The organism is Micromonospora violae (genome assembly GCF_004217135.1).
Lineage (GTDB): Bacteria > Actinomycetota > Actinomycetes > Mycobacteriales > Micromonosporaceae > Micromonospora > Micromonospora violae.
The window spans coordinates 1436487-1491882 of sequence record NZ_SHKK01000001.1 but is presented as its reverse complement, the minus strand read 5'-3'; the positions used below and the strand labels follow the sequence as shown (position 1 = coordinate 1491882).

Annotated in this window: 58 protein-coding genes and 1 pseudogene (2 of these 59 only partly in view); 23 read left to right on the top strand and 36 right to left on the bottom strand. The window is 72.1% G+C overall.

The window, feature by feature from the left end:
* Positions 1 to 1887: the 5' portion of a molecular chaperone HtpG gene (gene htpG / locus EV382_RS06560; RefSeq protein WP_130400699.1), read on the bottom strand. 42 nt of this gene lie to the left of the window's left edge; only the first 1887 of its 1929 coding nucleotides appear in the window; its start codon is at positions 1885 to 1887; its stop codon lies beyond the left edge, outside the window.
* 149 nt (positions 1888 to 2036) lie between these two features.
* On the opposite strand from htpG, the gene EV382_RS06555 reads away from it, so the two are divergent.
* Complete coding sequence (locus EV382_RS06555; protein WP_130400698.1) at positions 2037 to 2735, top strand: SDR family oxidoreductase; 699 nt, start codon at positions 2037 to 2039, stop codon at positions 2733 to 2735.
* A 63-nt stretch (positions 2736 to 2798) separates the two neighbouring features.
* On the opposite strand, the gene EV382_RS06550 is transcribed toward EV382_RS06555, so the two are convergent.
* Positions 2799 to 4250 (bottom strand): M28 family metallopeptidase, encoded by a 1452-nt coding sequence (locus EV382_RS06550; RefSeq protein ID WP_130400697.1) that lies wholly within the window; start codon positions 4248 to 4250, stop codon positions 2799 to 2801.
* A gap of 202 nt (positions 4251 to 4452) precedes the next feature.
* Here EV382_RS06550 and EV382_RS06545 point away from each other — a divergent pair, with 202 nt between their 5' ends.
* Complete coding sequence (locus tag EV382_RS06545; protein ID WP_130400696.1) at positions 4453 to 7227, top strand: ATP-binding protein; 2775 nt, start codon at positions 4453 to 4455, stop codon at positions 7225 to 7227.
* A gap of 14 nt (positions 7228 to 7241) precedes the next feature.
* Here the strand turns inward: EV382_RS06545 and EV382_RS06540 are convergent, their stop codons facing one another.
* Together EV382_RS06540 and EV382_RS06535 are read right to left on the bottom strand one after the other, a co-directional pair.
* Positions 7242 to 8003 (bottom strand): hypothetical protein, encoded by a 762-nt coding sequence (locus EV382_RS06540; RefSeq protein WP_130400695.1) that lies wholly within the window; start codon positions 8001 to 8003, stop codon positions 7242 to 7244.
* A complete protein-coding gene (locus tag EV382_RS06535; protein WP_130400694.1) occupies positions 8000 to 8500 on the bottom strand; it encodes a SigE family RNA polymerase sigma factor in 501 nt (166 codons plus the stop codon). The genes EV382_RS06540 and EV382_RS06535 overlap by 4 nt, the downstream gene beginning before the upstream one ends.
* Before the next feature lie 138 nt (positions 8501 to 8638).
* Between EV382_RS06535 and EV382_RS06530 the strand changes: the two genes are divergently transcribed.
* Complete coding sequence (locus EV382_RS06530) at positions 8639 to 9469, top strand: DUF3152 domain-containing protein (protein WP_244236573.1); 831 nt, start codon at positions 8639 to 8641, stop codon at positions 9467 to 9469.
* A gap of 18 nt (positions 9470 to 9487) precedes the next feature.
* Here the strand turns inward: EV382_RS06530 and EV382_RS06525 are convergent, their stop codons facing one another.
* The 3 genes and pseudogenes from EV382_RS06525 to EV382_RS33940 form a co-directional block, all read right to left on the bottom strand.
* On the bottom strand, positions 9488 to 10198 hold the full coding sequence (locus tag EV382_RS06525) for a hypothetical protein (RefSeq protein ID WP_130400693.1): 711 nt from the start codon (positions 10196 to 10198) through the stop codon (positions 9488 to 9490).
* 124 nt (positions 10199 to 10322) lie between these two features.
* On the bottom strand, positions 10323 to 11027 hold the full coding sequence (locus tag EV382_RS33945) for a S1 family peptidase (RefSeq protein WP_425271974.1): 705 nt from the start codon (positions 11025 to 11027) through the stop codon (positions 10323 to 10325).
* Positions 11028 to 11030: 3 nt separating this feature from the next.
* Positions 11031 to 11468, bottom strand: a pseudogene (locus EV382_RS33940) (snapalysin family zinc-dependent metalloprotease); the annotation flags it as partial.
* Between the two features lie 277 nt (positions 11469 to 11745).
* On the opposite strand from EV382_RS33940, the gene EV382_RS06515 reads away from it, so the two are divergent.
* Positions 11746 to 12309 (top strand): AMIN-like domain-containing (lipo)protein, encoded by a 564-nt coding sequence (locus EV382_RS06515; protein ID WP_130400691.1) that lies wholly within the window; start codon positions 11746 to 11748, stop codon positions 12307 to 12309.
* A gap of 130 nt (positions 12310 to 12439) precedes the next feature.
* Here the strand turns inward: EV382_RS06515 and EV382_RS06510 are convergent, their stop codons facing one another.
* The 3 genes from EV382_RS06510 to EV382_RS06500 all read right to left on the bottom strand — a co-directional run bounded on the left by EV382_RS06510 (position 12440) and on the right by EV382_RS06500 (position 13895).
* Complete coding sequence (locus EV382_RS06510) at positions 12440 to 12814, bottom strand: hypothetical protein (RefSeq protein ID WP_130400690.1); 375 nt, start codon at positions 12812 to 12814, stop codon at positions 12440 to 12442.
* Between the two features lie 155 nt (positions 12815 to 12969).
* Entirely contained in the window at positions 12970 to 13317 is a 348-nt protein-coding gene (locus tag EV382_RS06505; RefSeq protein ID WP_130400689.1) for a hypothetical protein, read from the bottom strand.
* 263 nt (positions 13318 to 13580) lie between these two features.
* Positions 13581 to 13895 (bottom strand): L-rhamnose mutarotase, encoded by a 315-nt coding sequence (locus tag EV382_RS06500; protein WP_244236572.1) that lies wholly within the window; start codon positions 13893 to 13895, stop codon positions 13581 to 13583.
* Between the two features lie 166 nt (positions 13896 to 14061).
* Between EV382_RS06500 and EV382_RS06495 the strand changes: the two genes are divergently transcribed.
* From EV382_RS06495 to EV382_RS06470, 6 genes are all read left to right on the top strand, one after another.
* On the top strand, positions 14062 to 14742 hold the full coding sequence (locus EV382_RS06495; RefSeq protein WP_130400687.1) for a response regulator transcription factor: 681 nt from the start codon (positions 14062 to 14064) through the stop codon (positions 14740 to 14742).
* A 12-nt stretch (positions 14743 to 14754) separates the two neighbouring features.
* A complete protein-coding gene (locus EV382_RS06490) occupies positions 14755 to 16206 on the top strand; it encodes a sensor histidine kinase (protein WP_130400686.1) in 1452 nt (483 codons plus the stop codon).
* Positions 16203 to 17102, top strand: a complete 900-nt coding sequence (locus EV382_RS06485; protein ID WP_244236571.1) for a Gmad2 immunoglobulin-like domain-containing protein — start codon at positions 16203 to 16205, stop codon at positions 17100 to 17102. The genes EV382_RS06490 and EV382_RS06485 overlap by 4 nt, the downstream gene beginning before the upstream one ends.
* Positions 17103 to 17243: 141 nt before the next feature.
* Positions 17244 to 17873, top strand: coding sequence for a TetR/AcrR family transcriptional regulator (locus EV382_RS06480; RefSeq protein ID WP_165435734.1), 630 nt, complete (start codon positions 17244 to 17246; stop codon positions 17871 to 17873).
* A gap of 34 nt (positions 17874 to 17907) precedes the next feature.
* Positions 17908 to 19401, top strand: coding sequence for a DHA2 family efflux MFS transporter permease subunit (locus EV382_RS06475; RefSeq protein ID WP_130400684.1), 1494 nt, complete (start codon positions 17908 to 17910; stop codon positions 19399 to 19401).
* A 108-nt stretch (positions 19402 to 19509) separates the two neighbouring features.
* Positions 19510 to 20301 (top strand): maleylpyruvate isomerase family mycothiol-dependent enzyme, encoded by a 792-nt coding sequence (locus tag EV382_RS06470; protein ID WP_130400683.1) that lies wholly within the window; start codon positions 19510 to 19512, stop codon positions 20299 to 20301.
* 41 nt (positions 20302 to 20342) lie between these two features.
* On the opposite strand, the gene EV382_RS06465 is transcribed toward EV382_RS06470, so the two are convergent.
* From EV382_RS06465 to EV382_RS06450, 4 genes are all read right to left on the bottom strand, one after another.
* Positions 20343 to 21542 carry an RtcB family protein gene (locus EV382_RS06465; RefSeq protein ID WP_130400682.1) on the bottom strand — a complete coding sequence of 400 codons (1200 nt, stop codon included), beginning with the start codon at positions 21540 to 21542 and terminating at the stop codon, positions 20343 to 20345.
* Between the two features lie 419 nt (positions 21543 to 21961).
* On the bottom strand, positions 21962 to 23272 hold the full coding sequence (locus EV382_RS06460) for an RICIN domain-containing protein (RefSeq protein ID WP_244236570.1): 1311 nt from the start codon (positions 23270 to 23272) through the stop codon (positions 21962 to 21964).
* Positions 23273 to 23383: 111 nt separating this feature from the next.
* Positions 23384 to 23890 (bottom strand): DinB family protein, encoded by a 507-nt coding sequence (locus tag EV382_RS06455; protein WP_130400681.1) that lies wholly within the window; start codon positions 23888 to 23890, stop codon positions 23384 to 23386.
* Positions 23891 to 23934: 44 nt separating this feature from the next.
* The gene (locus EV382_RS06450; RefSeq protein ID WP_244236569.1) at positions 23935 to 24777 is read right to left on the bottom strand and encodes a M15 family metallopeptidase; all 843 of its coding nucleotides are present in this window, start codon (positions 24775 to 24777) and stop codon (positions 23935 to 23937) included.
* Positions 24778 to 25096: 319 nt separating this feature from the next.
* Between EV382_RS06450 and EV382_RS06445 the strand changes: the two genes are divergently transcribed.
* Positions 25097 to 26134, top strand: coding sequence for a LacI family DNA-binding transcriptional regulator (locus EV382_RS06445; RefSeq protein ID WP_130400680.1), 1038 nt, complete (start codon positions 25097 to 25099; stop codon positions 26132 to 26134).
* Between the two features lie 123 nt (positions 26135 to 26257).
* Here the strand turns inward: EV382_RS06445 and EV382_RS06440 are convergent, their stop codons facing one another.
* The 5 genes from EV382_RS06440 to EV382_RS06420 all read right to left on the bottom strand — a co-directional run bounded on the left by EV382_RS06440 (position 26258) and on the right by EV382_RS06420 (position 31430).
* Complete coding sequence (locus EV382_RS06440) at positions 26258 to 27106, bottom strand: peptidylprolyl isomerase (protein ID WP_244236568.1); 849 nt, start codon at positions 27104 to 27106, stop codon at positions 26258 to 26260.
* A gap of 70 nt (positions 27107 to 27176) precedes the next feature.
* Positions 27177 to 28382, bottom strand: coding sequence for a D-alanyl-D-alanine carboxypeptidase family protein (locus EV382_RS06435; protein WP_130400679.1), 1206 nt, complete (start codon positions 28380 to 28382; stop codon positions 27177 to 27179).
* 100 nt (positions 28383 to 28482) lie between these two features.
* Positions 28483 to 28902: a protein-tyrosine phosphatase family protein gene (locus EV382_RS06430; protein WP_130400678.1), complete on the bottom strand. Its 420-nt coding sequence runs from the start codon at positions 28900 to 28902 to the stop codon at positions 28483 to 28485.
* Between the two features lie 330 nt (positions 28903 to 29232).
* Positions 29233 to 29796, bottom strand: coding sequence for a hypothetical protein (locus EV382_RS06425; RefSeq protein WP_130400677.1), 564 nt, complete (start codon positions 29794 to 29796; stop codon positions 29233 to 29235).
* Between the two features lie 851 nt (positions 29797 to 30647).
* Positions 30648 to 31430 (bottom strand): DedA family protein, encoded by a 783-nt coding sequence (locus tag EV382_RS06420; protein ID WP_130400676.1) that lies wholly within the window; start codon positions 31428 to 31430, stop codon positions 30648 to 30650.
* Positions 31431 to 31512: 82 nt separating this feature from the next.
* On the opposite strand from EV382_RS06420, the gene EV382_RS06415 reads away from it, so the two are divergent.
* Entirely contained in the window at positions 31513 to 32211 is a 699-nt protein-coding gene (locus EV382_RS06415; RefSeq protein ID WP_244236909.1) for a carbon-nitrogen hydrolase family protein, read from the top strand.
* An 84-nt stretch (positions 32212 to 32295) separates the two neighbouring features.
* Positions 32296 to 32796 (top strand): DinB family protein, encoded by a 501-nt coding sequence (locus tag EV382_RS06410; RefSeq protein ID WP_130400674.1) that lies wholly within the window; start codon positions 32296 to 32298, stop codon positions 32794 to 32796.
* Between the two features lie 41 nt (positions 32797 to 32837).
* On the opposite strand, the gene EV382_RS06405 is transcribed toward EV382_RS06410, so the two are convergent.
* The 6 genes from EV382_RS06405 to EV382_RS06380 form a co-directional block, all read right to left on the bottom strand.
* A complete protein-coding gene (locus EV382_RS06405) occupies positions 32838 to 33479 on the bottom strand; it encodes a histidine phosphatase family protein (protein ID WP_130400673.1) in 642 nt (213 codons plus the stop codon).
* A gap of 33 nt (positions 33480 to 33512) precedes the next feature.
* The gene (locus EV382_RS06400) at positions 33513 to 34952 is read right to left on the bottom strand and encodes a serine/threonine-protein kinase (protein ID WP_244236567.1); all 1440 of its coding nucleotides are present in this window, start codon (positions 34950 to 34952) and stop codon (positions 33513 to 33515) included.
* A 109-nt stretch (positions 34953 to 35061) separates the two neighbouring features.
* Complete coding sequence (locus EV382_RS06395; RefSeq protein WP_244236566.1) at positions 35062 to 35265, bottom strand: hypothetical protein; 204 nt, start codon at positions 35263 to 35265, stop codon at positions 35062 to 35064.
* 2 nt (positions 35266 to 35267) lie between these two features.
* Positions 35268 to 36311 (bottom strand): LacI family DNA-binding transcriptional regulator, encoded by a 1044-nt coding sequence (locus tag EV382_RS06390; protein ID WP_244236565.1) that lies wholly within the window; start codon positions 36309 to 36311, stop codon positions 35268 to 35270.
* A gap of 124 nt (positions 36312 to 36435) precedes the next feature.
* The gene (locus tag EV382_RS06385; protein WP_425271973.1) at positions 36436 to 37317 is read right to left on the bottom strand and encodes a helix-turn-helix domain-containing protein; all 882 of its coding nucleotides are present in this window, start codon (positions 37315 to 37317) and stop codon (positions 36436 to 36438) included.
* 148 nt (positions 37318 to 37465) lie between these two features.
* Complete coding sequence (locus EV382_RS06380; protein WP_074309213.1) at positions 37466 to 37705, bottom strand: DUF397 domain-containing protein; 240 nt, start codon at positions 37703 to 37705, stop codon at positions 37466 to 37468.
* A gap of 264 nt (positions 37706 to 37969) precedes the next feature.
* Between EV382_RS06380 and EV382_RS06375 the strand changes: the two genes are divergently transcribed.
* Positions 37970 to 38620: a GGDEF domain-containing protein gene (locus EV382_RS06375; RefSeq protein ID WP_130400668.1), complete on the top strand. Its 651-nt coding sequence runs from the start codon at positions 37970 to 37972 to the stop codon at positions 38618 to 38620.
* A 118-nt stretch (positions 38621 to 38738) separates the two neighbouring features.
* Here EV382_RS06375 and EV382_RS06370 read toward each other — a convergent pair whose 3' ends face one another.
* The gene (locus EV382_RS06370) at positions 38739 to 38933 is read right to left on the bottom strand and encodes a DUF397 domain-containing protein (protein ID WP_130400667.1); all 195 of its coding nucleotides are present in this window, start codon (positions 38931 to 38933) and stop codon (positions 38739 to 38741) included.
* On the bottom strand, positions 38924 to 39667 hold the full coding sequence (locus tag EV382_RS06365) for a DUF5753 domain-containing protein (RefSeq protein ID WP_130408520.1): 744 nt from the start codon (positions 39665 to 39667) through the stop codon (positions 38924 to 38926). The genes EV382_RS06370 and EV382_RS06365 overlap by 10 nt, the downstream gene beginning before the upstream one ends.
* Positions 39668 to 40270: 603 nt before the next feature.
* Between EV382_RS06365 and EV382_RS06360 the strand changes: the two genes are divergently transcribed.
* Positions 40271 to 40915, top strand: a complete 645-nt coding sequence (locus EV382_RS06360; protein ID WP_130400666.1) for a flavodoxin family protein — start codon at positions 40271 to 40273, stop codon at positions 40913 to 40915.
* A gap of 51 nt (positions 40916 to 40966) precedes the next feature.
* Here EV382_RS06360 and EV382_RS06355 read toward each other — a convergent pair whose 3' ends face one another.
* A complete protein-coding gene (locus tag EV382_RS06355) occupies positions 40967 to 41458 on the bottom strand; it encodes a type II toxin-antitoxin system PemK/MazF family toxin (RefSeq protein ID WP_124778425.1) in 492 nt (163 codons plus the stop codon).
* 100 nt (positions 41459 to 41558) lie between these two features.
* On the opposite strand from EV382_RS06355, the gene EV382_RS06350 reads away from it, so the two are divergent.
* The gene (locus tag EV382_RS06350; RefSeq protein ID WP_130400665.1) at positions 41559 to 42800 is read left to right on the top strand and encodes a hypothetical protein; all 1242 of its coding nucleotides are present in this window, start codon (positions 41559 to 41561) and stop codon (positions 42798 to 42800) included.
* Between the two features lie 58 nt (positions 42801 to 42858).
* Here the strand turns inward: EV382_RS06350 and EV382_RS06345 are convergent, their stop codons facing one another.
* The 6 genes from EV382_RS06345 to EV382_RS06315 form a co-directional block, all read right to left on the bottom strand.
* Positions 42859 to 43527, bottom strand: a complete 669-nt coding sequence (locus tag EV382_RS06345; protein ID WP_130400664.1) for a hypothetical protein — start codon at positions 43525 to 43527, stop codon at positions 42859 to 42861.
* A 213-nt stretch (positions 43528 to 43740) separates the two neighbouring features.
* Positions 43741 to 44268 (bottom strand): DUF2267 domain-containing protein, encoded by a 528-nt coding sequence (locus tag EV382_RS06340; RefSeq protein WP_208758325.1) that lies wholly within the window; start codon positions 44266 to 44268, stop codon positions 43741 to 43743.
* A gap of 10 nt (positions 44269 to 44278) precedes the next feature.
* Positions 44279 to 44692 carry an NUDIX hydrolase gene (locus EV382_RS06330; RefSeq protein ID WP_130400663.1) on the bottom strand — a complete coding sequence of 138 codons (414 nt, stop codon included), beginning with the start codon at positions 44690 to 44692 and terminating at the stop codon, positions 44279 to 44281.
* Between the two features lie 49 nt (positions 44693 to 44741).
* A complete protein-coding gene (locus tag EV382_RS06325; protein ID WP_425271972.1) occupies positions 44742 to 46094 on the bottom strand; it encodes an MGH1-like glycoside hydrolase domain-containing protein in 1353 nt (450 codons plus the stop codon).
* 50 nt (positions 46095 to 46144) lie between these two features.
* On the bottom strand, positions 46145 to 46966 hold the full coding sequence (locus EV382_RS06320; protein WP_130400662.1) for a sugar phosphate isomerase/epimerase family protein: 822 nt from the start codon (positions 46964 to 46966) through the stop codon (positions 46145 to 46147).
* The gene (locus tag EV382_RS06315) at positions 46966 to 48003 is read right to left on the bottom strand and encodes a zinc-dependent alcohol dehydrogenase (RefSeq protein WP_130400661.1); all 1038 of its coding nucleotides are present in this window, start codon (positions 48001 to 48003) and stop codon (positions 46966 to 46968) included. The genes EV382_RS06320 and EV382_RS06315 overlap by 1 nt, the downstream gene beginning before the upstream one ends.
* 115 nt (positions 48004 to 48118) lie before the next feature.
* On the opposite strand from EV382_RS06315, the gene EV382_RS06310 reads away from it, so the two are divergent.
* The 5 genes from EV382_RS06310 to EV382_RS06290 all read left to right on the top strand — a co-directional run bounded on the left by EV382_RS06310 (position 48119) and on the right by EV382_RS06290 (position 52719).
* Positions 48119 to 49513 carry an ABC transporter substrate-binding protein gene (locus EV382_RS06310; RefSeq protein WP_130400660.1) on the top strand — a complete coding sequence of 465 codons (1395 nt, stop codon included), beginning with the start codon at positions 48119 to 48121 and terminating at the stop codon, positions 49511 to 49513.
* Positions 49510 to 50466, top strand: a complete 957-nt coding sequence (locus tag EV382_RS06305) for a carbohydrate ABC transporter permease (protein WP_130400659.1) — start codon at positions 49510 to 49512, stop codon at positions 50464 to 50466. The genes EV382_RS06310 and EV382_RS06305 overlap by 4 nt, the downstream gene beginning before the upstream one ends.
* On the top strand, positions 50466 to 51332 hold the full coding sequence (locus EV382_RS06300; protein WP_130400658.1) for a carbohydrate ABC transporter permease: 867 nt from the start codon (positions 50466 to 50468) through the stop codon (positions 51330 to 51332). Before EV382_RS06305 ends, EV382_RS06300 begins: the two co-directional genes overlap by 1 nt.
* Positions 51333 to 51442: 110 nt before the next feature.
* The gene (locus EV382_RS06295; protein ID WP_130400657.1) at positions 51443 to 52057 is read left to right on the top strand and encodes a methyltransferase domain-containing protein; all 615 of its coding nucleotides are present in this window, start codon (positions 51443 to 51445) and stop codon (positions 52055 to 52057) included.
* Positions 52058 to 52113: 56 nt separating this feature from the next.
* Positions 52114 to 52719, top strand: a complete 606-nt coding sequence (locus EV382_RS06290; protein WP_130400656.1) for a class I SAM-dependent methyltransferase — start codon at positions 52114 to 52116, stop codon at positions 52717 to 52719.
* A gap of 15 nt (positions 52720 to 52734) precedes the next feature.
* Here the strand turns inward: EV382_RS06290 and eccB are convergent, their stop codons facing one another.
* Complete coding sequence (gene eccB, locus EV382_RS06285; RefSeq protein ID WP_130400655.1) at positions 52735 to 54120, bottom strand: type VII secretion protein EccB; 1386 nt, start codon at positions 54118 to 54120, stop codon at positions 52735 to 52737.
* A 129-nt stretch (positions 54121 to 54249) separates the two neighbouring features.
* On the opposite strand from eccB, the gene EV382_RS06280 reads away from it, so the two are divergent.
* Together EV382_RS06280 and EV382_RS32630 are read left to right on the top strand one after the other, a co-directional pair.
* Positions 54250 to 54969, top strand: a complete 720-nt coding sequence (locus tag EV382_RS06280) for a polyamine aminopropyltransferase (RefSeq protein ID WP_130400654.1) — start codon at positions 54250 to 54252, stop codon at positions 54967 to 54969.
* Between the two features lie 182 nt (positions 54970 to 55151).
* A complete protein-coding gene (locus EV382_RS32630) occupies positions 55152 to 55328 on the top strand; it encodes a hypothetical protein (protein WP_165435733.1) in 177 nt (58 codons plus the stop codon).
* Between the two features lie 4 nt (positions 55329 to 55332).
* Here EV382_RS32630 and EV382_RS06275 read toward each other — a convergent pair whose 3' ends face one another.
* On the bottom strand, positions 55333 to 55396 hold the 3' portion of the coding sequence (locus tag EV382_RS06275) for an acyl-CoA dehydrogenase (protein WP_130400653.1). It continues 1739 nt past the right edge of the window; the window shows 64 of its 1803 coding nt (coding positions 1740-1803); its start codon lies beyond the right edge, outside the window; it ends in the stop codon at positions 55333 to 55335.

The window sequence follows — 55396 nt, the reverse complement described above, 5'->3', positions numbered from 1 at the left end:
GCGGGCCGGGTCGGTCAGCTCACCGCCCTCGGCGAGCACCGCCAAGCCGTAGAGCAGCTCGGCGGTCTCGGTCAGGGCGGCGGGGTCGCTGCCCTGCTCGTGGGCCTTGCGCAGCCCGGACACCAGCGGGTGACCTGGGTTGATCTCCAGGATCCGCTTGGTCGGGGGGAGTTCGTGCCCCATCGCGCGGTACATCTTCTCCAGGGTCGGGGTGAGGTCGTGGGCGTCGCCGACGACGCAGGCCGGTGAGGTGGTCAGCCGCGACGACAGGCGGACCTCCCGGACACTGTCGGTGAGGGTGGTGCCCAGCCATTCGAGCAGCGCCGCGAACTCCTGTCGCTGCTGCTCGCGCTCGGCCTCGGCCTGCTTCTTCTCCTCGTCGGTGTCCAGGTCGATCTCACCCTTGGCGATCGAGCGCAGCGGCCGACCGTCGTAGCTGCCGACCCGCTCGACCCACACCTCGTCGACCTGGTCGGTGAGGAGCAGCACCTCGTGCCCCTTGGCCCGGAAGGCCTCCAGGTGCGGAGAATTCTCGATGGCGGCCCGGGACTCGCCGGTGGCGTACCAGATGTCGCTCTGGCCGTCCTTCATCCGCGACACGTAGCCGGCCAGGTCGGTGGGCTCGGCCGGGTCGTTGGTGGAGGCCACCGACAGGAGGTCCAGCAGGGTGTCCCGGTTGTCGGTGTCGTCGATCAGCCCTTCCTTGACCACCGCGCCGAACTCGGTCCAGAAGGTGCGGTAGCGCTCGGCGTGGTTGGCCTTGAGGTCCTTGACAGTGGCGAGGATCTTCTTGACCAGGCGGCGGCGGACGATCTGGATCTGCCGGTCCTGCTGGAGGATCTCCCGGGAGATGTTCAGCGACAGGTCGTGCGCGTCGACCACGCCCTTGACGAAGCGCAGGTAGGTCGGGACCAGCGCCTCGCAGTCGTCCATGATGAAGACGCGCTTGACGTAGAGCTGGACGCCACGGCGGCCCTGCGGGGAGAACAGGTCCAGTGGGGCGTGGCTGGGCAGGAACAGCAGCGCCTCGTACTCGAAGGTGCCCTCGCCCTTCATGTGCACGACCTCGAGTGGGTCGGCCCAGTCGTGGCTGACGTGCTTGTAGAACTCGTTGTACTCGGCGGCGTCGACCTCGTCGCGGGGTCGCGCCCAGAGCGCCTTCATCGAGTTGAGGGTCTGCACCTCGTGGGTGGCGGCCTCGCCGTCGGCGCCGGGGCGCTCGACGCTCATCCGGATCGGCCAGGCGATGAAGTCGGAGTAGCGCTTGACGATCTCGCGGACGGTCCACTCGGCGGTGTAGTCGTGCAGGTTGTCCTCGGTGTCGGCCGGCTTGAGGTGCAGCGTCACCGTGGTGCCCTGCGGCGCCTCGTCGACCGCCTCGATCGAGTACGTGCCCTCGCCGGTGGACTCCCAGCGGGTGCCGCCGGTCTCGCCGGCCTTGCGGGTCAGCAGGGTGACCCGGTCGGCGACCATGAACGCGGCGTAGAAGCCGACACCGAACTGGCCGATGAGGTCCTGCGAGGCGTGGGCGTCGGCGGATTCGCGCAGTTGGCGGAGGAGTTCGGCGGTGCCCGACTTGGCGATGGTGCCGATCAGCTGGACGACCTCGTCGCGGGTCATCCCGATGCCGTTGTCCCGGACGGTGAGGGTGCGGGCGTCGCGGTCGATCTCCAGGGCGACGTGCAGGTCGTCGGTGTCGGCGACGAGGTCCTTGTCGACGAGGGTGGCCAGCCGGAGCTTGTCCAGTGCGTCGGACGCGTTCGAGATGAGTTCCCGCAGGAAGACGTCCTTGTTCGAGTAGATCGAATGGACCACCAACTGGAGGAGCTGACGCGCCTCGGCCTGGAACTCCAACGTTTCGGCCTGGTTGCTCACACCGTCTCCCATCTCAACTCGTACGGAGGTTCGCGGAAAGGATACGAGTCGTCACCGGTCCGGTTGTGGCCGAGTCCGGGTCGTATTCCCGATCCGGTCTCCCATCCTGGTGAGATAGCTGACTTTGCTTTACAGAAGCCAGCTCGGATACCGTGACCGCCATGAAGATCTCCGGAAGCACCGCCCTCGTCACCGGCGCCAACCGTGGCTTCGGCCGCCACCTGGCCGCCGAACTCCTCGCCCGAGGTGCCACCGTCTACGCCGGCGCCCGCAACCCCGACAGCGTCGACCTGCCCGGCGTGACGCCGGTACGCCTGGACATCACCGACCCCGCCTCGGTCGCCGCCGCCGCGAAGCTGGCCGGCGACGTGAACCTGCTGATCAACAACGCCGGCATCGACACCCGCACCGACCTTCTCGACGGCGACCTGGAACTCGTCCGACGCGAGCTGGAGACCCACTACATCGGCACGCTGTCGATGGCCCGGGCGTTCGCGCCGATCATCGCCGGCAACGGCGGCGGGACGATGCTCAACGTGCTCTCCGTGCTGTCCTGGGTGAACTTCCCGAAGCACGCCGCCTACGGGGCCGCGAAGTCGGCCGAGTGGGCGATGACCAACGCGCTGCGCCTCCAGCTCGCCGAGCGGGGCGTCCGGGTCGCCGCCCTGCACGTCGGTTACATGGACACCGACATGGCGGCCACGGTCACCGACCCGAAGTCCGACCCGGCGGCGATCGCCACGATCACGGTCGACGGTGTCGAGGCCGACGCGTACGAGATCGTCGCCGACGACATCAGTCGGCGGGTGCAGGCCGGGCTGTCCGGCGGTGTCGCCGCGCTCTACCCACAGCTTCCCTGACCACGACGCCACGAACCGCCGCCAGGCAACCCCGGCGGCGGCTCGCCGCCTGTCGGTACGCGGTCAGCTCGCCTGCAACGTCACGTCGTCGATCACGAAGCTGGTCTGCAACGACGAGTCCTCGGTGCCGGTGAACCGCAGCGTCACCGTCTGCCCGGCGAACCCGGCCACGTTGAAGCTGCGCTGCACGTAGCCCGACGCGGCGTTCAGATTCGAGTACGTCGCCAGCGTGGTCGAACCCAGCTGCACGGTGAGCCGGTCGTACACCCGGGAGCTGGTGGTCTCGGCGGTGTCGATGTGCAGCCAGAACGACAGCGTGTAGGTGGTGCAGCCGGCCGGCAGGGTCACCGACTGGTACAGGTTCTCGGTGCGGGTGCTGCCGTACCCGTTGAGCCACGCCTTGTACGACCCGGTCCGGGCCGGCTGCCCACTGGCGTTGGTGATCACGCCGGAGGACGCCGTCCACGGGGTGCTGCCGCTCTCGAAGCCACCGTTGCCGACCACCTGACCGCCGACGCAGGTCGGACCCCCGCCGCTCACGGCGAGCTGCCACAGCGCGTACGCGACGCCGTCGGCCGCCCGGTTCAGCACGGTGGCGCTGACGTTGGCGGTGGTGTCGCAGGACCGGTGGTAACACGGGTCGTACGCCGAGTTGGCGGTGCCGCCCCACTTGGCCGCCTGGGAGCTGGTCTTGCGGGCGCTGGCACCGGCGGCGTAGCCCGAGGTGGGGATGCCCGCCTGCTGGAAGTAGTAGTCGTCGGAGCGGCCCTGGCCCTCGACGTTCTCCTCCGGTTGCAGGCCCAACGAGTCCCAGTACGCCTTCAGCGGCGCGGCCGTGCTGGAGGTGACCCGGTTGATGAAGTAGCCGCCGTTGACCGAGCCGACCATGTCGAAGTTGTAGTAACCCTTGATGTAGCCGCGCTGGGTGGCGTTGAGCGAGTTGACGTAGAACCGGGAGCCGTTGAGCCCCTGCTCCTCGTCGGTCCACCAGGCGAACCGCACCCGCTTGGTCATGGTCGGGTTCTGCGCGGCCAGGACCAGCGCGTTCTCCAGCAGGGTCGACGATCCGGTGGCGTTGTCGTTGATGCCCGGTCCGGCCGAGACGCCGTCCAGGTGCGCGCCGAACATGACCACCTGGTCGGCCGGGCCGCCGGGCCACTCGGCGATGAGGTTGTTCGAGGGGTACGTGCAGCTGGAGCAGTACTGCTCGCTGACGGTGTAGCCGGCCGCCTGGAGCCTGCTCTTGACGTAGCTGAGTGAGGCGGTGAAGCCGGCCGAGCCGGCCCGTCGGTGGCCACCGTTGCTGGTGGCGATGGCGTTGAACTGGGTCAGGTGCGCCTGGACGTTGGTGACGGAGATGTCCGGTGCGGCCAACGCGGCGGCGGCCGCGGCGATCGACCGGGTTACCGTCGTCGCGGTCGGAGGTGACGCGACCGCCGGCTGGGCGGCCAACGTCACCGTCATCCCGGCGAACACGGCGAGCGCGGCTCCCGCGCTCAGCGTTCTGCCTCTCATGGGGGCTCCTCGGGGTTGGAGAGATACCCGAGACAATTACAGATATCTATTTCTTGAGCATCGGTCGTTCGTCCTGAACGGCCGCCGGTTCGACGGTGGGTACCGGCGTCGGCACAGGTAAGTAGAGGTGCCAGGATGGGTAGGTAACGCGGCAGGGGTCATCAGGCCCGGAACGGGGGCTGGCGATGGGGTCGGATCGAGCGTGACACGACCCAGCACCGACCTGTTCCTCGACGGCGGCGACGCCGGGCGGTTGATGGCCGAGCTCAACTGGGCCGACAGCCCGCTCGGCCCGGTCAGCGAATGGCCGGAGAGCCTGCGCGCCGCCGTCCGGTTGGTGCTCTCCTCCCGGTACCCCATGCTGCTGCTCTGGGGCGCGAACTACTCCCAGCTCTACAACGACGCGTACTCCGCCCTGATCGGCGACAAGCACCCCGCCGCGCTCGGCGGCGACGTGCGGGTGACCCTGGCCGAGGGCTGGGACGTGCTCGCCCCGCTGGTCGAGAAGGCCATGGCGACCGGGGTGGCCAGCTGGGTCCCCGCGCTGCAACTGCTGCTGGAGCGGGCCGGCTACCGCGAGGAGGCGTACTTCAGCGTCTCGCACGCCCCGGCCCGCGACGACGACGGCCGCACCGTCGGCGTGCTCACCGTGTGCAGCGAGGTCACCCAGCAGGTGGTCGGCGAACGCCGGCTCCGCCTCCTGCGCGACCTGTCCGTGCTCGGCGACGGACGCACCGTCGACGTGGACGCCACCGGCGCTCGACTGATCGACGTGATCGACGGCCATCCGCTGGACGTGCCGTTCGCCGCCGTCTACCTGCGCGACGGCACGACGCTGCGACGGGTCGCCTGCACCGGCGGCGACCAGGGGCACGCCGACGCCCTGCCGGACACCGTCGAGCTGACCGACCCGGGCCCGGCCGCGTCCGCCTGGGGGCTGGCGGCGGCCGCCGAGGGCCGGGCGACCCAGGTGAGCGACGTCGCCGACCGGCTGCCGCTTCCCGCCGGCCCGTGGAACGAGCCGGTCCGCACCGCGCTGGCGCTGCCGCTGCCCTCCGGCGACGAGACCCAACCACTCGGCGTCCTGCTCGTCGGGGTCAGCCCCAGCCGAGGGCTCGACGAGGCGTACCGCAGCTTCCACCAGCTCCTCGCCCAGCAGATCTCCGTGGCGCTGCGCAACGCCCAGGAGTACGAGGAGGAGCGGCGTCGGGTCGAGGCGATGGCGGAACTCGACCGGGTCAAGACCGACTTCTTCGCCAACGTCAGCCACGAGTTCCGTACCCCGCTGACCCTCATCCTCGGCCCGCTGACCGACGCCCTCACCGACGCCACCGCCCCGCTCGCGGCGGTGCAGCGGGAGCGGGTGGAGACCAGCTGGCGTAACGCCACCCGACTACTCACGCTGGTCAACAGCCTGCTCACCTTCTCCAGCCTGGAGGCCGGCCGCGCGCGCAGCGACGCCCGGGTGGTCGACCTGGCCGCGCTGACCGCCGAGCTCGCCGGGGTGTTCCGGGCCGCCGTCGAGCGGGCCGGACTGACGCTTGAAGTGAGCTGCCCACCGCTGCCCCGGCCGGTTGCGGTCGACCCGGTCAACTGGGAACGCATCGTCACGAACCTGCTCTCCAACGCCCTGAAGTACACGTTCATCGGCCGCATCCGGGTCACCCTCGACGCCGACGACGAAGAGGTACGCCTCACCGTCGCGGACACCGGCATCGGCATCGCGGAACGGGACCTGCCGAAACTCTTCGAACGCTTCCACCGGGTGCGGGGCGCCCGCTCGCGCAGTCACGAGGGCACGGGCATCGGCCTGGCCCTGGTGCACGAGCTGGCGCGGCTGGAGGGCGGCGACGTTCACGCAACCAGCCAGGTGGGCGTCGGCAGCAGGTTCACCGTGACGCTGCCCTGGTCGGCCGCGCGCCGCGCGGCGGCCACCGGACCGGCGGTGGACGGGCGGGGCGACGCGGCCCGCGCCGCCGTCGAGGAGGCGTTGGGCTGGCTCACCGAACCAGGCGAGGCACTGACCGAGCCCGACCCCGCGTTCGGGCCGGCCACGGACGAGCTGGCCGGGGCACGGATCCTGCTCGCCGACGACAACGCCGACATGCGGGCGTACCTCACCCGGCTGCTCGCCGGGCAGGGCTGGCGGGTGCGGGCCGTCACCGACGGGCGGCAGGCCCTCGACGAGATACACCGCGACCTGCCGGACCTGGTCCTGACCGACGTGATGATGCCGGTGCTGGACGGCTTCGAGCTGGTACGCCGGCTCCGCGCGGACCCGGCCACCAGGGCGCTGCCGGTGCTGGTGCTCTCCGCCCGCGCCGGCGGGGAGGCCAGCGTGGAGGGCCTGAGCCTGGGCGCCGACGACTACCTGGTGAAGCCGTTCGCCGCGACCGAACTGATCGCCCGGATCCGGGCCAGCATCCGTCGCGCCCGCGAGCGCACCCCTGCGGTGGCGGACGGCGGCGACCCGGCGACGGTCGCCGCTGCGGGGCCGTCGGCGCCACCCACCCCGCTCGGCCCCGTCGGGTCGGCCCCGGCGGTCGAACCCGTGCGCGACACGACAGTGGTCGCGGCGCCGGCCGACCCCGACGGGCTGGGCGACCTCCTGGATGTCGGGTGGACGTACCCGTCCGCACCCACCTCGGCCTCCGCGATGCGCCGCGACGTCCGGGGCGCACTGGGCGAGCTGAACGTCGATCCGGACGTGCTGGAAGACCTTCTGCTCGCCGCCTCCGAGGCCGTGAACAACGCCGTCGAACACGCGCAACGGCCCAGCCGTCCGGAGGTCCGGGTGCGCGTCCAGGTGGGTGGCGACCTGATCCGGATCTCGGTACGGGACTTCGGCACCTGGCGCGACCGCCGGCCGGCGATGGACCGGGGACGCGGCGCGCTGCTGATGAACGCCTACGGCGACGTGCGGCTGGTCTCCACCGCCGAGGGGACGACGGTGACCATCGAGCGCCGGCTGGGCTGAGCGCCGGCGGCGCGTCAGAGTCGGCGGCCGCTGCCGTCGTGGGCGACGATGCCGTCCAACGGCCGCCCCGGGGTGAGCTGCGCCGGGTCGAACCAGAAGATCACCACGTGCTTGTCGAGGTTCCATGGCGCCAGCCGGGCGTTGACCTGCCGGCCGTCGACGGTGCCGACGATCCGCTGGGCCGGGCCGACGAAGTAGCCGAAGGTGGGCACCGGCGTGCCGCCCGAGCGCTCGTCGTAGCCGATCTGGTGGAACCCGGCACGGCGGTCGCTGCCGTCGACGTCGTTGACCAGGATGTCCGTGGTCAACGAGCCGTCCGGAGCTTGGCGACCGGCGGCCAGACCAATGGTCACCTTGGGTTCGCCGGGCACCGACACCGGGACGAGGTAGTAGACCCGCCGCTCCGCCCCGTGCCGCACCCCGCTGTCCACGATCCGGCCCAGCGGCTTCGGCGGCGGCTCGTCGCTGGCCCTCGTCGGCGCTGCCGTGGGGCCCCGCGACCTCTCCCCCGTCGGCGACACGCCGGCCGACGGCGCGGCGACGGCGCCCGGTGATGGGCGCTCGGTCGGCGTCGAACCGCCCGGCCCGGACGCGCCGACCACCACCACGACGACCACGGAGGCCAGGCCGGTGGCGAGGGTCGCCGCCGCGCCGCCGGCGACGCGCCGGCGGGTCCGCAACCGACGTCCCTCGCGCAGCACGGTGGCCAGGTCGAGGACGACGTCGGGACGCTCGGTCGCCCGCATGGCCTGGCGGAGCCGTTCCAACTCGCTCATCGGCGCGCCTCCTCATCGGCCGGGCGCGGCGCGGCGCGGCGCAACTTCTCCAGAGCCCGCGAGCTGGTGCTCTTGACCGTGCCGACGGATACCGAGAGTTCCCTGGCCACCTGCGCCTCCGGCAGGTCGAAGTAGTAGCGCAGGACGACGATGGCGCGCTCCCGAGGGCTGAGCGCACCGAGGATGGTGATCAACCAGCGCCGGGTGGCCACGTCGTCAGCCATGTCGCCACGCCGCTGCTCCGGCACCTCGTCGGTCGGGTACTCCCGCATCGGCCGTCGCCACCCGTCGACCAGATGGTTGACCAGCGTGCGGCGGGCGTACCCGTAGGCGTCGTCGTCGTGGATCCGCGACCACGACGCGTAGGTGCGGACCAGGGCGGTCTGCGCGGCGTCCTCAGCCTGGTGGTGGTCGCCGGTCATCAGGAACGCGGCGTGCACCAGTCGCGCGGACGCCGCCCGCGCGAACTCGACGAAATCCGCGTCCCCCCGCGCCACCGCGAACCCTCCCCGTGCCACAGAGCTAGAGACGGGCGAGGCCGGGAAAAGGTTGAGCCCTGGGTCACATCAACTTTTCGCCACGATCACCCGTCTTCTCCTCCGCGCCGCCGCCAAGCGACGCCCGAGGGGAGAGACATGCCGCTGAAGGTTACCCACCGCTGGGGTCCGGCCTCGATGGCGTCGCTGCTGGTGGTGGCGTTGCTCACCGGGTGCGGCCTGCCGGCCGCCGAACCGGTCGCCGCCGCACCGGTCGCCGCCGCGCCGCCGCCCAGCGGACCGGCGTCACCCACCAGCCGGCCGACCGACGCCGCCGAGGTCCTTCCCACCTCCGCGCCCGTCACCCCGGTCAGCTACCCCGCCACCGGCGGTAACCGCTGGTCGCTGGCGCCGGGCGAGTCAACGCCCGCACGCGCGACGAGCGGTCGGTTGTTGCGCTACCGGGTCGCCGTGGAGCGCGACATTCGGGGCTTGCCGGCGGCTGACATCGCCACGGCGATCACCACGACCCTGAACGACCCACGCGGGTGGACGGCGGGCGGGGCGTGGCGACTGCGTCGGGTCGGTGCCGGCGAACGGACCGACTTCACCATCTACCTGGCGACTCCCGGCACCCGCGACACCCTCTGCCAGGACGTACCGGACGCCTACACCTCCTGCCGCAACGGTGCCCGCGTGGTGCTCAACGTGGCGCGCTGGGTCAAGGGGGTGCCGGGTTACGGCGCGAGCCTGGAGACCTACCGGGAGTACATGGTCAACCACGAGGTGGGGCACAAGCTCGGGTACGGCCACGAGCGGTGCCCCGGGCGGGGCCGGCCGGCGCCGGTGATGCAGCAGCAGACGCTGGGCCTGCACGGCTGCACCGCGAACGCCTGGCCGTACCCGTTGGGCAAGACCCGCTACAGCGGGCCCGTCGGGGCGTACGACGACGAGATCCCCCGGCGTGAGGGCGCCCACCCGGCGCGCTGAGACCGACGGCGGGGCGATTCAGGTACGCCGGCGGCGCTCCTGTTCGAGTCGCTCGTCCAGCCGGCCCATCTCGTAGATGACGTTGAGGCTGGTCGGCAACTGGCTGACGTTGTCCGGCACCGGGCCGAGGTCCGGGTCCGGCGCCGGCGCCGGCGCGGAGTCCAGCACCGGACCGGGGCGCGGCGCGGAATCCGGCCCGGGACCGGGGCGCGGTGCGAGTGCGGCGGCGGGGGCCCGGCGGCGCAGGAGCAGCACTGCCAGCAACGCGAGAAGCCCCACGACCAACAGGTACGACGCGGGTGGCCAGGCGCCGCCGGTGGGGTTGGCGAGCGCCGGCAGGACGCTCGGCTCGGGGGTCTCGCCGTCGCGCCGAGGCACGGCGGCCTCACGGGCGCCGGCGTCCTCGCCGGTGGTGCGGCGAACGGGGTCGGCGGGTGCCGGGACAGCACCGGCCGAGCCGGCGGGCACCGGGATCGCGATGGACGTCACCGGGCTGGGCTGGTCGGCTGCCGGCGGCTGACTCGAGGTGGGCACGCCGGTCGGGGCGACGCTCGGCGTCGTCGGCGTGGCGTTCGGCGTCGGATCGGCACTGGGCGCGTCGCCACCGAGCAGGTCGTCGACGATCTGGCCGACGCCACCGATGATGTCGCCGAGCAGGTTGGGGGTGGTCGACGGGGATGGCGCCGGCGCGAGGGCGAGGGTCAACGCGAGGACGACGACGGTAGGCATGAAGTTACCTCCGGTATGCCGATATGCCACGCACCGTATCGCATCGTGGGATCGCGTGGTGACACCGGCACACCGGGGCGGGAGCGCGTCCGTCGCGCGCCCTCGCCCACGGTGCTCCAGCTGGTCAGACGGGCAAACCACCGACCTGAGTGGAGATCCACGATCGGATCGACGGCAGGTCGACGTAGATGGACGGGCCGGTGGCGCAGGTGGAGTTGTTGTTGCCGGCCCGACTCGTCGCGCCGATCAGGTTCCACACTCCGTTGACCCGGCGCACCTGCGGCCCGCCCGAGTCGCCGTAGCAGGCACCGGAGTTGCCGTTGGTGTTGTTGGTGCAGATCTCGTACGGGCCGTTGATGCCGGAGCAGCGGCTGTCGGCCACGATGGACGTGTCCAGTTCGTTGGCCACGGTCGGCGCCGACCCACAGCCCCGGGGGGCGCAGGTCTGGCCCCAGCCGATGATCCGGGTGGCGGTGCCGACCGCGCCGGAGGTGCTCGGGATCGGAGCCGGCGCGTACGTGACCGAGCTGGCCAGTTGCAGCAGCTTGACGTCGACGCTCGGGTGGTTGACCGCACGGGTCACCCGCACCACGCTGCCGCCGCTGGAGCGGTTGATGCTGCCCACCCGCACCGAGGACGGCGTCGAACAGTGCTTGGCGGTGACCGCCCAGTTGCCCTTGATCAGCGTGCCGGTGCAGCCGGACACGTACACCATGAAGGGGTAGTTTTCCGTGGCCGGCCGGCCGCCGACCACCGTCGGGCCGATGTCCGAGGTGCCGCTCCAGGTGTACGTCGTGCTGACCGGCGCCGCGAGGGTGCCGGCGAACAGCGAGTTCACCCGGTTCGCCTCGGTCGCGCTGGGGTTCGCGTTGCGGCACGAGACGGGGGCGCTGCTGCCGGACATGAGGTCGGAGCAGAGCCCGGTGCGCCGGTCCGGCAGACCGAGGATATGCCCGAGTTCGTGGGCGGCGATGCGGTTGCGGTCGTAGCCCTGGTTGACGGCCTGGCGGCCCATCCAGATCCGGCCCGAGCCGAGTCCGGTCGGCTGCGCGCGGGGCCAGCCGTCGTCGACGTAGATGGTGATGCTCGCCGGGGTGCCGGGCTGGAGTCGGACGGTGCTGACCCGGCTGTTCCAGATCTGCGCCGCCTGGTCGACATTGGTGCGGAACTCGCCGGTCCGGCTCGCGTCGTAGTAGACGGTCCGTACGGCGGCGGCCGGCGCGCCGGTGGCGAGTTGCGTTCCGGCCGCCGCCAGGATCGCCGCCAGCATGGCCAGCGCCGCCCGTCTCAGTTGTCGTCGAAGCATCACGCACTCCCCTGCGGTCGTCCGGCGACCATCGGCCACCGGTCATCGAAGTACGTGAATGCTAAAGCGACGACTGTCGATGTCCGGCATAGCGGAAGAGTCATACCGCCAGGTCAACGGCTGTTACCCAGCGGTTACGCCGCAGCGAAGCGCCTGTGCCGGGGCAGGACGACGGTGATGGCGGAGGGTCACCGGCAGCGCCGCCGTGACACCCACCCCGACACCGAACGGAGAAACCACAATGAGGATCAGGAGCGCACTGACCGCGTTGGCGGTCGTCCTCGCCGGGCTGGTCGCCAGCGCCGGCAGCAGCACCGCGGCGGGCGGCACGAGCGCGGCGGCGTACTGCGGGATCACCTGGGGCAGCACCGAGAAGTCGGCCGGCGCGTTGAGCGACGCCCCACTGGTCGACGTCCGCACCGGCCGGCACGACTGCTACGACCGGGTGGTGTTCGAGTTCGCCGGCCCGGTCGACGGCTACGCGATCGGCTACGGCGAGACGTGGACCGAGGGCGAGGGGCTGGCGCTGTCGCCGTACACCGCCGGGGGCGCGCTGCTGCGGGTCTCGCTGCGGGCCCCGGCGTACGACGACGAGCACCTGGGCACCGTGCCCTACGCGGTCGGCGAGCACGTGACCAACCTGCTGCGCTACCCGACGCTGCGCGACGTCGTCTTCGGCGGCAGCTTCGAGGGTTACAGCACCTTCGCCGTCGGCGTACGGGCGCGGTTGCCGTTCCGCGTGCTCGTGCTCGCCGGCCCCGGCACCCACAGCCGGGTGGTGCTCGACGTCGCCCACCAGTGGTGATCGGAGCCGCGGATCAGCTTGGCCATCCGCCGGGTGAGGCGGGTGGCCGAGCGAGGTGCGGCCGACGGCACGCTGGCTCCGAGGGCTACCGCACCCGTCGCTGTCGGCGCCCGAACCCGGATCAGGACGGTTAGAAGAACATCACCCAGACGAGGGGAATGGCAGCCACCGGCACCACACACAGGGCACCGATGCGCGCCCAGGGCGGCAGGCTGCCTCGCAGGGCCAGGACAATGGCCGCCGCGCCGTAGGCGACCGCCAGCAACGCGGCCGGGAGCAACTGCAGCGGATTGGGCCCGCATTCCGACGGGTCATCCACGAATGGCGGTCGGCAAGGCTCGGACGGAACCAGCGCCAAGAGAATTGCCAGGCCCGACAGGCACATGATCGGCAGTAGCGGAACCGCCAACAGCCCGAGCGTGACGGCCACCCCGACGGTGGTGCGGCGCTGCGGTGTCGTCGCGCGCGCACGCCTGTCGTCGCCCCCGCTTCCCCGGTCGGCCACTGTCGCCCCCCGCGATGCCGTGGTGATCCGATTGCCCCACCGGAGCACCAGCATCCAAACCCGACACTCGCATCGTAGTGACCGTCAGCCACACCGGAAGGTGAGCGCCGACAGCAGGGGTCGTCACATAACGGATGGTGCGGGCGGACGACCCGTCAACCGGCTCGGTAGCTGAGGTAGCGACCCTCGGGCCAGCTGTGGAAGTTGTTGAGCTCGGATCCCGGACCACTGCAGTCGGGGGTCCGGTAGCCGGGGACGTTGCGGAAGCCACCGCTCCAGGGGAGCACCCAGGTCGCCCCGGTCGGGATCGGACGGCAGACGCCGTCGGGCGTGGCCTGCCTGCCGACCACTTCTGTGGGGTAGCTGGAGTAGAAGACCAGGCCCTGGTCGGGGCTCTGGACCGGCTCGCCAGCGGCTGCGGCCGACGGCGGCAGCGTCACGGTCAACGTGGTGATCAGTGCGGCGGCGAGACCTGCGGCGGTCCGATGAACAGCTCTGCGCATTGCTTGTCCTCCCAGGACGACATCAATCGAACACGATCGATGCTCAACCAGAAAGATTTTGCTGTCAAGTAAAAGAAATCCCCCAACAGCTGCCATCCACACCAAGCCTGGACCCCTCCGCGCCTGGTCGATCATGGAGTTGTGGTGGGGAACAAAGTGGCCGCAGACCACCCAGATCAGGCACCACAACTCCATGATCGACCGCGCAGGGCCGCGACCGCGCAGGGGGCCGCGACCGCGCAGGGCCGCGACGGCGCTGGGCGTTAGGCCTCGTCGGTCAGGTGCCAGACCTCCTTCATCGGGGCCCACCAGTCTCCCGAGCCGGGCTCGGCGATCGACTCCTGACACGGGTCGGTCAGCTTCCACCACTCCTGCGTCTGCGGGTCCGCGGCGATCAGCCGCAGATCGGCCTCGTAGTCCTCGCCGACGTACTCGTAGTAACCGAAGAGCAGATCGTCGTGCAGAAAGATCGTGTAGTTACGGAAGTTCGCCTCGCGCAGCGTCTTCTCGACGCTCGGCCAGACGGCGGCGTGTAGGCGCAGATAGGTTTCCCGCTGCTCGGGGCGGAGTCGGATCACGCAGCCATGACGTTGCACGTCGTGCCCTTTCGTGTGAGCTGGTTCAGGGGTGCCGAAGGCACCTGACCGTAGCGGGTGGACAGTGCCGGCAGGGGGGCCAGCCGGCCGCCGATGTCGACCGTTTCGCCGGGCCTACGCACGGTGGCGGCGGGTCTACCCTCGGGTGATGGAGGGCCGCGTGTTGGTGGTCGAGGACGACTTCTCGATCCGGGAGGTCACCGCCCTCGGCCTGCGCCGCGCCGGCTTCCGGGTGCACACCGCCGTCGACGGGCGGCAGGCCCTCGCCGCGTTCCGCGCGCACCCGGTCGACCTCATCGTGCTCGACATCATGCTGCCGGTCCTGGACGGTCTGGAGGTCTGCCGGGAGATCCGGCGCAGCAGTCAGGTGCCGATCCTGATGCTGACCGCGCGTACCGACACGATCGACGTGGTGGTCGGGCTGGAATGCGGCGCGGACGACTACCTGCGCAAGCCCTTCGACCTGCCCGAGCTGGTGGCCCGGGTCCGCTCGGTGTTACGCCGGGTGAGCGTGCCGCCCCCGTCCACCGTCATCGAGGTCGGCCCCCTGGAGATCGACCCGGGCGGCTTCGTGGTCCGCCGCCACGGCCGGGAGGTGACGCTGACCGCCACCGAGTTCCGCCTGCTGCTGGAGCTGGCCCGCCGACCCGGGCAGGTCTTCACCCGGGATCTGCTGCTGGACCTGGTGTGGAACCACGACTTCCTCGGCGACTCCCGACTGGTCGACGTGGCGGTGCAGCGGCTCCGCGCCAAGATCGAGGACGACCCGACGCAGCCGCGGCTGATCCGGACCGTACGCGGTGCCGGCTACAAGTTGTCGACGGGCTGAACGGGGGCGGCGATGGCCGGACGCACGGTGTTCCCGGGCCGTCTGCGACGCCGCCTGACGATCGCGTTCGTCCTGGTCGCGGGGGTCTCGGCCGGGCTGCTCGCCGGCGGGACCGGGCTGCTGCTGCGGCAGTCCTGGCTGGACGCGTCGCTGCAGGAGGCCGCCGCCGACGCCCGCTACCAACTCGTGCTCGCTGGGCAGTTCCTGCCGCTGACCGAGCAACGCAGCACCGACCTGCTCACCAGCTTCGAGGCCAGCGGCCGGCACGTGGTGCTCGTCGACGGCCCGGCCCGCGCCTCGCACCCCGCGTACGCCCCGGTGCTGGGCGGCCCGTTACGGGCCGCCGTCGCGGACGGGCGGCTCGGCTACCAGCGCTCCGCGCCGGCGGAGCGTCCCCGGCTGCTGGTCATCGGCGGGCGCATTCCGGGCTCGACCGCCGAGCTGTACGTCCTCACCGTGGAGGACGACGTGGCCACCGACCTGGGTCAGCTGCGCACCGCGCTGGTGGCCGGCTGGGTGCTCGTGGTGGCGCTGGCCGCCGCGGTGGGTCACGCGTTGGCCCGCCGCACCTTGGAGCCGGTGGGCCGGGCCAGCCGGGCCGCCCGGGCGCTCACCGAGGGCCTGCTCGCCACCCGCCTGCCGGTACGCGGGCGCGACGAGTTCAGCGTCTGGGCGTCGACGTTCAACGAGATGGCCGAGGCACTGGAGTCGAAGATCGTGGCGCTGTCGGCCGCGCAGGCCCGCGAGCGGCGGTTCACCGCCGATGTCGCGCACGAGCTGCGTACCCCGGTGACCGCGTTGGTGGCCGCGGCGTCGCTGCTGGGCGAGCACCTCGACCAGTTGCCCGACGACGCCCGCCCGGCCGCTCGACTGCTGGTCGGCGACGTGGTCCGGCTGCGCCGACTGGTCGAGGACCTGATGGAGATCTCCCGGCTGGACGCCGGGCGGGAGCACCTGACCGTCGGGCCTGTCGACGCGGTGGCCCTCCTGACCGGCATCGTCGCGGCGCGCGGCTGGTCGCCGAGGGTGCGGGTCACCGGTGACCCGGTCGCGTTGCGCACCGACCCGCGTCGGCTGGAGCGCGTGCTGGCCAACCTGGTCGCCAACGCGGTCGAGCACGGCGGTGGAGAGATCACGGCCAGCGTGGCGGACGCGGGCTGCATGGTCGTCTTCGAGGTCACCGACGAGGGGCCCGGCATCCCGGCCGAGCACCTGCCCCGGGTGTTCGACCGATTCCACCAGGTCGACCCGTCCCGCTCCGCGCCGGGCAGCGGGCTCGGGCTGGCCATCGCGCGGGAGCACGCCGACCTGCTCGGCGGCACGCTGGGGGTGCGCAGCGAACCGGGCGAGGGCACCCGGTTCCGCCTGGAGCTGCCCACCGACGGTCCGCACCGGAACGTGCCGCACCCGGACGACCCCGCCGAACCGGGTCCGGTTGGGCGTACCGCCGGCGGTGTGGGATGAGCCGCCACGGCACGGTGCGGCTGGGCGTACCGGCGCTCGTCGTGGCGCTCCTGGTCGGCGGCTGCGGCACTCCCCGCTCCGGTGACCTCGGCCCGGCGCCCAGCGCGCCACCGACGAGCACCCCGCCCGCCGACCGCCCGGAACCGACCCCGACCCCGGTCGCGGAGCCGACGCCGCCACCCACCACGCGGGCGCCGGGTCCGTCGGCGGCGGCGTCCACCGGCGCGCGCCGGCCGGACCTGGTGACCATCGAGCTGTGGTACGTCCGCGCCGGGCGGCTCGTGCCGACCCGGCGTACCCGGCCGGCCACGGTCGCGACGTCCCGGCTGGCGCTCACCGAGCTGGCCGCCGGGCCGAGCCCGGCGGAGGCTGCCACCGGGATGACCACAGTGCTTCCGGCCGGCGTCGAGGTGACCCGCATCGCCGACGGCGTGGCGACGCTGCGGGTGCCGTCCGCCGGCGACCCGGTGACGCGGCGACTGCGCGAGGCGCAGGTGGTGTGGACGCTCACCCAGTTCCCCACCGTGCGCCAGGTCCGCCTCGACGGGGCGGCGTCGGTCGACCGGGCGGACTACACGGACCTGCTGCCGCCCATCGTGGTCACCGGGCCGGTCATCGGCGAACGAGTGGCCGCCCCGCTCGTCGTCACCGGCACCGCCGACGTGTTCGAGGCCACGGTGAGCGTCCGCGTGCTGGACTCCGCCGGCCGGGAGGTGGCCACCGGGTTCGGCACCGCCAGTTGCGGCAGCGGCTGCCGAGGCGGCTACCGGGTGCAGGTCGGCTGGCGCACGACCCGGGAACAGAAGGGCACGATCGAGGTGTACGAGGTGTCCGCGCGCGACGGCTCGCGGATCAACACGACGGCCGTACCGGTGATCCTCACCGCCGGCGACTGACCCACCCGTTCACCCGCCGGGCACCCGCTCGAAACGCAATCGTTTCGCATGCTCCGTGCGACGCAACTCACGAAACCCTGCACGTTCGGGTATCCGCGAACTAGGGTCGGTACGACATCGTTTCGCGGGGGGTCGTCGGGGATGCTGGGTGGTCAGCAGGTGGGTGCGGGTGCCGGGGTGCCGGCCGCCCGGGCGCCGCGCTGCACCGACAGCGACCTGTTCACCGTCGTGATCGACACCCTGCGCGAGGTCGGCTTCGACCGGATGACCATCGACGCCGTCGCCGCCCGCGCCCACGTCAGCAAGGCCACCATCTACCGGCGCTGGGACGGCAAGGCCGAGCTGGTCGTCGCCGCCCTGCGCGACCGGCAGGTGGGTGTGCACAACCCGCCCGACACCGGCTCCCTCCGCGGGGACCTGATCGAGTTGCTGCGGGCCACGGCCGCGATCTGCACCGCCGACTGCGACCTGATGCAGGCGTTGACCTTCGCCATGCGGACCAACCCCGAACTGGAACGCCTTGTGCGCCACCAGGTGCTGCCAGCCGGGCGGGTGGCCAGCACCGCCATCCTGGTCCGGGCCGCCGCCCGCGGGGAGATCCCGCCGGAAGCCGGCGAGCGGGAGCTGTTCCACGATCTCGCGCCCGCGCTCACCATGTCCCGTCTCGTCGCGCACGGCCTACCCGCCGATGACGCGTTCCTCACCCAGGTCGTCGACCAGGTGCTGATCCCGGTACTCCGCTATCAGCACGACCGTCCGTTCCCGGCCTGATTTCACCGACATTCGCAACACGGAAGGCTTCACCATGCCCGGAACCACCTCGACCGCGCCCGGCGCGCCCCACGCCGGGGCGTCGACAGGCGCCCCGCACCCGCGGCGCTGGATCGCGCTGGCGGTCATCGCGGTCTCACAGCTGATGGTCGTCCTGGACGCCACCATCGTGAACATCGCACTGCCGCAGGCCCAGGCCGACCTGGGGATCACCGACGCGAACCGGCAGTGGGTGATCACCGCCTACACGCTGGCCTTCGGCGGCCTGCTGCTGCTCGGCGGTCGCATCGCCGACTACTGGGGGCGCAAGCGCACCTTCCTGGTCGGCATGACCGGTTTCGCGCTCGCCTCCGCGCTGGGTGGTCTGGCCACCACCGGTGGGATGCTCTTCGCCGCCCGCGCGTTGCAGGGCGCCTTCGGCGCGCTGCTCGCCCCGGCCGCGCTGGCGCTGCTCACCGTTCTCTTCACCGAGGCCACCGAGCGGGCCAAGGCCTTCGCGGTGTACGGCGCGATCGCCGGTGGCGGGTCGGCCGTCGGCCTGCTGCTCGGCGGGGTGCTCACCGAGTACGCCGACTGGCGCTGGTGCCTGCTGGTCAACATCCCGGTCGCCGCCATCGCCATCGCCTTCGCGCTGCCGCTGGTGCCGGAGAGCCGGGCGCACGGCAACACCCGCTACGACGTACCGGGCGCGATCGTGGTCACCGCCGGCCTGGTCTCCCTGGTCTACGGCTTCACCAAGGCCGCCGAGGACGGCTGGGACGCCACCGCGACGCTCGGTTTCATCGCCGCGGGCGTGGTGCTGCTCGCCGCCTTCGTGGTGATCGAACTGCGCTCCAGCCACCCGCTGCTGCCGCTGCGCATCCTCCTGGACCGCAACCGGGGCGGGGCGTTCCTCACCTCGACGCTGATCGGCGCCGGCCTGTTCGGGGCGTTCCTCTTCCTGACCTTCTACTTCCAGGTGGTGCTGGAGTACAAGCCCCTGGAAGCGGGTCTCGCGTCCCTGCCGGTCACCGCCGGTGTGCTGATCGCCGCCGGTGGCGCCAGCCAGCTGATGCCCCGGTTGGGTGCCAAGCCGCTGATGGTCGCCGGCGCGGCGCTCGCCGCGGTGGGCATGCTGGTGCTGACCCAGATCGACGTGGACACCCCGTTCCTCACCCACCTGCTGCCCGCGCAGGTCATTCTCGGCCTGGGGCTGGGCTTCACCTTCGTTCCGCTGTCCAGCCTCGCCCTGGTGGGGGTGCCGGAGCACGACGCCGGCGCGGCCAGCGCGACGCTCAACGCCACCCAGCAGATCGGTGGCTCGCTCGGCACCGCCCTGCTGAACACCTTCTACACCAGCGCGGTCGCCGCCTATCTGGTCGGCCGGGCACCGAACCCGGTCAACCAGGTGGAGGCCCTGGTGCACGGGTACCGGGTGGCCTTCGGCTGGGGCGCGGCGTTGATCGTGCTCGCCGGACTGGCCACCCTGGTCCTGGTGAAGGTCCGCAAGGAGGACATCCCGACCGGCACCACCGTGCACATGGGCTGAGCTGACCGACGTGGCCGCCGGCCGGAGCGCCCCGACCTGGGGTGGACCGGCCGGCGGCCAGGTCCGGTAACGTCCCGACCATCGTCGAAATCCCGTTTGAGGAGATCCATGTCGACCCCTGCTGACCAGCTCATCACCGCTCTGCGCGCGGGCCACGAGGAGCTCGCCGCGCTCGTCCGGGACCTCAAGGAGGACGACCTGCTGCGCCCGTCGGGGGCCAGCGAGTGGCAGGTGTCCCAGGTGCTGAGTCACCTGGGCAGCGGCGCCGAGATCAACCTGGCGACGCTGGACGCCGCCCGCACCGGCGCGCCCGGCCCGGACGGTGACTTCAACCGTGGCGTCTGGGCACGCTGGGACGCGATGTCCCCGGCTGAGCACGCCGCCGGCTTCCTCGACACCAACGAACGGCTGGTCGAGGCGTACGAGGCACTGGACGCCGAGACGCGGTCCTCGATGCGGGTCGACCTCGGTTTCCTGCCGGAGCCGGTCGACGTGGCCACCGCGGCCCGCTTCCGGCTCAGCGAGTTCGCCCTGCACCAGTGGGACACCGAGGTGGCGTTCAACCCCTTCGCGGCGGTGACGCCGGGAGCGGTGCCGCTGCTGCTCGACCAGGTCAGCGGCATGCTGGCCTGGACCAGCCGACCGCAGGAGCTGACCGGGCCCGAGGTCACCGTGCTGGTCCGGTTGCACGCACCCGAGCGGACGTTCGGGCTGCGGTTGGGCGAGAAGGTCGACGTCGTCGACGCGCCGGAGCGCCCCGACGGGGAGCTGGTGGCCCCGGCCGAGGCGTGGCTGCGGCTGGCCACCGGACGGCTGGGAACCCAGTACACCCCCGCCGGGGTGCAGGCGACCGGCGCGGTGACCCTCGACGACCTGCGCAGGGTCTTCGTCGGCTTCTGAGCCGCTGCCGCGCGGGCCGGTGAACCCGACCCGCGCGGCGCTCAGCCCTTCACGCAGACCACCTGCTTGAGGTGCGCGACCACCTCGACCAGGTCCTCCTGCTGGGCCATCACCTCGGTGATGTCCTTGTACGCGCCGGGGATCTCGTCGACCACCCCGGCGTCCTTGCGGCACTCCACCCCGGCGGTCTGCGCGGCCAGGTCCTCGGTGCTGAACGTCCGCTTGGCCTGCGCCCGGGACATCCGACGGCCCGCCCCGTGCGACGCCGAGCAGTACGCGTCCGGGTTTCCCCGCCCCCGCACGATGTACGACCCGGTGCCCATCGACCCGGGGATGATGCCCAGGTCACCCCGGCCGGCCCGGATCGCGCCCTTGCGGGTCACCAGCACGTCCACCCCGTCGTAGCTCTCCTCGGAAACGTAGTTGTGGTGGCAGCTGATCGGCTCGTCGTAGCCGACCTGCGGGAAGTGCTCGCGCACCACGCCGCAGAGCAGGGCCAGCATGACCGCCCGGTTGCGCCGCGCGTACTCCTGCGCCCAGAACAGGTCCCGCCGGTACGCGTCCATCTCCGGCGTCCCGGCGAGGAACACGGCCAGGTCCCGGTCCGGAAGGTCGGCGTTGTGCGGCAGCCCTCGGGCCACCCCGATGTGCCGCTCGGCCAGTTCCTTGCCGATGTTGCGGGAGCCGGAGTGCAGCATCAGCCAGACCCGCCCCTCGTCGGCGCCGCCCTGCTCCAGGCACACCTCGATGAAGTGGTTGCCGCCGCCGAGGGTGCCGATCTGCCGCTGCGCCCGCGTCTCCAGCTGCGCCACCCGCCGGTCCAGGCCGGCGAACCGACGCCAGAAGTCGTCCCAGCCGGCCTGCTCCAGGCCCCGGATCCGCCGCGTGTCGACCGAGTCCGTGCGCTGGGCGAAGCCGACCGGGATGGTGGCCTCGATCGCGGAGCGCAGCCCGGCCAGGTCGTCCGGCAGGTCGGCGGCGGTCAGCGAGGTGCGCACCGCCGACATCCCGCAGCCGATGTCGACGCCGACCGCGGCCGGTGAGACGGCCTGCCGCATCGCGATCACCGACCCGACCGTGGCGCCCTTGCCGAAGTGCACGTCGGGCATGACGGCGACACCCTGCACCCAGGGCAGCGCGCCGATGTTGCGCAGCTGCTTGGCCGCCTGCGGCTCGATGGCGTACGGGTCGGTCCAGACCCGGACCGGCGCCCGGGTGCCGGCGAGCGGGGTGAATCCCATCGTGAACTCCTTCTGTCGTGCGGGGGGGTGACCGATAATGATCAAGCGCCGGCCGATGGCACGGCGGTACGGGAAACGAGAAGGCCGCCCGATCCCGGTGGGGATGGGCGGCCGGCGGACGCGCTGCGCGTCGGCGTCAGTCGCGCCACCCCGGCCCGGTGCCCCGCAAGGGTTTGTCGGCAGTGGTCGTGGATGCGGTGAGCAGATAACCGCCGGCAGGAAGCAGACACCGGGCGGCACCGTTGCGGACACGTTGTGGCACGGCGTACTCCCCTCGGGCTCGCTCTCGACCTTGCGCTGATGACAGTAGGAGCGCGGCGGCGCGTCCGCAATGGATATCGCCGCCGCCCGCGTCTCCGGCTCCGGCACCGTCCTCAAGGGGTGGCGGTGACGGAGCCGAAGAACCGACGACCGCCGGGTTACGACACGGACACCAGCCGGAAGGACTGCGCGGCGGTGCCGTTGCAGGTGTACTGGATGAGCTGGACGCTGTCCGCGGTGGACGCTCCCGGCACGTCGAGGCACTTACCACTGTTGCGGTTGACCAGGCGGTAGTAGCCACCACCCTCGGACTCGGCCCGCCACTGCTGGTTGTTGCCGCCGCTGTAGGACCAGAGCTGGATGCGCGCCGAATCGGCGGTCGACCGGTCGGTCACGTCGAGCACCTGGGCGCTGTTGTTGCGGTTGTTGACCCGCAGGTACCCGCCGCTGGTGGGCACGAACTGGTACTGCTGCGCGGCGCTGCTGTTGCACGCGTACTGCTGGATGACGGTGCCGTTCGCGCTCGCCGCGGCCCGCGCGTCGACGCACTTGCCGCTGCCCCGGTTGACCACGGTGTGCCAGGCGGTCGGCGAGATCGTGCCGTCGGACGGCGGGGGCGTGGTCGGGGGGACGGTGCCGACTCCGGCGAGCCAGTGCAGCCCGTCGATCAGCAGCTTGTTCTGCTGCGCGCTGTCGAAGGTCGACGACAGCCCGGTGTTGGTGCTGTAGTTCATCGCGTTGTGGCCGAAGTTGGCGTAGAGCATCTTGTACTGCCGGTTGCTCCAGACCAGCGGGTAGTACCCGCCGTACCAGGACTGGTTGGGGTCCGTGCCGACCGGGAAGCTGGACGGGTCGACCGAGGCGAGGATGTCGATGTTGGGGTTCTGCCGCAGGTCGTTGCTCCAGGAGTACCACTCGCTGATCGACGATTGGAAGGTCGCCGGGAGGTTGCGGGTGGCGGCGTGGGTGCGGTTGTCGGCGCGCATCGTGACCCGGGTGGGTCCCCAGGTGTTCGTCTGGAACGAGCCGGTGCCGAGGAAGGTGTTGTAGTACCAGCTCCAGCTCGACGGGTTGTCGGTCCACGCGCTGACGTGGAAGCCCAGCCACGCCCCGCCGTTCTGCATGTACTGCTGGAACGCGGCCCGCTGCCCGCTGGGCGGCGCGTCGTCCAGGAACATGACGACCTTGTACTGGGCCAGGTTGGCGGTGTTCAGCAGGCCCCAGTTGTTGGTGGCCTCCCAGGAGAAGCCGTACTGGGCGGCGGCCTGCGGGAACCAGGCTCGGGCGTCCTTGACGAAGTCGATGTGCGCGGCGTCCCAGGTGCCGTTGTAGAAGGCCAGGACCTTGAACGTCGGCGCGGCCTGGGCGCTGCGCGAGGCGGTGACCGCGACACCGGCGGTCGCCGCGACGATCAGGGCGACGAACAACGACAGGATTCTTCGGGTACGGGAGGAGAGTTCTGCGATCACCTGATCGTCCCTTCGCTGGGGACGCGCATCGCCGCGTCGACGTCTATCTGTTCACATTGTTAACAGATAGACGAAAGATTATTCCTCTCACCTGACCGCGTCAATCGCCGATCAGACGCCGACGGTGCCGTCGACGCCCTCCCGAAGGAGGTCAGCGTGGCCGTTGTGCCGCGCGTACTCGTGGATCAGGTGCAGCATCACCAAGCGCAGCGACACGGTCTCGTCCCAGCGGGCGTTGTAGCCGGTCACGTCCAGCGACGGTGCCGCGCGCTCGATCCGGCGGGCGTGCGCGACCTCACGCTCCCAGGCGGCGAACGCCTCGGCCCGGGTGGCCGAGCTGGCGTCGTACGCCTGCTGGTAGTCGCCGGTCTCCGACCACACCAACCCCACGTCCTCGCCGTCGATGACCCGGCGGAACCAGGCGCGTTCCACCTCCGCCATGTGCCGCACCAGGCCGAGCAGGGAGAGCGTGGAGGGCGGCATGGACTGCCGGCGCAGCTCCTCGTCGGAGAGACCCTCGCACTTGAGGGCCAGCGTGGCGCGGTGGAAGTCGAGGAACGCGCGCAGCGTCTCCCGCTCGTCGCCGGTAACCGGGGGGCCGATCCGTTCGGTGGTCATTGACAAGATCATGCCGGACGGCGGCTGCGGGGTCGGGCCGCGGGTCAGCCGACCGAGGAGCGGGCGACCGGGGCGGCGAAGAACGTGTCCGGGTACGGCTCGTCGCGCAGGCTGTAGTGCCACCACTCGCGGTCGTAGTTGACGAACCCGGCGTCGGTCATCAGCCGCTGCAACAGCCGACGGTTGTCCCGCGCCGTTCCGGTGATGCGGGGGTCGGCCGTGTGCGCCCGCGGGTCGAAACAGTCGAAGCCCGTACCCATGTCGATGCTGTTGTCGGCGAAGCGCTGCGCGCGCGGCGCGGTGCAGGCGACCAGCGGCTGCCCGACCCGGTACGGCGGTTGGCTGGCGGCGGGCTCGTCAACCAGGGTCAGGTCCAGGGTGCTGCCGCGACTGTGCGCGGTGGGCGCCCCGATGTAGCCGTCGGCGAAGAGCCGGCTCTTGGCCAGGTCCGGGTAGAACTCGGCCTTCGTCTGCTGCTCATCGGGGCGCTTCGACCAGGCGACGAAGTCGTCCACAGCCGGTTGCGGGCGGTAACAGTCGTACACCTTGAGACTGTGCCCACCGGCCAGCGCGGCGTCCTGCACGCGGCGCAACGCCTCGGCCGCCCGCCGGGTGAGCAGACACAGCGGCTCCCGGTAGCCGGCGATCGGCCGGCCGACGAAGTTGTGCGCCGTCGCGTAGCGGATGTCGGCGTGGATGCGCGGGTCGACGTCGGTCAGCACCACGAACCCCGGCAGCGGGGCCGGGATGGAGGTGGAGGGGGTCGGCGTGGGTGTGGGGCTCGCCGACGTCGGCTGCGGCGCGGCGGACGTGGGGCGGGGCTCCGGCCGCGAGCAGCCGCCGAGCAGCGCGACGAGCGCGAGCACGACGGCCAGGCGGTAGCGCACGAGTCCTGTCTATCAGCCCAACCAGGGACGGTATGCCAGGATCCACGCGGTTTGCGGAAAGTCGGCCCGTCCCTGGCCACGAGACACCGCAAATCCCCGAAAGCCGAACCGATCTGAGGCTATTTGTCGAGGCAATCAACAAAAGTGGCCGAAAAAGATCCGAAAGTTTTCCGCAACTCGGGCCAAGCTTCGGTCGATCCGGCATGTCGTCAACCCCCATCGGTGAGGCAAGATGACGCGAGGAACGGTGCACGCCGTTCCGGGACACACGGGGGCGACGACCTGCGGTCGTTCCTCCGGCTCGGTGAAGGAGACGCGGGTGGGCGCGGACGACGGACGCAGAGTGACCATCACCGCGATCGCACGGGAGGCCGGGGTCTCGGTGCCGACCGTGTCACGGGTGCTCAACGGACGCTCCGATGTGGCGCCGGACACCCGGGAGCGGGTCGAGGAACTGCTGCGCCACCACGGCTACCGGCGTCGCACCAGCCGCAGTGTTCGCCGGGCCGGCCTCGTCGACCTGGTCTTCAACGACCTGGACAGCCCCTGGGCCGTGGAAATCATCCGGGGTGTGGAGGATGTCGGGCACGGCGCGGGTGTCGGCACGGTGGTCTCCGCGATCCACCGGCAGCCCACCGCGGCGCGGCAGTGGTTGCAGAACCTGCGCACCCGCGCCACCGACGGCGTCATCTTCGTGACCTCGCACCTGAGCCCACCGCTGCACGCCCAACTGCGACGCCTCAACGTGCCGGTGGTGGTCGTCGACCCGGCCGGGGTGCCGGCCATGGACGTGCCGACGATCGGCGCGACCAACTGGGCCGGCGGGCTCGCCGCGACCGAACACCTGCTCGCCATCGGGCACCGGCGCATCGGTTTCGTGGCCGGGCCGACACACCTGCTGTGCAGCCGCGCGCGACTCGACGGTTACCGGGCCGGGCTGGAGGCCGCCGGGGTGCCGGTGGACGACGCGCTGATCTACCCGGGCGACTTCTACCACGCCTCCGGCTTCGCCGGCGGGACGGCGCTGCTCGACCTCGCCGACCCGCCGACCGGCATCTTCGCCGCCAGCGACCAGATGGCCTTCGGCGTCTACGAGGCCATCCGCCGTCGCGGGCTGCGCGTCCCGGACGACGTGAGCGTGGTGGGCTTCGACGACCTGCCGGAAGCCCGCTGGGCCTCCCCACCGCTGACCACCGTGCGCCAACCGTTGGTCGAGATGGGACGGTTGGCGGCCCGCACCGTGCTCCGCCTCGCCCAGGGCGAGGGCATCGACTCACCCCGGGTGGAGCTGGCCACCGAACTGGTCGTTCGCGACAGCACCGCCGCCCCGCCAACCGGGTCGCCCACCCCGGCGTGACGGCCGGAACTGCGCCGGAAACCGGTTGAACCCGTTCCGGTCCGTTCCCGGAAATTCCGGGCTCGGCCCGTACCCGCCGGTCGGCGCGGTGGGCGACCGTCGGTCACCCACCGCGCCGGACGGTCAGTGGTGGTGGTGCCAGCGGGTGGCCTTGCGGATGGTCACCGGCAGGGCGGGAGCGCCGTCGACCGGTGCCGGGTCGTCGGCGGTCGGCGCCACTCCCCCGGCGGCGATCCGGTCCAGCGTGGCCAGCCCGGCCGCGTCGACCTCGCCGAAGATCGTGTAGTTCGGGCGCAGCGCCGAGTCGGCGTAGACCAGGAAGAACTGGCTGCCGTTGGTGTCCGGCCCGGCGTTCGCCATCGCGAGGACGCCCCGGGCGTACACCCGACGCTCCCCGGTCGGGTCGGTGGGCGCGGGCGGCAGGTCGGTCGGCAACTCGTCGCGGTACCGGTAGCCCGGGCCGCCCTCACCGGTCCCGGACGGGTCACCGCACTGCAACACACTCAGCGTGGGGTACGCGGTGAGCCGGTGGCATCCGGTGCGGTCGTAGAAACGCTTGCCGACCAGGTGCAGGAAGCTCTGCACCGTACACGGAGCGGCGGCCCGGTCCAGGGTCAACCCGATCGGCCCGTGGTTGGTCGCCAGGGTCACCCGGACACTGCCCCGGGCCGGGGTGCGCCGCGGGTCGGGCGGCAACGGCACCGGCCGGGCCGCGGGCTCCTCCGGGGTCTCGGTGTACGCACACGGGCCGTGGGTGGTGCGCGGCGGCCGGTTGGCGGTGTCGACGGCGGCGGGCGGCGCGGTGGACACCCGCACCGCGTCGGCCGACGGGCCCGGCGCGGCGAGCGCGGTGCCGGACGCGCCGACGACCAGCGCCCCGGCGAGCACGGTCACCCCCGCGAGGCGGGTCAGGGCTCGCGCCGGCCGGCGGGGTGCCGCCGTCGTGGGGCGCGGTTCGAGTTCACTCGACACAGGGATCCTCCTGGACTGGTGGTGCCAGAAAGACCGGAGTCTATGGAGGCCAGCGCCCGATGTCGATCCGTCAGGCCATCCGACGGCGACGCCGCCACAGCAGACCGCCCGACAACGCCACCACCGTCGCAGCGCTCACCGCGATCACCGACCAGAGCCACCCCGAGCCGGTACGCGCCGGCCCGCTCGCCGCCGCCGGCCGGGGCGCGCCGGGCGCCGCCAGCGCGGACGGGGCCGCCGACGGGGTGGCGGTCAGCTCGCCGGGTTCGACCAGCCGGCCCACGGCGGCGTCCCGGGGCACGGTGAAGCCCCAGTCCAGGAGGGCCGCGCCCTGCTCCCAGCCGCGCACCGGTGCCGATTCGGCGCCCAGCAGGGTGACCACCAGCCGCCGCCCACCGCGTTCCGCCGCCCCCACGTAGGTGTGCCGGGCCAGGTCCGTGTACCCGGTCTTGCCGCCGAGCGCACCCGGGTACCGGTAGATGAGCTGGTTCTCGTTCTGGATCTGGAAGCCCTTGGTGCGTTGCGCCGGCTGGACCGGAATCGACGCCTGCCTGGTCAACGCGTACCGGCGGAAGGTCGGCTGGGCGAAGCAGGCCCGGGCGATCAGCGCCAGGTCGTACGCGCTGGTGAACTGCCCCTTGCCATCCAGCCCGGACGGGGTGACCGCGTGCGTCTGGAGCGCGCCGAGGTGGTGGGCCTGCTCGTTCATGGCCCGTACGCCGGCGGCGCTGTCCGTCCCGCTGCCGAGTCGGGCCAGCGCGTTCGCGGCCTCGTTGCCGGAGTTGAGCAGCAACCCGAGCCAGATGGTCTCGATGGTGTACCGGCCGCCCGCGACCAGGCCGACAGCGGAGGAGCCAGGCTCGATGTTCATGTCCGCGTCCGTGACGGTGACCGTCTGCGTCGGGTCAAGCTTGGGCAGCATCGTCGCCGCCAGCAGGAGTTTCTGCACGCTGGCCGGGGTGCCGTACTCGTGCGGGCCACAGCCACCCAGCACCTGGCCGCTGTCCAGGTCGGCGACCAGCCACGAGGTGGCGGTGACCTTCGGCGGCGCGGCGACGCCGGCCGGCACGACCAGACCGGCCGTGTCCAACGCGGCACCGCCGACCACCCGCTGTTCAGGGACGGCGGGCGGAGGCGACGGCCGGGGCGGGCGGGACGCCGACGACGGCACCCGGGGGCAGCGCACCGTCGGCGCGCCGGACGCCCCCGCCGCACCCACCGGCACGGGAGCGAGCAGGACGGCGGACGTCGTGGCCGCCAGCAGCGCAGCTCTCATGAGCCCGACCCTAGTCACGACGATCGGCCGGCGGGACGGGATGGCGGTCAATCCGCGTCGCCGCGACCCCGCAGGTAGTCGTGCACGACCCGGGCGGCGGTCAGGTGACGCGGCGCAGCCAGCGCCGCTGCCACGGGGTCTCCACCGCCTTCGGGTGGTATCCGGCCCGAACCCACGGCACGGCCCGCTCGACCGGCAGGCCGTCGAGGATCGCCAGGGCGGCCAGGGCCGTGCCGGTGCGGCCCATTCCACCCCGACAGGCCACCTCGACGCGTTCACCGTCGTGCGCCCGCCGCAGCGCCTCCCGCAGTACGTCGAGGGCTTCAGCACGGTCGAGCGGTACCCAAAAATCAGGCCACCGGATCCGCCGGTGCGGCCACGCCGGTTCCGGACCAGGGGCCAGCAGCACGGCGAAGTCGGCGGGCGAGGTCGCGGCGGCGATGCGGCGTCCTCGCACCGTCACCCCACTCGGGAGTACGAGTACGCCCGACTGCTCCGACCACGGCTGCGCGTCAGTCACCGGGACATTGTGCCTGGACCGGCGACAGCGCCGCCCCCGGCCTTGTGAGCCGAGGGCGGCGCTGGTGTCGGTGTGCAGGTCGCCTCTCGGCGAGTGGCACGACGCGGCTCCAGCCGAACGGTATTCCGCGAGGGCGATATTAGGTGAGGCCCGGGGACACTGAGTCACACCGACACCCTCCACAACCAGCCGAACCCCCACCTTGTTCCCCGCTCTGCCGCGCCCCGCGGAAACGGAAAAGCCGCTCGCCGGCACCCCGGGTAGCGGGGGTGCCGGCGAGCGGCCGGTGTCGTGCGGTCTTGCCGTGGGGTGGTGCTGTGGTGTTGTGGGTCAGCTGTTCCAGTACTGGGCAACCAGGTCAGCAGCCTGCTGCTCCCACTGGGCGTAGGCGTCCGGGTAAGCCGACACCTGCACGGTCTGCGCGGCCTGGGTCAGGGGCATGTCCTGCCACCCGTCGACCTGCTTGAGGCCCTTGAGGAACGCCGTCGTCGAGTACTCAGGGTTGGTGATCTGCTCCGGGGTACCCCAACCACTGGACGGGCGCTGCTGGAACAGGCCCAGCGAGTCGTGGTCGTTCATGTCACCCAGGTGACCCAGGTTTTCCAGCTTGGACTCCTGCAGGCTCGTCGCGATGGAGATGACCGCGGCGCGCTCGGGCATACCGGCCTTCTTCGTGGCGGCGATGATCGCCTTGACGTTGGCGGTCTGCTCGTCGTTCAGGGTGATGTGCGACTGGTCGCCCTGCGGCTTCGGCGCCGACTGCACGGCCATAGCGACCGGCTTGGCGTCCACGGTCGGGGTGGCGGCGTGGGCGGCGATCGGGCCGGCGAAGACACCACCGGCGAACGCGAGACCAGCAACAGACAGCACGCTCTTACGAATGATCGTGTTCATGAGGGGTAGCTCCTTCGGGGGTAGGAACACCCGAACCACCAAGGGGGGCGGCGGCAGGGGTGTGAGCACCTCGTCCGGCGCTGCACAAACAAGGGGAAAGTCTTGGGGGATGAACACCCCACGGGGTGTCAGGGGTCGGCGGCCTCACGGGCGGGGGGGCTCGTGGCGCCGGGTCCCTGTGTAACGACCAGCCGGCGGGGGTCATTCCCGGGGGCGACTCACCTGCCAGGCACCCTCGTCGAGGTGGTGCGGTCGGTCGTGGGGACTGCAACGACCGGGCGGCCGGGGTCATTCCCGGGGTTGGCCCACCTGCCAGGCACCCACGTCGAGGCGGTGCGGTCGGTCGTGGGGACTGCAACGACCGGGCCGAGGCTGGCATTCCAACCAGCCGGGACCGGCGTCCCGCACCCGTGCGGGGCGGGCGGTGGTGCTGCGAGTGTCAGGGTGTGTAACGACCCGGGCCAGCCACGATTCCGGCCCACGGGTGCACCCGACCACACCCCACAAACACCCGCCACCGGACAAACCACCCACACCACGTCAGGCCGACGGCGTCACATCGGCCCTCACCCGGGTGATCCACTCGGGTTCATGAAAACCGGGGAATCCGGGACGCCGGGACACCCCGACTTCATGAAACCCGAGTCGACCAGCCTTCAACGAGCGGTGTGCGCGGGCTTCTCCACCGCGCTCTTCGATACGGGCAGCCGTTGCCCGGTGGCGAGGCTCGTATGCTCCTGGGCCCTATTGTGCGGTACGTCCCGTTCGCCATGGAGTGAGCAGCCCGAGCGAGAGCGGCCGGCGCCTCGACGGGTGCAGAGCAAAGGGGAAAAGGAAGGCAGAGGGGCCGCCTAGCGCTCGTCCGAGGCCCACGAACCGCTGCGGTAGAGGGTGCCGCGACCGCCCGGGTCAGGCACCCCGTTGAGCGCGCTCTGCTCGGGTTCGGTCGGCTCGGGATTCCGCGCCGCACGACGGGCGCGCAGCACCCGGGACCCGACGAACCAGGCGGCCGCCGCCACGCACACCACGATCACCATCTTCTGGAGGGTGCCGACGTAGCCCTCGACGAGGTGCCAGTTGTCGCCCAGCAGGTAGCCGGCGAGCACGAAGGTGGTGTTCCAGATCAGGCTGCCCAGCGTGGTGTAGAGCAGGAACGTCGTCACCGGCATCCGCTCCACCCCGGCCGGGATGGAGATCAGGCTTCGGAAGATCGGGATCATCCGGCCGAAGAAGACCGCCTTCACACCGTGCCGCAGGAACCACGCCTCGGTCTTGTCCACGTCGCTGAGCTTCACCAGTGGGAGCCGGGCCACGATGGCGCGCATCCGGTCGCGCCCCAGCGCCGCGCCGATCAGGTAGAGCGCGAGCGCGCCCAGCACCGAGCCTAGCGTGGTCCAGAAGATCGCACCGACCAGGCTCATCCGTCCCTGCGCCGCGACGAACCCGGCCAGCGGCAGGATCACCTCGCTGGGGATCGGCGGGAAGAGGTTCTCCAACGCCACCGCCAGGCCGGCACCCGGCCCGCCGAGGCGTTCCACCAGGTCAGTGACGTACCCGACGATCCCATCCTGGGGTGGTTCCGCTGCGGCGGTGGGGGTTCCGGTGGCGAACACGGCGTGGGACGTTCGAATCATGCGCCCACGTTACGAAGTCATCCTGAGAGTCGACCATGAGGCGGACCGCCCGACCGCGCGGGCCGACCGCACCGGCGGGGGTGTGGAAAACCGCACCCCGCTGCGGCTCGCCGCGGTGCAGCCGCTGTGCGTACCCCTGGATGTCGCGGCGAACGCGCGGGCGCACGCCGCCGCGGTCCGCGCGGCGCGCGCCCGGCTGGTGGTCTTTCCGGAGCTGTCGCTGACCGGGTACGAGTTGGACGCGCCGGTCGTGTCGGTCGACGACCCGCGGTTGACGCCGCTGGTCGAGGCGTGCGCCGAGACGAACACGTTGGCCCTGGCCGGGGCGCCGGTCGCGGGCGACCACATCGCGGTGCTGGCGGTGACCGGAGGTGGTGCGACGGTGGCGTACCGCAAGATGTGGCTGGGGGACGCGGAGGCCCGCCGGTTCCGGCCCGGCGACGCGCCGGTCGTGCTCGATGTGGACGGTTGGCGGGTGGGGCTGGCGATCTGCAAGGACACCGGCTTGGCCGCGCACGCGGCGCGGACCGCCGGGCTCGGGGTCGACGTGTACGCGGCGGGCGTCCTGGAGTCCGCTCACGACGCCGCCGTGACGGACCAGCGGGCGCACCGGATCGCCACCGCGCACCGGGTCTGGGTGGCGGTGGCGAGCTTCGCCGGGTCGACCGGCGGTGGCTACCGGGAGGCCGCGGGGCGGTCGGGAATCTGGACGCCGGACGGCGAGGTCTACGCCCGCGCGGGCACCGAGCCGGGCGAGTCGGTCAGCGCCAGCATCCGGTGAGCGTTGTCGTCGTACGCGTCCGGCAGGTCCTTTGGGTGAGGGTGGTGTTTGCGCACCGGCGTTGATCTTTGGAATGCTTCGGGCATGACGTCCTTCCCGGGAACCTTCGCCGACGATGTCGTCGCCCAGCCGACCCAACAGCAGTTCGAGACGTTCATCGACGAGCACCGCAGAGCACTCGACGGCTACCTGGACGGGCTGACCGAGGAGCAGGCGCGCCGGTCGTTGGTGCCGTCCCGAACCACGCTGCTGGGTCTGGTGAAGCACGCCGCGTTCGTCGAGAAGGTCTGGTTCGACGAGGCCGTCACGTGTCGGCCCCGCTCGGAGATCGGCATCCCCGCCACGCCGGACGAGTCGTTCATCCTCGACGACGACGACACGATCGCCAGTGTCCAGCGCGCACACCAGGAAGCCTGCGAAGCCTCCCGCCGCACCACGTCCACCCTGGGCCTCGACGACGTGCTTCGCGGCCACCGGCGCGGCCCCGTGTCGCTGCGCTGGGTCTACCTGCACGTGCTGCGCGAGCTTGCCCAGCACTGCGGGCACGCGGAGATCCTGCGCGAGCAGATCCTGGCTGCCGAGTAGCATCGCGCCGACCGACCTCGTCGCACGCGGCATGGGTCGGGTCAGCCTCTGGCCCGCCCACCCATGTCGGCGAAGCGACGCAGCGTCCAGCGGGCCGGCGGCCAACCGCCGGGGTCGTGGTCGGTGGTCCATTCGGTGATCGAGGCCGGCGGCACGTCCAGGTCGAACGACCGGAAGACCGGCTGCGCGGCGAGCGCGTGGAACGCGCCCTCGACGGTCTCGCTGTGCCCGACAATGACCACTGTGGAGCCTCGATGCCGGTGGGCGATCTCCATGACCGCGCGGCTGACCCGGACCACCAGCTCGGCCCAGCTCTCGTTGCCCTCCTCGAACGGTCGGAACACGCCACCGCCCGGCACCGCGTGTTCGGTACGGAACCGGGCGGTCGGCAGGCCGTCGGCGTACGGGGGTGTGTGCCAGGTGCAGAGACCACAGTCGGCCACCGGCCGGACGCCGAACGCCGCGCCGATCGGTTGCGCGGTCTCGACCGCCCGGCGCAGCACGGACGAGTAGACCGCCACCGGCCCGTCGGCGGCGACCTCGACGGTGAGCCGGTTCGCCAGCTCGTGTGCCTGCTCCTGGCCGAGGGCGGTGAGGCCCCGACAGCCACGTGGCCCTCCGACGATTCCTTCGATCTGGTGGACCGACTCGCCGTGTCGTACGAAGATCAGACGTGTCCGCATCGGGACATCATGCCAGCGGTATCGACGCAGGTATCAGTCGTCCGTACGGCCGGTGGAGAAGGTGCCGGCCTGCGTCAGCAGAGCGTCCAGTTTCGCGCCCGTCTGCGCTGGTAGGCGGTCGCGCCGCACCAGCTCGGCGATGTGGTCGCGCAGGTCGGCGACGCGCTTGGCGCGGTCGCGGGTGCGGCGGTTGAGGTCGGCGAGCTCGTCGCGCAGATCTTCGGCGGTCTTCCGGTCGACGTCGCCCCGGGCGACCGCGGCGGCGAGGACGGCGGTGAATTCGCTGGTCACCTCCCGGAGGCTGACCGGTATCTGCTGCCCGACGGTCGGGGGCGCGGTGCTGGCGGCGGAGGACGGCGAGGGTGGCGCGGCCGGCGTCGGCGAGTGCGTGGTGGGGGTCGGGGCGGAGGTGGCGGGCGCGTCGGCGATCTCGGCCCGATCGGGGGTGCCCCGCTTGCCCAACGGGCCCTCCGCGAGCAGTGCGCCGACGCCGATCAGCACGGCGAGAACGGCCGCGACGAACACGGCGAGGGACCGACGCGATCGGCGTGGGGCCGGCGCGGCGGCGGCCGGGGCGGGACGCGCCACCACCGACCGGTCGATCAGGGTGGGCGGGTGGGCGACGGGCCGGATGCGCAGCAGCTCGGTGGGCGGCTCGACCGGTTGACCGGCACCGAAGCGGCGGGCCAGCTGCGCGGCGCTCGGCCGCTCGGCCGGGTTGGTGGCCAGGCAGGCGACGGTCAGCTCGGCGATGTCGGCGGGCAGGCCGGGCACCCGCAGGGGCGACGCCGGGGTGCCCCGCCGGTGCACCTCCAGGGCGTCCTCCCAGCTCTGCACGGGCAGTGGCGCCCGCCCGGTGAGGGTGCGGTAGAGCAGTACGCCGAGGGCGTACACGTCGCTCGCCGGGTCGGGCGGCCCGGCGGTGAGCCGTTCCGGGGCGAAGTAGGCGGGGGTGCCCATCACCGGTTCACCGGACTGGCTGTCGACGCCCCCGAGCGCGGCGATGCCGAAGTCGAGCACCTTGGCGCCGGTGTCGGTGAGCATGACGTTGCCGGGCTTGACGTCGCGGTGCACGACGCCGATGCGGTGCGCGGCGGCCAGCGCGGCGGCGATCTGCCCGGCCACCCGGACCGCCTCCGGCCAGGGCATCGGCCCGCCCCGCAGCCGGTCGGCCAGGTTGTGACCGTCGACGAACTCCATCACCAGGTACGGGACGACGACGCCGCCGGCCAGGGTCGCCTCGGCGTAGTCGTACACCTGGGTGACGTGGGGGTGGGTCAGCCGGGCGGCCGCGCGGGCCTCGCGTTGGATGGTGGCCCGCAGCTGTGGGTCGGTGGCGAACTGCCCGGCGAGGACCTTGATCGCGACCGGCCGCCCCAGCACCTCGTCGTCGCCTCGCCACACCTCGGACATGCCACCGAGACCGATCCGCTCGTGCAGTACGTAGCGGTCGTGGAGGCGGAGAGTGGGCATGAGCGGCGACATGGCTTCACCAGTTTGCCTGGCGACGCCGCCCTCGACCACTCTGCGTGCCCGGCCCCACACTGTTCGTCCCGTGCGTACCGGAATGGGGTTGGTGCGGTCAGGAGCAGCGCGGGGTGCCGGGCAGCGGTCGCGGCTGGATGCGGTCGGCGAGTCGGCGCAGGGCGAGGGCGGTGGCCTGCCGGGTCGGGGCGAGCCGGGCCCGGCGGGGGCGTTCGACCTGGACCGGAGCGTCCGGTCGGGCCGAGTAGGCGTGGCGGTTCATGGCGTCGAGTGCGGTGACGTATCCGCTGGGAAGTTCCATGGTCAACTCCTTGGGACAGGTCCGGTGGAGCTCCGGACGACGAGTGCGGTGGGCAGGAACACATGACCGGCCGCGGCGTCCGCGGGCGGGTCGAGCAGCAGTTCGGCGGCGATCCGGCCCTTCTCCTCGGCCGGTTGCCGGACGGTGGTGAGGCCGGCCGCGGCAGCCTCGGGAATGTCGTCGAAGCCGGTGACCGAGACGGTTGGGCGGTCCTGGGCCGGACGCGCGGCCAGGGCGTCCAGCACACCGAGGGCGAGGACGTCGGAGCCGGCCAGCACGGCGGTCGGCGGCGCGGGTTGGTCGAAGAGGTCGGCGACGGCGGCGGCGGCCGCCGGGCGGCTGTTGCCGGGGGCGTTGACCACTGTCAGCTCGGGCCAGCCGACGCCGACCTCGGCGAAAGCGTCGGCGAACCCGGTGAGCCGGCCCCGGGTGGTCGGGTGTGGGACCTGGTCGACCCCGGCCACTGTGAGCGGGCCGGCCGGCGCGTCGGGCAGCACCGAGTCGGCGAGCAGCGCCACCCGACGGTGCCCGAGCCCGGCGATGTGCGCGGCGGCACTGTGCGCGGCGGCCCGCTCGTCGATGCCGACGAACCGTTCGTCGGCGCCGGCGTCGTCGCGGGGGGCCGTGCTGACGAACGGCAGCCCGCGCTGGCGGATCACGTCCAACGCCCACTCCTCGTCGGCGACGCAGTAGACGCAGAACCCGTCGACCGCGGCGTTCTCCACCGCCCGTCGGGCGTCGGTAACCGCCGTCGGCAGCGGCACCAGCAGCATGCTCGTGCCGTGCTGCTCGGCCGCCGCGCCGACGCCGGCGAGGAAACGGACCGCGAACGGGTCGGTGAAGGCGTACGACAGTTGCGAGGTGAACAGCACCCCGATCGACCCGACGAAACCGCGGCGCAGCGAGCGTGCGGTGGGGTTGGGGCCGGGGTACCCCAGTTGGCGGGCGGCGTCCAGGATCCGCTCACGCAGGCTGGCGGAGAGCTGGTCGGGGCGGCTGTAGGCGTTGGACACGGTGCTGCGGGAGACGCCGACGGCGTCGGCCACGGCTTGCAGTGTTGGTTTCACCGGCACCTCTCTGTATCGATCCAGTCTGTATCGATACAGAGACTAACCCGACCAGTCGGCGTCGGTCAATACGTGAGCGGAGCGGGGGTCGGCGCGGTCGGGGTCAGGCCGGGTAGAGGTCGTCCAGCAGGCGGCCGAGGATCTCCGCCGTACGCTCCGGCGGTTCGGCCTCTACGCAGAGCCGCTCCATGGCCACCGCGTAGTAATCCAGGTCGTCGCGCTTGTCGAGGTAGATCGCGCTGGTGAGCTGTTCGATGTAGACGATGTCGGGCAGCTCCTGGTCGCCGAAGCGCAGGATGGTGAAGGCGCCCCCGGCGGCTGCGTGGCCACCGGCGGCGAACGGGATGACCTGGAGCCGGATGTGGGGCGACTTGGTCGCCTCGATGAGCGCGGTGAGCTGACCGCGCATGACCTCCGCACCACCGATGGGACGGCGTAACGCCGCCTCGTCGACCACGGCCCACAGCTGCGGCGGGCTCTCCCGCTGAAGCAGCTGCTGACGCTGCATCCGCAGCGCGACGCGTCGGTCGATCTCGCCCGGATCAGCCCCACCGTGCCCGAGCAGCACGACCGCCCGGGCGTACTCCCGGGTCTGGAGCAGGCCGGGCACGAACTGCACCTCATAGCTGCGGATCAGTGCGGCGGCCGCCTCCAGGCCCAGGTACGACTGGAACCACGACGGCAGCACGTCGCCGTAACGGTGCCACCAGCCGGGGCTGTTCGCGTCCCGGGCGAGCTTGAGCAGCGCGTCGCGCTCGTGCTCCTCGGTGACGCCGTAGAGGGTCAACAGGTCGGCGACGTCGCGCTCCTTGAAGCCGACCCGGCCCAGCTCCATCCGACTGATCTTGGATTCGGAGGAGCGGATCTCCCAGCCGGCGCCCTCCCGGGTCACCCCGCTGGACTCGCGAAGACGGCGCAGTTGGGCGCCGAGCAGCATGCGCAGCACGGTCGGCCCGGTTGTCGGGCCACCCTCGGCGGGAACCATCGTCACGTGCGGACCTCCGGACACCGACCCACGGCGGCCGGGCGCCCCGGCCCGGCCGACGTGTAAGCATGCCATGGACCGACAGTGAGGTGAACTCCTCCGCGTCGGTGAATCGATCCCGTCGCCGGGACGACCCACCCCCGGACGGTCAGTTGATCAGATGGTCGAAATCTCCGTCCCGCGCACCGAGAACGAAGGCGGCGATCTCGTCCACCGTGTAGATCAGCGCCGGCCCCTCCGGGTGCCGTGAGTTGCGGACCGCGATGCCCGCTCCCCCGGGCAGTTCGGCGAGTTCGACGCAGTTGCCGCTGGGGTTGCTACGGCGGCTCTTCTGCCAGCTCAGCGGAGGCAACTGATGGATCGGTACGCCATTGGGCGGCTGCTGCATGGAGGCGTCTTTCTGTTACGAGCCCGCCGGTGGCCGTGGGAGGAGCGGTAACGGCGAGGGGGTACGGCATCGACATTGGACGGTTCTGCACGTGCATCTGCTATTGCATCTGCATCCGACGGCGAGCATGATAACGCACATGATCGGTGCCCATCCGTTCACTTTGTGTTACCCCCACACGGGCAACGATCAGGCAAAACTGGGCCCGACGCGGCACCCCGCGTCAACCGAAGGCTGGAGGCGGTCGCGGCGATGGGAGGGTTCGTGCCGGATCCGATGAGTGTCGCCTCCGGCGTCTGCGCGGCCGGCGCGCTGCTCTCCTCCTGGCAGCTACGCCGCCGGGCGCTGCGCGCCGAGGCCGAGATCGGCCACCTCCAGGCCGAGCTGGCCGCCGAGCGGCACGCCGCGAGTCACGACCCGCTCACCGGGCTGCCCAATCGACGCGCCTTCTACCGGCTGGCAGCCGCCCTGCTCACCGACGCCGCCGGTCAACCACTGATCGCCGTGGTGCTCGACCTGGACGACTTCAAGCAGATCAACGACCGGTACGGGCACGCCGCCGGCGACCAGGTGCTGATCAGCGTGGCCGAACGGCTCGCCGGCTTCGCCGGAGACAACCTCGTCGCCCGCCTCGGCGGCGACGAGTTCGCCGGCCTGCTCTCCAGCCCCACCGTCGACCGCGTGTGGATCGAGCACTCCACCCGCCGGCTCGCCGAGACCGTCGCCGCACCGATCCGGCTGAGCGGGTGCAGCGTCCGCGTCACCGCCTCCGTCGGGCTCGCCCCGGTGACCGGTCCGACCCAGCTCACCGACGCGCTCAGCCGCGCCGACGCGGCCATGTACCAGGCGAAGAGCCTCAGCGGCGCCCGCCCACCCCGACAACTGGTCGACAGCGCGTTCCTCGTGGAACGCTGACCGCTCGGCGTCCGCGCCCGGTGTTGGTGCTCGGCGTTCGCGCTTGATCCACTCGGTTTGCAGGAAGTCGGGGTGTCCGGGCTGCCCTGATACCCCGTTTTCCATGAACCCGAGTGGATCAGCGGCCCGCCACGCGGACCGCGTCGACGAACGACGCCCAGGCGGCCGGCGCGAAGGTCAGGGTGCCGCCGTCACGGTGCTTGCTGTCGCGCACCAGCACCCGACCGGGCAGATTGTCGGCCACCTCGACGCAGGCACCGCCGTTGTTGCTGCTGCGGGTCGCGGTACGCCAGCGGGCGTCGCTCATGTCCATGTCGTGGCCACTTCCCTGATCAGCTCGATCGACCGGCGTCGGGGGAACGCCTCACCGGTGACGCTCTCCCACCTGCGTCCCAGGCTAGCGACGTCGAGGGGATCGGTCACGACCTGACCGCGGAGTTGGTTGTCGAGATATGCCAATTCCGTCCCGTCGGGCAACCGCCCCAGGATGAAAGGTCCAGCCAGCCCGGTGTGCCACGGGCACTCGGCCGGGATGACCCGCACCTGCACGTGTTCCCACTCGGCCACACTCGCGAGGTGGGCCAGTTGGCCGGCCATCACGGCGCGGTCGCCGACCGGCCGGCGCAGCACCACCTCGTCGATCACCGCAACCAGCTGCGGTGGAGCGTCGCGGCGAAGGATCGCCTGCCGTTCGAGGCGACCCGCCACGATCAGGTCCACCTCGGACGGTGCGACCAGACCACCGGTGTTCAGCACCGCGCGGGCGTACCCCTCGGTTTGGAGCAGTCCCGGCACGAGCAACGGCTCGTACCACCGAATGCCGGTGGCGTCCTGTTCCAGTTCGGCCCACGGCCGGAACCACGGCAGGTCACGACGGCGGAACGGCTCCGGCCAGAGGTCGGCCGCGTCCCGGCGCAGAACCTCGGCCACCGCCACCCGGGTACGCGGATGCGGAATGCGCCCCGACGCGAGCCACCGCGCCGCCGTCTTCGGGTCGACGCGAACCTTCTCGGCCAACGACTCGACCGTCTCGCCCGCCTCGGCCATCGCCACCCGCAACGCCTCGTTCGCCACCAGATCCTCCCGCCGCTCTCGGTGCCGTGGCTGACGAGCTGGAAGCCCTCGCCCAGCCGGCGCACCGCGACGCCGCTCGATGCACGTTGCGGCGGACGATAACCACGCTGCGTGCCCGTGTCTGCGGGCTACCGGCGTGTTGCGGTGTGACGTGTCGGCGCGCATCTCGGAGGCCCCCCGACCGCCCCCGAGATGCCCCGACAGCGTCCCCCGAGGCCCGCCGCTCAGCGCTGTCGGCGCGAAGGCGAGCACCCCACCGAGGACGAACATAAGGTCGCACTCGGGCGGGGCGAGCACCGCGTCAGCCCGCCAGAGCCGAGCCCGCAGTCAGCCCCGTGCAGAACGGTGTCCACCATGGACAACCGAAGCCCAAACTCCCCCCGGACCCACCCCACCACATCCACCGACCCAGCCCCACCCCACCCCGCCTGCTGGCGGTGATCAAGAAGTTCGCGTCACTGTCGGCCCGGATTCTGACGCAAACCTCTTGATCACGTGTGTCTGGTGGGGGGCGTGGGCGGAGATGATTCGGGTACGCGAAGGGACGGCCCAGCCGACCGCGGAGAGGAACCCCTCGTGCCGAGCATTCGTGCCCTCGTACTCAACTGCACCCTCAAGCCCTCGCCTGGCCCCTCCAGCTCCGAGCAACTGGGCCGCGAGGTGTTGGCCGAACTGGCCCGTCAGGGCGTGGACGGCGAGATCGTCCGGGTGGTCGACCACGACGTGCGCTTCGGGGTGTCGACCGACGAGGGCCACGGCGACGGTTGGCCCGCCATCCGCGCCAAGCTGCTCGCCGCCCAGATCCTCATCATCGCCACCCCGATCTGGCTCGGCCAGCCCGCGAGCGTCACCAAGATGATCCTCGAACGCCTCGACGCCGAGCTGTCCGAGACCGACGACGAGGGACGGCTGCTCACCTACGGCAAGGTGGCCGGCGTCGCGGTCGTCGGCAACGAGGACGGCGCGCACCACAGCATCGCCGAGGTGCAGGGGGCGCTCAACGAGGTGGGCTTCACCGTCGCCGCCGCCGGCGCGACCTACTGGGTCGGGGAGGCGCTGCACACGGTGGACTACCGCGACGCCGGCCCCAAGCCGGACACCACCGGCCGCACCACGAAGGCACTGGCGCTCAACAGCGCACACCTGGCCCGGCTCCTCGCCGACCAGCCGTACCCGCCGCCGGACGCTATGGGCGCGGCGGTCGGTCCGAGCCGCGAATAGACCTCACCGCCAGGGACGTCACCGCCCCGGGCAGCTCCGCACCCGGCGCGGTCAGCGCCAGCCGTAGCCGGCGCGCAACGCCTGCCCGACCCGGTCGAACCGGGGCCGGTCCAACACGGCGCCCTCCCGGCGGATGCTGTCCTCGCGCATGGTGAGCACCCGGTCCAGCCGGACCCAGCTCGGCCGGTTGTCGCGGTCCCACTCACCGGGCCCGAGCGCGAACCAGTGCCGCTGCCCGTCGCGGTCACTCTGGCTGGACAGCATCAACCCGAACAGGGTCCGGCTGTGCCGCCCGACGACCAGCACCGGCCGGTCCTTGCCCTGGCGGGGGTCGTCCTCGTACGGCACCCACGTCCAGACGATCTCGCCCGGGTCGGCCTGACCGTCCCGCTCCGGGGCGTAGGTCAGCTCCCGACGCTGCAACGCGCTCACCTGACGGCGACGGGCCACCTGCGCGGGCGCCGGCCCGGTACGCCGGGGCGACGGGATCACCGCACCGACCCGGGAGATACGCGCCGCGACATTCCTCAACAGACCAGCCACGGCGGGCAGCCTACCCGTCGCCCCAACGCGCGCTACAGCACGTCCACGACGAGCCGTACGAACCGTGGTCGGAAGCGGGGTCGGCGGGCAGAGTGGGGGCATGAGGACCGATCTGCACGGGCCGCTCTCCGCGTACGCCGCGCGGCTGCACGCCACCGTCGGCGACCGGCACCACGTCGCCTCCCCGCTCGGCGCGTGGCTGCTGCTCGCGGTCAGCGCCACCGCGGCGGCCGACACCGACCCGACCGCCGCCCAGGGTGCCGCCGCGGACCTGGCGCGCGCCCTCGGCACCGACCTGGCCAGCGCGGCCGAGGCGGCCCGCACGCTGCTGGACGCGCCGCACCCGCTGGTCGGGTCCGCCACCGCGCTGTGGCACCGACCGGGGCAGGGTGACGGCGGGTCGACGGCGTGGCGGGCCGCGCTGCCCACCGCGACCGAGGTCGGCGTGCTGCCCGACCAGGCCGGCTTGGACGCCTGGGCGCGTGAGCACACCCTCGGCCTGATCGAGACGTTTCCGCTGCGGGTCGGGCCGGACGTGGTGCTGGCCCTGGCCAGCGCGTTGGCCACCCGGGTGTCCTGGGCCACCCCGTTCGACGTCGCCGACGCACGCGCGCTCGGCGCCGACAGCCCGTGGGCCGGCCGACTACGGCGGGCGCTGCGCAGCCCGAGCCAGGGGCACCGGTGCGCCATCGTGTCCACCGCGCGGGCCGGTGACGTGATCGTGCACGCCGCACCCGCTCAGACAGCCGATGGCGCGGGGCTGGTGGTCCTCTCGGTGGCCGCCGCACCGCAGGTGCCGCCGGCCGAGGTGCTGGCCGTCGCGTACGACCTCAGTGCCGGCGCGGCCGACGGCGCGCAACCGGCGGGCAGCCGCTCGCTGTTCGACCTGCCGCTCGGCGGGGCTCCGCTGTGGACGGTGCGCGAGGAGCAGGTCCGCACCCGGGCCCGCGACGGCCGCGAGGAGCGACACCACGCCGTCCTCCCCTGCTGGTCGGCCCGGAACGAGCACGACCTGACCGCCGCGCCGCTCGGCTTTCCGGCCGCGTCGGCGACCCTGGCGAGGACGATGGCGCTACCGGTGCAACGCTTCGAGGCACGGCAGACGGCGGTGGCCCGGTTCGACAGGTACGGCTTCGAGGCGGCCGCGGTGACCGGCATGTTCGGGCTGACCAGCCTGCCGCCGGAGGGCGTGGCGCGCACCGCCGAGCTGCGCTTCGGCCACCCGTACGCGGTGGTGGCGGTCGCCACCGACACCCGGACCGACGGTGCCACCGGGCCGTGGCACGGGGTGCCGGTCTTCTCCGCCTGGGTCGCCGAGCCCGAGGAGGTGCCCGAGGAGTGAGGCAGCTTGCGCAGGACCAGGTGGGCTGACCGGGTGCTCGCCCGTGGCCAGGTGCCGGTCATCCGGATGCGCCACCCGACCCGACGGATTCCTCGCCGTGTTGCGCGGCCTCCCGGACCAGCTGATTCGCGGTTGTCGCGTCGCATCCGGCGGCACGCAGGAGGTCACTGGCGGCGGTGCGCAGTTGGGTCACCACCGCGTCGCCGAACTCGTCGACCCCCCGCCCCCGGGCGCGACCGGCCTGGTGGACGGCGTCGCGTGCGGCCTGGCGGGTGCGCTCGGTCGGCCGACCGGCGCAATGTTCCCGACGCAGCAGCTCGACCGCGTCGGCGAGCCGTCCGACGCTGGCGGGCAGGTCGGCGGGGATCGGCTCGTCGTACTGCAACGCCATCGCCGACCGGCGGGCCACTCCCCGACTGTGTTCGATGACGCGTTCCACCTGCTGGCTGGCACGCGCGAACCGCTCCACATCCTTACGGCGCAGCCACCGGGCGGGCGCGAGGCTCACCACCTCCTCGGCGCCACTGAGCGCCTGGTGCATCCGGTCGAGGTCCGGGCCCATTTCGCGCAGTGCGTCCAACGCGCGTACCGCCCGCCGCTGGTCGCCGGCGGCGAGCGCGGCGGAGACCTCGCGCAGTTGAGCAGCGAGGCACGCGTAGGCGCGTTCTAGCGCACGACGACGCCATCGGCGGGTGACGTCGTCTCGGGGGCGACCATCGGGATCCACCGAGCACTCGTACCATGCCGCATCCCATCCAGTCCGGACAATCCCGACACCCTGACCTGGGTGATCGACTCGGGTTCATGAAACTCGGCGTGTCGCGGGCACTTGGACACCCCGACTTCCGCAAAGGCGAGTCGATTTCGCCCGGCGCGCCCCGAGCCGGGCCGTGTCGGGCCGAGCCGAGCCGAGCGGCGTGACTCACGGCCCAGCCGCAGGTCAACGCCCGTCGTCGTGCGGCAGTCGCGCCACCATCGCCCGGAACTCCCGTACGGTCATCGCCTCGCGCAGTGTCGCGAAGACGGCGCCGGTCCCGGCGCGGGCGGTGGCCGGGTCCACCCCGGCGCGCTCTGCCACCCGACGAAGGAACTCCGCCGGGCCGGCGTCCGTCGGCGGTACGGCCGCTGCGCCACCGACCTCCAGGCCCACCCCGCTGGTCAGCCCCTCCGCACCGGCACCCGGCCCCAGGACGGCCGCATCCGGCCCGACAGCCCCAGCCGCATCCGGTCCGACGGCCCCAGCCGCATCCGGCCTGACAGCCCCGGCGGCATCCGAGGTCGGGCCGGTCAGGTATCCGTCGACGTCGTTCGGAAGGTGCCCGACGAGGTCGTCGGGCGCGCCGCCGGTCACCCGCTCGGCCAACGTCTGAAGCACGGCGCGGGCGAGCACGGCGGCCTGCGGGGACGGCAGGCCGGACCGGCGGGACACCGCGTCGATGAAGTACGGGAAGCCGTCGCCGTCCGTCACGCTCGGGCGGTTACCCCGGGCCGGCCTCGACAAACAGCCCCTCGGACAGCAGGTAATCGAAGATGATCTGATCGACCGCCGAGGTGCGGTGCCGGTCCGCGTACCCCAGCCAGGCCATCTCGGCGATCTCGCTGGCCGGCCGCAGCTGCCCCTGATATCCGGCCCGATAGCAGGCCATCCGCACGGTGACGCCGGCCGCGTGGCTGTGCGCCTGTGCGGTGAAGGTGCCCAGGTGGACGGCGCTGGCCAGGTCGACCTCGACGCTCAACTCCTCGCCGATCTCCCGGCGCAGGGTCTCCAGGTCGGTCTCGCCCGGCTCGCGCTTGCCGCCGGGCAGGTACCAGACGTCCTTGCCCTCCGACCGGGTGCTCAGCACCCGCCCGTCCTCGACGAGGATCCAGGCCACCTTGTCGATCTCGCGCACGATGTTCCTTCCGGCCGCCGGGTCCGGGACGCTACCACCGCAGCCGCGCTCAATCGGCCAGCAGGTCGAGCAGCAGCGCGGCGGTCCAACTGAACGCCGGTGAGCCCAGCCCGGCGCCGGTGTCCGGGTGGAAGTACTCGTGACAGCCGGCCTGGGTGACCAGCCCGATCATCGAGCGGCGCAGGCCGGCGGCCAGGTCCGGGTGCCCGTGGGTGAGCAGCCCGTGCCGGACCAGCCAGCCGGTGTTGAGCCAGCTCGGCCCACGCCAGTAGCGCAGCGGTTCGAAGTCGGGTGCGGTGCGGTCGTAGGTGGGTAGTGGCCGGTCCATCCGCCGGGCCACCCCGAACCGCGCCGACCGGGCCTCGACGACAAGCGCGTCGGCCTGCCGGGTCGGCAGGTCGGGCAGGATCAGCGGTGCCAGCCCGAGCACGGTACGGGCGCTCACCAGGCGGTCGGTGCGCAGGTCCCGGGGCTGGAACGTGCCGGCGTTCGGGGCGTACAGCCGTCGGAGCAGGGCTTCGGTGATCCGGGCCGCGCGGTCCCGGTGCGGCCCGGGGTCGCCGCCGACGAGCGTGGCGATCTCGGCGAGGGCGTGTTCGGCGGCGCCGAACGCCGCGTTGAACAGCGGGCACTCCACCAGGAACGGGTGACCGGCGCTCAACTCCCGGTCGGAGTAGCCGTGGTCGCGGTAGGCGGCGACGATTGCCAGGTAACGCGCGTAGTCCAGGTCCGTGGGGCGGTGCGCGGCGTCGGCGTGCGTGGTGTCATGCCGACGGTACGCGGACATGACGGCCGCCTCGGCCGGTACCGCGGCCATCGGGTCGTCCCACGCCGGGCTGTTGTCCAACCCGGACTCCCACGGGTGCACGATGCAGACCAGCCCGTCCCCGGCCACGTCCCGCCGGTCGGCCAGGTAGCGCTGTTGGGCGACCAGCGCGGGGTAGAGCCGGCGCAGCGCGGCCAGACCGGTGGTGTCGGGTGCCCGCCGGTACGCCAGCAACGCGGCGAGCGCGTGCACCGGCGGCTGGACCAGACCGGACGTCGCCACCGCCGGTGTGCCCGGCACGTCGGCCGTGCCCCACATCTCGGGCCCCGGAAAGTACGCGCCGACCCGCAGCGCCGGGTTGAACACGATGTGCGGCACCCGCCCGTCGGCCCACTGTGCCCGGAACAGGCTCGCCAACTCCCGCCAGGCGCGGTCGGGGCGGACGTGGGCCAGCCCGATGGCGATGAACGCGGAGTCCCAGCTCCACTGGTGCGGGTAGAGCGTGCGCGAGGGAACCGTGTGGTCGTGCTCCCAGTTGGCGTCGAGCGTGTCGACCGCGAGTCGACGCAGCCCGGCCGGGTCGGCCGGCCCACCCGTGCCGGCGGCCTCGGCGCGCGTCGCCCCGGCGTCACCGATCCCGTCGACACCGGCGGTCGCGTCGACGCGGGTCGGCCCGGCGTCGGCGGTCACGCGGCGGCCCGCCGGGGCAGCGCGTGTCGTAGCACCGTGGCGGCCTGTTGCAGGGCTCGGACCGGGTCACCGCGCAGCCGGCACTCCAGGGCCAGCCAACCCCGGTAGTCCAGCTCCAGCAGGGTACGCACGAGCCCCGGCCAGTCCAGGTGCCCGGCGCCGGGTTGGTACCGGTTGGAGTCGCTGACCTGGACGTGCCCGAGGTACGGCGCGGCGGCCCGCAGCGCGCGGTGCACATCGTCCTCCTCGATGTTCATGTGGAAGGTGTCGGCGACCACCCGCACCGACGGCAGTCCGAGCGCGGCGCAGAGCGCCACCGCCTCGTCGAGGCGGTTGACCATGTGGTCCTCGTACCGGTTGAGGGGTTCCAGAAAGAGGGTGACCCCCTCGGCCCGGGCGTGCTCGCCCAGCTCGCCGAGGGCGTCGAGGAGCACCTGCCGGTCGCCGGCCGGCGGGCGGGGCGGCTCGAACGGCGGCAGCCGCCGGGAGAACATCCCCCAGGCGGCCGGGGTCATCACCCCGACGCCGCCCAGCTCGGCGATCACCGAGAGTTGGGAGCGCAGGTTGCGGACGGCGTCGGCGGAGCGGGCGGGGTCGAAGTCGCCGATGAAGTGGTCCATCTCGACGCAGACGGTGGGCATCAGCACCCCGGCGGCGCGGGCCCGGCGCAGCTCGGGCAGCCGGCGGGCGAACGCGAGGTCGCCGTGGCCGCGTAGCTCGATGCCCTGGTAGCCGAGGGCGGCCGCGAGGGCGTACTTCTGGATCAGGTTGGTGCCCGGCAGGAGTTGTTCCTGACAGGCCAGCGCGATGGTGGTCATCAGAACCTCAGCACGACTTGGAGAACGTCACCGGCGCCGCGGTCGAGCAGCGCGAGGGCGTCGGCGACCGCGCTGGCGTCGACGATGTGGCTGACCAGTGGCAGCGGGTCGACGCTGCGGTCGGCCACCAGGTCCATGAAGGTCTGCGCGACCCGGTCTCCGGTCCACCGGCCGGCCATGCTCGGCGCGGGGGTCGGCCCGGAGACCTGGGCGGCGACCAGCTGGATGCGGTTGTGGTGGAACTCTTCGCCGAGGCCGAGCGCGTCGGCCTGGCCCTGGTAGAAGCCGGCGGCCACGACCCGGCCGGCGTGGGTGGTGGATCGGATCGCCTCGTGCAGCGCCGGGTACGCGCCGGACAACTCCAGGCAGACGTCGGCACCACGGCCGTCGGTGGCCTGGCGCAGCACGGCGGCGGCGGAGGTGCGCGCGGCGTCCACGGTGGAGTGCGCGCCGTAGCGGGCGGCGTGCTCCAGCCGGTCGGGCACCGGATCGACGGCGACCACCCGGGCCCCGGAGAGCACGGCGAGGCGGGTGGCGAGCAGCCCGATGACGCCCTGCCCGAAGACGCCGACCCAGTCACCGAGGTGCAGGTCGCCGGCGAGCACGGCGGTCAGCGCGATGGCGCCGGGGCGGGCGAAGACCGCGGCGAGCGGGTCCAGCCCGACCGGGAGCGTGCGGACCGCGTCGGCGGCGAGCACGGCCTCGGCCCGGTGCCCCCAGATGCCCCAGACGAGCTGCCCGGGGTGCCGGTTGGTGACCTCCGGCGCGACTTCGATGATCTCGCCGACCTCTTCGTAGCCGAAGCCGATCAACGGGTAGGGCACCGGGGTCTGTCGGGGGACGAACATCCGGGCGGCGTCGTCCCAGTCCTTGCTGAGCCGGGGATTGCTGCCCCGGTAGAGGGTCAGCTCGGTGCCGGCGGAGATGCCCGAGTAGCAGGTGCGGACTCGAACCTGGCCGGGGCCGAGCGGATCTGGTGGGCAGGGCTCGAGACTGATGCGTCGAGGCCCGGCGAGAGAGACCACCCAGTTGCCCATGTGTCACATCCCGGTAGCACTGGGCTCCAGGATAGCAAAAAATCGCCATATGTCTTGCTATTGATCAATCGACGGTGTTGGATCCGTGATGTACCCTTCGAGAGGAGTGCCATCGATGTCAGCACCTCCGAGGCGGATACTCGCCACCACCCTGATCCTGGCACTGACCACGCCCACCCTGCTGGGCTGCGGCGACGACGGATCGGAGAGCAACAGCAAGAAGATCACCGTCTGGAGTCTGGAAGACGTGGCCGACCGGGTCACCGCCACCAAGGCGATCATCGCCGACTTCACCGCCAAGACCGGGATCCAGGTCGACCTCGTGACCGTCAACGAGGACCAGTTCCCCTCCCTGATCGCCGCCAACGCCGCCGCCGGCGACCTGCCCGACGTGGTCGGGTCGGTCTCCCTCGCCGGCGTCCGTACGCTCGCCGGCAACGAACTGCTGCACGCCTCGGCGAACGCGGAGGTCGTCGACAAGCTGGGCAGGCAGACGTTCTCCCCCCGGGCACTGGAGCTCACCGCCGACGACGGCAGACAGCTCGCCGTGCCCAGCGACGGGTGGGGGCAGCTGCTCGTCTACCGCAAGGACCTGTTCGCCGCGGCCGGCCTGCCCGTACCCGACACGTACGAGGCGATCGCCGCCGCCGCGGCGCGCTTGAACACCGGCGGCGTCGCCGGGATCACCGCGGCGACCGCACCCAGCGACGTGTTCACCCAGCAGACCTTCGAGCACCTGGCCCTGGCCAACGGCTGCCAGCTCACCGACGACTCGGGGAAGGTCAGCCTGGATTCACCGCGGTGCGTCGAGGCGTTCCGCTTCTACGGTGACCTGATCCGCACCAGCTCGGTGAAGGGCGCACAGGACGTCGACACCACCCGGGCCACCTACTTCGCGGGCAAGGCGGCCATGGTGATCTGGTCACCGTTCATCCTCGACGAGCTGGCCGGGCTGCGCAACGACGCCAAACCGACCTGCCCACAGTGCCAGGCGGACCCGGCGTTCCTGGCGAAGAACAGCGGGTTCGTCACCGCGATCAAGGGCCCGAACGGCACCGAACCGGCCCAGTACGGCGAGATCAGCTCCTGGGCGGTGCTGGACGGCGCGGTGGCCGACCCGGCGAAGACCTTCGTGGAGTACATGCTCAGTGACGGTTACCCGCGCTGGTTCGGCATGTCCCCGGAGGGCCGATTCCCGGTACGCAAGGGCACCCCCACCGAGCCGGAGGCGTACCTGACCGCCTGGAACACCAGCCAGGCCGGCGTGGACGCGAAGAAGCCCCTCGCCGATGTGTACGGCGACGAGGTGCTGGCCACGCTGCGCCGCAGCCCGGACACCTTCGGGCGGTGGGGCCTCAGCCAGGGGCAGGGCAAGCTGGTCGGCGCCATGCTCGGCGAGTTGCCCGTCCCCAAGGCGCTGGGCGACCTCATCTCCGGTAAGTCCGACGCGGCGGCCACCGCCAACCGCGCCACGAAGGACGTCGACGCCATCAAGGCGGGCGTCAATTGACCACCACCGCGCCGGGCCCCGGCCGCTCCCCCACCCGGGAGCGGCCGGCGTCACCCCGGCGCCGTCCACTGACCCTGCGCCGCCGCGAATCCCGGGCCGGGCTCGCCCTGGTCGCGCCGACCCTGCTCGTCACCGTCGCGGTGATCGGCATCCCGATCGTGTGGACCGTGGTGCTCGCCTTCCAACGGGTCCGGCTCGCCACGCTGCGCAAGACCGGGCTGTTCGGCGAGTTCACCCTGGACAACATCGACCGGGTGCTGCACACCCCCGGCTTCGCCGAGACGCTGTGGGTCACGCTGATCTACAGCATCGGCGGCACCGTCGGGTCGATCGTGCTCGGTCTGGTCGCCGCCCTGGTCGTCCGCCGACCGTTTCGGGGCCGCACCCTGGTCCGGGCGTCCATGCTGCTGCCGTACGTGGCACCGGTGGTCGCGGTGACGTTCGTCTGGCAGGTGATGCTCGACCCGCAGCTCGGCATCGTCAACGCGTGGGGGCAGCGCCTGCTCGGCTGGGACTCCCCGGTGCCGTTCCTCACCCAGGAGTCGACCGCGCTGGCCACGGTGATCGTCTTCGAGGCGTGGCGGTACTTCCCGTTCGCGTTCCTGTTCCTGCTGGCCCGGCTCCAGGCCGTGCCCGGCGAGCTGGAGGAGGCCGCCCGCGTCGACGGCGCCACCCCCACCCAGCGGTTCCGGCACATCCTGCTGCCGCAACTGCTGCCGGTGATCGCCCTGCTGGGCGTCCTGCGCTTCATCATGACGTTCAACAAGTTCGACGACGTCTACCTGCTCACCGGCGGCGCGGCCGGCACCGAGGTGGTCAGCGTGCGGGTGTACGAGTTCCTCACCGCCCGTACCGACATCGGGGCCGCCGCCGCGCAGGCGGTCGTGCTGGCCGTGGTGCTCATCGTGTTCGTGGTGATCTACCTGCGCTTCTTCGGACGGAGGGTGGGCTGATGGACCGGGACGCCGTCGAGACGGTGAGCCTGCGGTGGGTGCGCCGCCTGGTGATCGCCGTGTTCCTGCTGATCACCGTCTTCCCCTTCTACTACATGCTGGTGCTCTCGGTGCGTCCCATCGAGCGGCTGCTGCTCGACCCCGGCGCGCTGGTGGTCGGCTTCGGTGAGCTGACCTTGGCCACGTACGCCGAGGTGCTCAAGGCCACCGACGACGGCGGCCAGGGTTTCCTCACCTTCATCCGCAACAGCGGGCTGGTCGCCGTCGCGGCGACCGTGCTCACCCTCCTGGTCGCGATCCCCGGCGCGTACGCGGTGGCCCGGTTGCGGTTCTTCGGCCGCAGGCAGGTGGACTTCCTGTTCCTGGCGGTCTACCTGTTTCCGTCGATCGTCATCGCGATCCCGTTGTTCGTGGTCTTCACCCGGGCCGGGTTGCGTGGCTCGCTGTTCGGTCTGGTGCTGGTCTACATCTCGCAGACGCTGCCGGTCTCGGTCTACATGCTGAAGAACTACTTCGAGACCATCCCGGTCAGTCTGGAGGAGTCGGCGGCCATCGACGGCGCCGGCCGGCTCGGCATCATCCGCCGCGTCAGCCTGCCCCTGGCCCTACCGTCGATCATGGCGGTCGCGCTCTACGACTTCATGATCGCCTGGAACGAGTTCCTGTTCGCGTTGCTGTTCCTGGTCGACAAACCCAACCGGTGGACGGTGTCGCTGGGGCTGTCCCTGCTCGCCGACGGGGTGGAGGTGCCCAAAACCGTGCTGATGGCCGGGTCGGTCGTGCTCACCCTGCCCATCGTCATCCTCTTTTTCGCCAGCGAGCGACTGCTCACCGAGGGCCTGACCAGCGGCGCGGAGAAGGGCTGAGCGGGTCGGCGTCACAGTCCGGAAACGCTGGGCTGTGACGCCCCCCACAATCGCTCTTCTGTCCGTACCATCGGCACGTCTTTATCCGGCACAGCTGAGGGAGCTGGCGCATGAGCCAGGCACGACGGACCCGCCCGACCGAGACCGCGGGCGAGGACTACACCGATCGGCTGCAACGCCTCGGTGGTGCCCGCTGGAAGCAGATGCTCGACGTGCAGGCGCCCTACCGGTGGAATCTGCGCCGCCTCAATCTGGGCCACACCCTCGACGTCGGCTCCGGTCTCGGCCGCAACCTCGCCAACCTCGACGGCAACGGCGTGGGCGTCGACCACAACCCCACCTCGGTGGCGCACTCCCGGGCCGTGGGGCTGGAGGCGTACACGGTGGAGGAGTTCAAGGACAGCCCGCACGCCCGGCCGGGGGCGTTCGACTCGCTGCTCGCCGCGCACCTGCTGGAGCACCTGCCGGCCGACGAGGCGCGGGACGTCATCTCGTCCTACCTGCCGTACGTGCGCTCCGGTGGGCAGGCCGTGTTCATCACCCCGCAGGAACGCGGCTACGCCAGCGACGCCTCACACGTCCGGTTCGTCGGCTTCGCCGAGGCGGCGCAGACCTGTCAGGAGCTGGGCCTGACCGTCACCCGGCAGTACTCGTTCCCGTTCGCCCGGCCGATGGGGCGGGTGTTCACCTACAACGAGTTCATCACGGTGGCCCAGCTGCCCTGATCCGGGCTGTCCCGGGTCGCCCGCCGGGCCGCCACCGGCCCGGTTACGGTGGCCACATGGCCAACCCGACCCGCTGGGAGACCGACACCGGCCCCGAGCATTCACAGTGGTATATCGACCGGTTCCGCAAACTCGTGGCCGAGGGTGCGGACCTGGCCGGCGAGGCCCGGCTGGTGGACGCTCTCGTCGCGCCCGGCTCCCGGATCCTCGACGCCGGCAGCGGCACCGGCCGCGTCGGTGCCGCGCTGGCCGAGCGGGGGCACACGGTGGTCGGGGTGGACGCCGACCCCGCACTGGTGGAGGCCGCCCGCGCCGACTATCCCGGCCCGACGTGGCTGGTCGCCGACCTCGCCGAGCTGGATCTCCCGGCGCTGGGTGAGGCGGAGCCGTTCGACGCGGCGGTGCTGGCCGGCAACGTGCTCGCCTTCGTCGCCGTCGGCACCGAACCGGAGGTCCTGCGCCGGGTGGCCGCGCACCTGCGACCCGACGGGGTGCTGACGGTGGGCTTCGGCACCGAGCGCGGCTACCCACTGACCGCGTTCGACGCCGACGCGGTGGCCGCCGGGCTACGCGTGGAGCAACGCTTCGCCACCTGGGACCTGCGCCCGTGGCGCGACGACGCCCCGTTCGCGGTCAGCGTCCTGCGCCGCCCGTCCGACTGACACCAGCGTGCCGCCTCAGTCGGGGGCAGCGGCGGCGCGGGCGGCGGTCGGGTCGAGGGTGGCGCCGGCCGGCACCAGACTGACCAGCCCGGCCGGCAGCCGCACCGGTCGCACGTCGCGGTAGCCGAGCATCGCGAGCACCTCCCGCTCGGCCAGCACGTACCGTCGGCCCAGGTCGGTCACGACGGAGACCGCACCGCCGGTCGCACCGGGCGCGGCGACGGCCTCGACCACCGCGCCGCGGCCCGGCTCCACCACCACGTGGTCGGCCAGCACCGCGCCGCCGGCCGGCGCGGTGCGGGGCACGGCCGCCAGGTCCCGCAGCGGTACGCCCCAACGCACCTCGCCAACCCCACCGTCGTCGGCGACGCGGGTGCAGAGCGCCCCGCCGTCACCGGCCGCGAGCCGGGGCGGGGTCGGTGGCGGGGCGTTCGGGCCGGTGGGGGCGAGATCGGGCACCGTGGGCAGCGCGGCGAACCGGCCCAACGTCATCGGCAGCGGCGCGCCCTGCCCGGTGCGGGCCAGCAACAGCCCCGCCTGCAGTTCGGTGATGCCGGCCAGGCCGGCGTCGAGCGCCACCGCGTACTGCCGACCGCCACCGGAGTTGCTCACCAGGTAGACCGCGCCGATCGTGGCACCCGGCACCCGGGTGGCGGGCCGACCCAGCGCGGGCAGGGCAAGCGGGGCGAGGTCGGTGCCGGCGGGCAGCGAGTTGAGCAGTGCCGGCGCCACCGGGACCGCCTGGGCCCGGGTGGTGGCGAGCGCCGCCAGCACCCTGCTGGGATCACGGACGAGGTAGCGCCGCTGGTGCCAGAGCAGATGCAGCCCACCGTCGGGGTGACGCAGCAGCAGCGCGTCATCGCCCAGCGGTCGGCCGCCGTCCGGTTCGGTGCCGATCAGCAGCGCGGAGCGCGGCGTCGCCGCGCCCGCGCCGGCCGGGACCGTCGAGCAGACCGTCCACGCCGTGGCGGCCAGCCGCCCGGGGGCGGGCAGCGAGTCGGGGGCGTCGGCGATGCCCAACGGCAGCCCGCGCGGCACCCCGTCGATCGTGCGGCGGGACACCAGCACGGTCTTCGACCGGTCCGCGCCGACAATGAGCAGCGCCGAAGCGTAGTTGAGCACCGGGTGCAGCTTCTGCTCGCGATAGACGAACCGGGCGCCGGACTCCTTCTCCACGATCACCGCACCCGGGTCGCGCCACCCCTTGCCGCCGCCGGCGAACAGGCCGTAGAGGGCGAAACCGCCGAGCCCGATCGCCGCCACCAGAACGCTGGCCAGCCCGGCGCCGGCCAGCCGCCGAAACGGTGACTGCGCGGGATCGGTCTCCCGCATGACCAGGGCGGCGACGGCCCGCTGGACGCTGAACTGGTAGGAGTGCAGCTGGTCCTGCCGCGACGGCATGAGTCCCCTCCGGTGGATCGACGGGGCACAGGATATGCGCTGCGTCGATGTCCCGTGGACCCTGCGTGGCCGCCCGTCGCCGGGCAACCGGTACCATCCGTGGACGAATCCGGCGGCGAGAGGGCACCCGTGGGCGCGCGTTTCGAAGAGCTGGCCTGGCGGGAGACACCGATCGGCGCGATCAGCCTGCGCCGACGCCGGGATCCGGCGCTCCAGGTCGAGGTGTACGAGGTCAAGCTCGACGACGAGTACCTGATGTCCAGCCTCTTCCCGGTCGCGGAGATCGAGTTGGCGCGGCTCGGTCTCGCCGAGGTGACCGGTGACTCCCTCGACGTGGTGGTGGGCGGTCTCGGGTTGGGTTACACCGCCTGTGCGGCGCTGGGCGACCCCCGGGTGCGGTCCCTGCTCGTGGTGGAGGCGATCGAAGACGTGATCGACTGGCACCGGCGGGGGTTGCTGCCGTTCGCGGCAGGGCTCGCCGAGGACCCCCGGACCCGCTTCGTGCAGGCCGACTTCTTCGCGGCGGTGGCCGGTGACACAGGTTTCGACACCGAGGTGCCCGCTCGTCGGTTCGACGCCGTGCTGCTCGACGTCGACCACTCCCCGCGCAACGTCCTGCACCCGAGCCACGCGGCGTTCTATCGTCCGGACGGTCTGCGCCGCCTGGCCGCCCTGCTGCGCCCCGAGGGCGTCTTCGCGCTCTGGTCGGACGACCCGCCGGACGCCGAGTTCACCGACGCGCTCACCGAGGTGTTCGTGGGCGTACGCGCGCACGTCGTGCCGTTCGCCAATCCGTTGACCGGCGGGGAGTCGGCCAACACCGTCTACGTGGCGCGCACCGACGGCTGAGCTCGCCCTGATTGGTCGAGCTCGCGCTTGATCCACTCGGGTCTCAGAAAGTCGGGGTGTTGCCGGGCCCTGGACACCGCGACTTCAAGGAACCCGAGTCGATCAATCGGCATGGTGTCGGTCGTACGGGGAACGTGAACCCGGGGCCCGCCGCACCAGGCGGCCGGTTACGGGAGGTCGACATGCGTGCGCTGCTCTGGGTCGTCGGCGTGGTCGCCGGCGTGCTGATCCTGCTCGGGTTGATCCTTGAGGCGGTCCGCTGGCTGATCATCATCGGTGTGATCGCGCTGGTGATCGTGATCATCTGGGGCTTCGTCAAGGGGCGGCAGGCGATGGGCAACCAGTCCCGCCGACGGTGACCGGTCAGAACCAGTCCGGCCGCATGTCGAGCGTGGTCCGGTCCCGACTCTCCAGCAGGTCGAACTGC

Bases quoted from the DNA above. Each gene is read 5' to 3' on its own strand.
- EV382_RS06485 (WP_244236571.1), top strand. From the start codon at position 16,203: ATGAGCCGCCACGGCACGGTGCGGCTGGGCGTACCGGCGCTCGTCGTG.
- EV382_RS06480 (WP_165435734.1), top strand. From the start codon at position 17,244: ATGCTGGGTGGTCAGCAGGTGGGTGCGGGTGCCGGGGTGCCGGCCGCC.
- EV382_RS06310 (WP_130400660.1), top strand. From the start codon at position 48,119: ATGTCAGCACCTCCGAGGCGGATACTCGCCACCACCCTGATCCTGGCA.
- EV382_RS06530 (WP_244236573.1), top strand. From the start codon at position 8,639: ATGCCGCTGAAGGTTACCCACCGCTGGGGTCCGGCCTCGATGGCGTCG.
- EV382_RS06555 (WP_130400698.1), top strand. From the start codon at position 2,037: ATGAAGATCTCCGGAAGCACCGCCCTCGTCACCGGCGCCAACCGTGGC.
- EV382_RS06495 (WP_130400687.1), top strand. From the start codon at position 14,062: ATGGAGGGCCGCGTGTTGGTGGTCGAGGACGACTTCTCGATCCGGGAG.
- EV382_RS06525 (WP_130400693.1), bottom strand. From the start codon at position 10,198: ATGCCTACCGTCGTCGTCCTCGCGTTGACCCTCGCCCTCGCGCCGGCG.
- EV382_RS06395 (WP_244236566.1), bottom strand. From the start codon at position 35,265: ATGGAACTTCCCAGCGGATACGTCACCGCACTCGACGCCATGAACCGC.
- EV382_RS06400 (WP_244236567.1), bottom strand. From the start codon at position 34,952: ATGCCCACTCTCCGCCTCCACGACCGCTACGTACTGCACGAGCGGATC.
- EV382_RS06455 (WP_130400681.1), bottom strand. From the start codon at position 23,890: ATGACCACCGAACGGATCGGCCCCCCGGTTACCGGCGACGAGCGGGAG.
- EV382_RS06505 (WP_130400689.1), bottom strand. From the start codon at position 13,317: ATGCGCAGAGCTGTTCATCGGACCGCCGCAGGTCTCGCCGCCGCACTG.
- EV382_RS06540 (WP_130400695.1), bottom strand. From the start codon at position 8,003: ATGAGCGAGTTGGAACGGCTCCGCCAGGCCATGCGGGCGACCGAGCGT.
- EV382_RS06350 (WP_130400665.1), top strand. From the start codon at position 41,559: ATGAGGACCGATCTGCACGGGCCGCTCTCCGCGTACGCCGCGCGGCTG.
- EV382_RS06300 (WP_130400658.1), top strand. From the start codon at position 50,466: ATGGACCGGGACGCCGTCGAGACGGTGAGCCTGCGGTGGGTGCGCCGC.
- EV382_RS06465 (WP_130400682.1), bottom strand. From the start codon at position 21,542: ATGGGATTCACCCCGCTCGCCGGCACCCGGGCGCCGGTCCGGGTCTGG.
- EV382_RS06295 (WP_130400657.1), top strand. From the start codon at position 51,443: ATGAGCCAGGCACGACGGACCCGCCCGACCGAGACCGCGGGCGAGGAC.
- EV382_RS06490 (WP_130400686.1), top strand. From the start codon at position 14,755: ATGGCCGGACGCACGGTGTTCCCGGGCCGTCTGCGACGCCGCCTGACG.
- EV382_RS32630 (WP_165435733.1), top strand. From the start codon at position 55,152: ATGCGTGCGCTGCTCTGGGTCGTCGGCGTGGTCGCCGGCGTGCTGATC.
- EV382_RS06515 (WP_130400691.1), top strand. From the start codon at position 11,746: ATGAGGATCAGGAGCGCACTGACCGCGTTGGCGGTCGTCCTCGCCGGG.
- EV382_RS06410 (WP_130400674.1), top strand. From the start codon at position 32,296: ATGACGTCCTTCCCGGGAACCTTCGCCGACGATGTCGTCGCCCAGCCG.
- EV382_RS06380 (WP_074309213.1), bottom strand. From the start codon at position 37,705: ATGCAGCAGCCGCCCAATGGCGTACCGATCCATCAGTTGCCTCCGCTG.
- EV382_RS06550 (WP_130400697.1), bottom strand. From the start codon at position 4,250: ATGAGAGGCAGAACGCTGAGCGCGGGAGCCGCGCTCGCCGTGTTCGCC.
- EV382_RS06385 (WP_425271973.1), bottom strand. From the start codon at position 37,317: ATGGTTCCCGCCGAGGGTGGCCCGACAACCGGGCCGACCGTGCTGCGC.
- EV382_RS06315 (WP_130400661.1), bottom strand. From the start codon at position 48,003: ATGGGCAACTGGGTGGTCTCTCTCGCCGGGCCTCGACGCATCAGTCTC.
- EV382_RS06365 (WP_130408520.1), bottom strand. From the start codon at position 39,667: ATGGCCGAGGCGGGCGAGACGGTCGAGTCGTTGGCCGAGAAGGTTCGC.
- EV382_RS06420 (WP_130400676.1), bottom strand. From the start codon at position 31,430: ATGATTCGAACGTCCCACGCCGTGTTCGCCACCGGAACCCCCACCGCC.
- EV382_RS06425 (WP_130400677.1), bottom strand. From the start codon at position 29,796: ATGAACACGATCATTCGTAAGAGCGTGCTGTCTGTTGCTGGTCTCGCG.
- EV382_RS06470 (WP_130400683.1), top strand. From the start codon at position 19,510: ATGTCGACCCCTGCTGACCAGCTCATCACCGCTCTGCGCGCGGGCCAC.
- EV382_RS06290 (WP_130400656.1), top strand. From the start codon at position 52,114: ATGGCCAACCCGACCCGCTGGGAGACCGACACCGGCCCCGAGCATTCA.
- EV382_RS06475 (WP_130400684.1), top strand. From the start codon at position 17,908: ATGCCCGGAACCACCTCGACCGCGCCCGGCGCGCCCCACGCCGGGGCG.
- EV382_RS06405 (WP_130400673.1), bottom strand. From the start codon at position 33,479: ATGCGGACACGTCTGATCTTCGTACGACACGGCGAGTCGGTCCACCAG.
- EV382_RS06435 (WP_130400679.1), bottom strand. From the start codon at position 28,382: ATGAGAGCTGCGCTGCTGGCGGCCACGACGTCCGCCGTCCTGCTCGCT.
- EV382_RS06370 (WP_130400667.1), bottom strand. From the start codon at position 38,933: ATGGACATGAGCGACGCCCGCTGGCGTACCGCGACCCGCAGCAGCAAC.
- EV382_RS06320 (WP_130400662.1), bottom strand. From the start codon at position 46,966: ATGACCACCATCGCGCTGGCCTGTCAGGAACAACTCCTGCCGGGCACC.
- eccB (WP_130400655.1), bottom strand. From the start codon at position 54,120: ATGCCGTCGCGGCAGGACCAGCTGCACTCCTACCAGTTCAGCGTCCAG.